The organism is Shimia sp. MMG029, from assembly GCF_027947445.1.
Lineage (GTDB): Bacteria > Pseudomonadota > Alphaproteobacteria > Rhodobacterales > Rhodobacteraceae > Shimia.
Genome location: NZ_JAQJIM010000004.1, coordinates 227,623 through 285,293, shown reverse-complemented (window position 1 = coordinate 285,293; position 57,671 = coordinate 227,623). Strand labels below are relative to the sequence as shown.

Sequence of the window (57,671 nt, the reverse complement as noted above, 5' to 3'; positions counted from 1 at the left end):
TTGTGTCTTGATCATATCGGTCAGTTCGCCCGCCACGTCGGTTGCAGATTCTTCCCGCATGAAGGAAAGGATCTCGCCGGTTGGACCGCTGCCTGCATCCCATAGGAAATAGGATCCACTTTCGTTCGAAGGCACATAGGTCTGAAAATCGAGCTGGATTTCAAGCCCATTCGGGTTTGGCACATCCACCATCGGAATTTTGAAGATGGTACGGGTCACACCACTGCTGTACTTTGCAGTTACGATGCCGTTACCATCCACGTTGATTTCATTCATCGTGCCGACTGGCGCACCATCTTTGGTCACTTTCAGCGGCGCATAGGTATCGCCCAGCTGGCTCATACCGCCGGTTTCACCGATCAAGCCAAGGTCGATCTCGATTGGGCCACCGCCCACAGTCAACATGGCTTTACCTGTTGCCGGATCGTAGGCGCCACCAGAGTTGGTTGTTACGCTGGCAAGCGTGCCAGCAGTCGCACGCGCATCATTGAAGGTGAATGTGTAATCACCGACAATCGCATTACCGGACGCAGAATCGCGAATAACCATGCGCCATTCGTTGGACGATCCGCTTGCAGGCACCGTTGGTGTGAATGTCACATCCAGCTTCTCCGACTGACCAAGGTTGCCAAAGTATTCAATGCCAAGAACTTCCGCACCAGCGGTTGCGCCAGCAAGTGTGGAGGTCGAAGGCAGGTTCACGCCCAGCTCAACAGCCGTTGTAGGAGACCCTGCAAGCTCAGTGGTCAACATGCGGATCGGACGCAGTGCGGTATTGCTGTCCCTTGGTACATTCGGGAATGTGCCATCCGCATTTGCAGGCCATCCCATCAAGGCCAAACCGGCCTCAGAAACGAGGTAACCCTCTTTGTCCGCGCGAAACGCCCCGGTGGTTGCCAGCATCATCTGTGGATTGTCATTGCCAGCTTTGATCGCATTGGCGGAAGCCACTGGCAAAAATCCACGGCCACGCACAGCCAAATCCGTCGGGTTGGACGTCGGGATCAGCGATCCACCAGCGTCAATGATGCGGCGGCTGCTGGCCTGAACGCCACCCGCAGTGTATTTTCCGCCCCGAGAGCCGGTCACCATGGATTGGAAATCGGTCTCCACACGGCGGTAACCGTAGGTGGCTGAGTTCGCAATGTTGTCGGAGATTGCCGCCAGGCGCGTCGCATTTGACGACAACCCGGCTACACCGGCATTAAGCGAAGAGGAAATCGACATGGTACGCCTTTCTGCTGTAACCCTTTGTTCGATTTCCCTGTTACGACGCTCCAACTTAACAGCGCACTAACGCGCCAAAAAAGAATCCGCCTACCTCACTGATCAGATCTGAGCAGAATGATCTCAATGCGGTTATTTCGCAGGTCTCTTGGGATGTTTGACACCAATTCACGGTCTGCATGCCCTGTCACACGCGCAATGCGTTCGGGATCAAGACCATAGGTCTCCATCAGCTGCCTCATGGCATCTGCGCGAATCGATGACAAAGGCCAGGCTTGTGTGTTGCGCACCGTCACCGGCTCTGAACGCACATGCCCTTCAACGGCAACTTTGTTACTCACAAGATTGGAGACCTCGGACAAGACCTCTGCCAGATCGAGAAGCAGCGGCATAGGTTGCGCCGATCCCTCAACAAATAGCCGTTGGTTTGGCGCGTCAAAAAGCTCAATTACCAAGCCTTCATCGGTCAGCCGCGTCACTACATGCTTCATCAGATTGTCAGACAGGAAGCTTTCACCGCCTCCGCCAATCAACAGATCCTGCACCTCAGACAAAGCATCCTCAGTATCAGAGGCGCCCTCTTCTGCGCTTGGATTTCCTGTATCAAATTCAACTGGATCAGGCTGCCCCTCCACCGAGGTTGGCAAACCACCTGTGCCTTGCTGAGCCAGAATGCGTTCCGTCAAAACGCTGTCCCCACCAAACATCGCACTGCCCCCACCGGACATCTTGTTTAGCGGCACAGTCGGATTGAAGAACTCCGCAATACCCAGCCTTTGTTGTTCTGTTGTCGCATTAATCAGCCACATCAACAGAAAGAACGCCATCATTGCGGTCACAAAGTCCGCATAGGCGATTTTCCACGCCCCACCATGATGTCCGTCACCGCCGACCACTTTCTTTCGTTTAATGATCACCGGCGCGTTGGAATTATCTGCCATCGCACGTCACCTTTTTCTCACCCAAGATGACAGTTATCCACGACGTCTTACCCTGAGCTTAACAAACAGGGTTTTAGAAGCATTCTACAGAGTTTCCGAAAGCCTCTATCGTTATCCGTGCAAGGCTGCAGACAGCTGCGCCATAAAGCTGCGACGATCCAGACCTGCTTCAATCGGCGCACCGATTTCCACAATAATGGTGCCTGGGTATTTTAATAATGTCCCATACGGCCAGCAGGCCCCGGAATTCAGACAGATCGGCACGGCGGGCACACCAGCCAGCTGATAAAGAACGCCAACGCCTGCCTGCACCTGCCCATCCTGAGACAAGCGGCGCGTACCGCTTGGGAAAATGAGCAGGTTTCGCCCCTCTTTGACCGCAGCCGCACCAGCCCGAAACCCATCACGCATCGTGTCCCCAGTTGCGCTTGTCGCCACAGGGACATGCCCGAGCTTGCGCATCAATGGCCCAAAAATCGGATAGGAAAAAATCGGTTGCTTGGCGTACATGACGGGTCTTTTGAGAAGCAGCTGAAAAAACAGCGTCTCCCATGTGCTTTCATGCTGTGACGCCATCAAAACGGGCGTATCGGGCAAATTTTCTTGTCCACGCACCTCGTAGCGCACGCCACACATCACACGCAGCAGCCACAGCTGAATCCGCAAATAACGATCTGTCACGGCGTAGACCGTATCCCGTGACAGGCAGATTCCCGGCCACAGAAGCAAAAACGGCAATGCCGCCAGACTTGCCCCAACGTAAAACAACACGCTGCGCAACGCGATCAGGGCCAGCCATGGGTGTTTCCTGGGTCTCAAAACCTTGGTGCTTTCATTGTGAGTCAGCTGCGGCACTGTGGTGCTTCCTTACTTTGCCATATAGCCAGCGAGTCCGACTTGAGCTACTCTAGCCACAGCGTGTGGAGCAAGTGTTTCATCACCATGATTTTTATAGAGTGTTGTTTTGACGCATTGGGGGATTAGGTTGCGACGACGCACAAGATGGGTCCGCGAACTCAGCGTAGCGCCATGTATTTTTCTGGCGGCATTTTGCCTTTCAAGTTTGCCTGCAATTGCATTTGAAATCGACTTCCGCATGTCGGGCGGGGAAGCAGGGCTCTCTGAGAGATTGCAATCTTCGTCCTTGCTGACAGCCGCCAAAAACGATGGCACCACAGAGGGCCAGGACATCGTAGCGGCGGCGCAATCCGACTACAGACGCCTGTTGGGGGTGCTGTATCGCGCTGGCTATTTTGGGCCATCAATCTCCATAAAGGTGAACGGGCAAGAAGCTGCGAACATTTCTCCTTTTGCCCAGATCAACACAGTATCGCGTGCAAGCGTGACCGTGACAACGGGCCCGCGCTTTCGCTTTGGTCAAACAGAAATCGCGCCAGTCACGCCGAAAACAGAACTACCCGAAGAATTTGCACCCAGGGCCCCTGCCGATCTTGGTGCAGTTGAAAACGCAGCCCGCGTGACCATCAGCGGTTGGCGCGATGAGGGACATGCCAAAGCCAAGATATCAAACCAGCAAATCAGTGCAGACCATCGTGCGTCGGAGCTGGATGTGGCGGTCACTGTCGATCCCGGCCCGGAATTGAAATTTGGCAACCTGATCTACAAAGGACAATCCAATGTGCGCGCTGAGCGGGTCGTGGAAATTGCCGATCTGCCTACCGGCAGCACGTTCAGCCCTGAAACCACACGCCAAGTCACTGCGCGCCTGCGTCGGACAGATACCTTCCGCACAGTGGACCTGCGCGAGGCTGAAGAAGCCAATCCTGATGGCACTTTGGACATGGAGCTCGCGCTGGTCGACAGCCCGCCGCGCCGCTTTGGGTTTGGTGCAGAATTGGAAAGCACAGAGGGGCTTTCGCTGTCGGCCTTCTGGATGCACCGCAACCTGCGCGGCGGCGCCGAAAACCTGCGTTTTGATGCGGAGATTGAGAACATCGGTGGCGACAGTGCCGGTTTGAACTATCGCTTGGGTACGCTTTATTCCCGGCCAGCGACGTTCAATTCAGACACGGCCCTCGTAATCGGCGCAGAGATCAAGCAAGAAGACGAAGATCTGTATTTTCTGCGTCAATTCGGGGCCAGTGTGGGCTACAAGCGCATTGTGTCTGAGCGGCTGGAAACCAGTGCGGCGCTGACCGGGTTTTATTCGGATGTCGATGACAACTTTGGGGAACGTCAGTTTCAAGCCCTCGGGGTGCGGGCCTATGCAAAGCTCGATCGGCGCGATGTGATCGTCAATCCAACCAGCGGCTATTTCATACAGGCGACAGCCTTTCCCTATGCGGGTTTTTCCGACACCGAACCCGCGCTGTTTCTTGAGGGGGACGTGCGCGGGTACCTGAGTTTTGGCGCTGACGATCGGCTGATTGCAGCGGGGCGCATCCAAGTGGGCAGCATCCTTGGCCCCAGCATTCGCGGCACCCCGCCGGATCTGCTGTTTTATTCTGGCGGCGGTGGCACGGTGCGCGGTCAACCCTATCAATCCGGCTTTGTGACGGTAAATGGCATCGACAGCGGCGGGCTGTCCTTCCTTGGTGTGTCCACCGAAGCGCGCATTAAGATCAACGACACATTCACCACAGTCGCCTTTTTTGATGGCGGCTTTGTCGGCGAAACCTCCAACATCTTTGGAGATGGCAGCTTCCATTCTGGTGCGGGTCTCGGCGTGCGCTACAACACAGGTTTTGGCCCTATTCGCGCGGATTTGGGCCTGCCTGTTTCTGGCAACACCGGGGACGGTGTTCAGCTCTATATTGGTATAGGACACGCTTTCTGATGCGCTGGTTTGCTCTCATTCTGTTCTGGTTTTTGCCCTTCGCGGCCTTCGCGCAAGACAACGAAGACGCCAGTGACGAAGACAAAGGCATGCTGACAAGGTTTTTGGAGGATTCCCTGTCGGGCGCGGGCCGCGAGGTGGAGGTCATAGGTCTGCGCGGGGCGATCAGCTCCACTGCCACAATCGAAGAATTGCGCATTTCAGATGTGGACGGGCCTTGGCTGTCACTCAAGGAGCTGTCGCTTGATTGGAACAGGCTCGCGGTTCTGCGCGGCAATGTGAATGTGAATGAGCTGAGTGCGGCGGAAATCAACCTGGCGCGCATTCCCAAAACAGACCCAAGCCCGACAACAGCTGAAACCAAGCCTTTTGCGTTGCCAGAGCTGCCGGTCAGCATCAATATCAAGTCCCTGAAGGCGGATCGCATTTCACTGGGCGCACCGATCTTGGGAGAAGCCGTAGATTTCTCACTGAACGCGCGCCTGATTTTGGAAAGCGGCGCAGGTGAAGTGCTGCTCAGCGCCACGCGCATGGGCGGGCCTGCAGGCCAGTTCGCAGTGGACGGGGCCTACGCCAATGAGACGGGCATGCTGCGGCTAGATCTTCAGGCTGCTGAAGACCCAGGTGGTTTGGTGGCCACCCTGGCACAGCTCCCCGATGCGCCAGCGCTTGGGCTGACTGTGCTCGGCGAAGGCCCTTTGAGCGATTTTATTGCCGATCTGCGCCTGACAAGTGATGGTGAAGAACGCCTGGCCGGTCAGGTGGAGCTGTCCACCGAGCCTGCACCGGCGTCCACCACAGAGACAGCACAAGAGGAGAGCAAACCAACGCAAGTCATCCGCGCGGACATCGCGGGCAACATGGCGCCATTGTTTGCGCCCGATTACAAAGATTTCTTTGGTGAACGCATCGCGCTTCAAACATTGTTGCGCCGTTTTGGGGATGGCCGCACGACACTGGACACCCTCAGCCTGACGTCTCGCAGCCTCAATCTAAATGGCGAACTCGCGCTCAGTGCGGCAAATTTGCCTGAGCGGTTTGACCTCGACATTCTTCTGCGCGACGACACAGGCGCGCGGGTTTTGCTGCCGGTGAGCGGCCCCAAAAACTATGTTCAGAGCGCCGCACTGAAGGCGGTATTTGATGCTGAAAAAGGGCAGGTCTGGACGCTAGAGGGCAACGTATCAGGTATTGAAACTGAAGACGTCACGCTTGAACGTGTGCAGCTTGATGGACGTGGAGACATTGTCACCACCCCCAAACGCCGTGTGACGGCAGATATTGCACTCGATATGACGGGGCTTGCGCTTCCAGACCCCGCCCTGACCGATGCTGTGGGGGACAGCGCCAGCCTGACGGCGAACGTCGACTGGACCGATGGCGACGGTGTGCGGCTCACCAATCTGTCAGTCGATGCTGCGCAGGCGTCTTTTAAAGGGGACGCCCATCTGACCGGCCAAGGTCAAGATATGCGCATTGCCACAAACGCGGATCTTTCCGTGCCCGATCTGGCGCGATTTGCAGGGCTTGTCGGCCGCGAACTTGGAGGCGCGATCGCGGCGCAGCTGACCGGTGACATTGCCCCACTCAGCGCTGGCTTTGATCTGGATTTGACAGCCAATGCAACAGATCTTGCGACCGGCGAGGCGCAGGTGGATGCGCTTCTGACGGGAGAGAGCAGCCTTGCGCTCTCTGCAAAGCGTGATGAAACGGGCCTGATTTTGCGCAAGGGGGACATCGAAACCTCTCAGCTCACCGCCTCTGGCAAAGGCACATTGGCCAGCGAGAACAGCGACCTTCAATTTGAGGCGGCGCTGGCAGAGGTCGCAGCGCTTGTGCAGCTAGAGGGACTCAACGGCCCCGCGACTGTGGCAGGCAGCGCCAAGCAAACCGGCGCGGACTGGGCTTTTGATCTTTCTGCAACAGCACCGGCCGAGACCCGCGCAACCATTAAAGCCGCCTTGCCCAAAGCTGGGAAACCTTCGGCAGAGTATGACTTTGAAATCGGCAAGGTCGACAACTTCATTCCGAGCCTGCCCGGCGCAGCGAGCATCAAAGGCACCGCTGCGGAAACAGACACAGGCTGGGCGCTGGATTTCGATTTGGCCGCCCCGTTTGACAGCAAAGGCAGCGGACAAGGCGTGATCGACCCGCAGGGGGACGGCACAGATTTTACCGTGTCAGGCACGCTTCCTTTGGCAGCCGCCAATCCATTTTTGCAACCAAATGCCATTCAAGGGCTTGCTCAATATGACCTGCGGATGCGCGGCGTCCTGGAGCCTGCCAGCGTCACAGGCACGGTTTCCCTGTCTGGCGCACGCTTTGCTCTGCCAGATCTGCGGATCGCATTGGAAGATATCTCTGGCACGATTGGTCTGGCCAACACGGCAGCGCAGATCAACATCACCACTCAGTTTTCAGGTGGCGGTGAGATTGGCGTTGCAGGCTCGCTCGGTTTGGCGCCTCCGTTTAATGCGAACCTGCCTGTGAGCTTGCGCAATCTGCAATACCAACAGGGCCAGCTGTTTGAGACAACAGCCAATGGCACCATCACGCTGTCTGGTCCCGCCACAGGCGGGGGACAGATTGCGGGGGATATCAATCTCACGCAGACCAATATCCGCATTTCTCCCGTCGGTTTGTCAGGTGGGGGGGCGGTGCCTGATATCACCCATCTGGCCGAACCCGGCGCCGTGTTCACCACGCGGGATCGTGCTGGGTTGATTGCCCGTGACGAAGCCGCTGCAGGCCCTGCCGCGCCGCCTTTCGGGCTGGATGTTACGGTCAGTATCGGGGATCGTATTGCCGTACGCGGCCTCGGACTGAACGCAGACTTTAACGGTGCCATGCAGGTCACCGGGACCACAAACAACATCGTGCCTAACGGCGAGCTAGACCTCATTCGGGGACGACTGGACTTCCTGTCAAACCCATTTGAGCTGGATGAAGGAACCATCTCTCTGCTGGGAGACTTCATCCCGACGATGCGAGTTCAGGCCACAGCGGAACAACCGGATGCGACCATCTTCATCATTATTGACGGTCGGATGGATGATCCGGAAATCAAATTGGAAAGCGATCCTGAGTTGCCGGATGACGAAGTGCTGTCTCAGCTGCTGTTTGGACGTGATCTCTCCAGTATTTCTCCGCTGCAGGCCGCTCAACTTGCTGCCGCGCTGGCAACGCTCTCCGGTTCGGGCGCACGCGGTCCGGCTTTGGGCAAAAATGTCGGACTTGATGACTTTGGCCTGACGTTTGATGAAGATGGCGCACCCGGCGTGCGCGCGGGCAAATACATCAGCGAAAACATTTACACTGAGGTTGGTGTCGACAGCGAAGGCAAAAGCAACATCAGTATCAACCTTGATGTGAACGACAATCTGACGGTCAAAGGCACAGTTGGGTCAGACGATGAGAGCGCGCTCGGGGTCTTCTTTCAGCGCGACTACTGATGCGCAAGAGCTGCGCGCAGCGCCAGGTTCATACGCATACACTGCGCAAACACATCTCTCGCAGCTGTGCGCGGGTTTCGTCACTCAACGGGGTTCCCTGCGCGCGTTGCCATTTCAACGTGTTGCGGATTGCGCCCCCGATAAAGCCGCCCATCACACCGGCATCACCGGCAATACAGCCGCCTTCATCCTGAAGTTGCTGCAATACACTGGCAATAAAGGAGGACGATTTTTGGAAACTGGCCATGACGTCTGCCCCCGGCAACAGAGGCACGTTTGACAGATATTCAAACAGAACCGCACGATCCGCATCCTGCCACATGAAATCAATGTGATTGTCGATATAGCGTTCCAACCGAACAAGGGCGGGGTCACTCAGATCATCGCCAGCGGTGAGCGCATGTGCCATCACCGTAGCAAGGTCATCATAAACTGCGCGGATCAGCACATCTTTGTTTGCGAAATGATTGTAGAGCGAGCCTGTCGCCACCCCTGCGCGCTGCGCAATCTTGGACATGGAAGCCTGTGTTCCATGGGCCACCAGCATCGCCGCAGTGGCTTCCAGTATCTTTTCACGCATTCTGTGTCGTGTCCCTGCGCTCGTTTAGTCCCAGTCCCCAATGAACTTGCGCTCACTTGGGAACCGAGCCTACGCGCAGGGCGGTGTTCAAACAAGGGGTCTCTGATCATCAACCATAAGACCCGAACGTTTGATCGCCTTAAAGTGGCAGAAAGCGAAAAACGTCCCCGTCCATCTCGACTTTGCCAAGACCGGGAAAGGCGAAATGTGTCGCCGCAATTGTGGTGCCCTGCGCAGCCGCCTTGGCCAATAAAGCACGCCGGGTTTCAACCGCCTGCGCGGCATCGCCATCCAGCGCATAGGAGATTTCTGGATTGGCAAACTGAAGCGCCTCTGAGATCACCGCGTCACCAATAATCAGAAGTGCGTCATCACCGCTTTGCAGGTGCAGGCCAGAGTGGCCGGGCGTGTGGCCCGGCAGAGAGACAAATTGCACCCCCTCCACAAGGGTCTCCCCCGCTTCAAAGAGTTTCACGCGATCTGCGATGCCTGTCGCGATGCTCTGAATCAATTGCACCATCGGGCGGGTGTCTTCATCGACAGCGTCCGGAAGCCCCGGATTTGTCCAGAACGCCCATTCCGCTTGCGCGACGTGGATTGTCGCCTCTGAAAACGCAGTGCCATCCAGAAAACCACCCAGATGATCTGCGTGCATATGGGTGAGCACAATGTCGGTTGGCGCGAGCCCTTGCAGTGCGGCCCATGCCTGCCCTGTCTCCGGAAAGCGCGCCTTGAGCACCTCAGCAGAGCCCGTGTCTACAAGGATCACACGATCCCCTGCACGCACCAGCCAGAGGTTGGCTCCGATATTCACTTGCTCGGCCAATGCCACATCTGCGGGTACGTTGGCAAAATAGGCAGCCGGCAACGCAAAGCCGCCATCGTTGAAGGTTGTCAGCTCTATATCGCCAATCTGCAGGCCAAAGGGGTTCTCTGTCATGATATGCTCCATGTCTGTTGCACAAATCATATGGCGGATCAGAGCGGCAGTGCTATTGTCGTAAATGACAAACAATTTGCCAATTACGCCACGCTATGCCCAATGCTCCGACAGTCATCCTCGCTTACCCCGGCGCCCTGCAGTCTGCTGTTTTGGGGTTAAATGACTTTTTCACGCATACGGATCTGCACCCAAAAATCGTATCTAACGGGGACGATCTGCCCCGATCTCCTGCCGCCATTCTGCTGCCACCGGCGGCAGAACAAGTGGCACCAGAGGACCATCCAGAGCTTGTCAGCTATCTCCAGCGCAGTGCAGCGGCAGGCAGTCTCATTTGCTCGGCTTGTGTTGGGGTCAGCTGGATTGCAGCGGCGGGCATAGATTTCGGGCGCACAGTGACCACCCACTGGGGCGTCGCGCCACAGTTGCGCAAGACCTGGCCCCACCTTCAAATCGACACAGATAGACTGGTGATCGAGCATCAGAACCTTGTCACCGCAGGCGGGATGATGGCCTGGGTCGATCTTGCGCTGATCGTGATTGAGCGCCTCGCAGGGCACGAGGTCATGCTCAACACCGCGCGCCATTTCATCGTGGACCCCGTCCGGCGTGATCAGCGGCGCTTTCAACGGTTTCAGCCCAACGTGGACCATGGAGATCAGCAAATCCTGCGTGCCCAACATGAGCTTGAGCGCGCCCTGCAAGAAACCCTATCTGTGGCGCAATTGGCTGAAGTCGCGGGGGTGTCCCCGCGCAGTCTACAACGGCGGTTTACTGCGGCTACTGGCTTCACGCTCACGCAGTACATGCAGAAACTCCGCATAGAGCGCGCCAAGTCTTTGCTTGCAGACAGTCGCCTGCCTGTTGCCGAGGTTGCGGCACAATCAGGCTATCGTGATCTGCCTGCATTTCATCGTGTGTTTTCGCGCATCACAGGCATGACGCCCACAAGTTTTCGAAAATCTGTATGGTCACAAGGCACTTGAGCGCCCCATCCATGCGGCCGAAGAAGGCTCCTCCCCCGCAGGTGTCTCAAGCCGCTCAAACCCCATGCGCGCCCAGAACGCGATGCCACCTGCATTCGCCGGGTTCGCACCGATGTGCATGGCGTGCACACCCTGCAGCTTTGCTGCCGCGCACCATGTTTCAAACAAGCGCCGCCCCAGCCCAGCACCACGGACCTCTGGACTGAGATTCATATGCAAATGCGCCGGGAAGGGACCCGCCACATAGGCAGGGGTCGGCGTCGGATGATGTATCCATGCCGCGCGGATCTGGTCAGCCGTCCATTCGGTTCGGCTGGCTTCCTCCGGGCACGCATATTGATTGCGCAGCGCAGGCCACCAAGCGACCTCCTGCAATGCTTCAAACGCACGTGTTTGTGCCACACCGCAAACATACCCAACAACCCGACCGTCGCGTTCAGCAACAAAGGCAAGCGCAGGGACGAGTGCCACATAAGGGGCTGTGTAAATATGCCCCAACATCTTTGGATTATTGTACAAATGCGATGCATCCGCGCCTGATAACCCTGTCTTCAGAACAATGTCATAAAGCGCGCCCTGATCAGACGCGCGTGCTGGTCTAATGGTGATCACGATGCCCAGTCCATCTTGCACAGGCGCCCTGTCTTTCGGGGGAAATGAGGTGAGGAGTGGGTCTCCTCACCTGGCTGCTTATCAGCCTTTGCCTTTCCAAGGCACCAGGTACTTTTCACCCCAGCGCATCAGCATATCGATGCCAAAACCGATGATCCCGATCAGGATAATCCCCATCAGTACGATATCGGTGTCCTGGAATTTCGATGCGGCAACAATCATTTTACCCACACCTTTTTCCGCAGCCACAAGCTCCGCGGCAACCACGGTGCCCCAACAGACCCCCATAGCGACGCGCGCCGCCGTGAATATCTCCGGCAGAGAGTTTGGAATGATCACATGGCGCAGGATTTGGCGTTTGCTTGCCCCCAGAGAATAGGCCGCATGTACCTTGGAGATATTCACGCCCGACACACCAGAACGCGCACCAATCGCCATGATCCAGAGCGCAGCAAGGAACAGAAGGATGATTTTACCCTGCTCACCAATCCCAGCCCAGATGATCACCAGCGGAATTAACGCCAGAGGCGGCACAGGGCGCATAAATTCCACAATTGGATCAAACCAGCCACGGAACCAGTTCGACAGACCCATGGCATAGCCAAGCGGAATACCAACGGCCGCCCCCAAGGCAAACCCCACAATCACGCGGAACAAGGAATAGCTCAGATGTTCTGCCAAAGTGACATTCTGATATCCATCCCGGCTCACAGATATCAAACGTTGCCACACGCTTTCGGGTGCGGGCAGCCAGATTGACTCCATCTGCATGCCTTTTGCCGGCTCAAAGTTCAGCGTGCCTTTGTCTGTCAGTGCGACACGGCCAAAGCCCACTTCTACATCCGCGTCCCGGCTGATCGGCTCGCCATCAACCGCAACAATCTTCGCACCATCCTTGCGGGTTACCTCATCATTGGCATCCCAGCGCAAAAGCTTACTGCGATAGGCCTGCACAACCAGTACATCATCTTTTGCAACACCTTCGCCCGGCGCGATCTCTGGTGCATCCGGGACTTGGCCCGCCTCATGTACAATGACGCTGACTGTGGCATCGTCCGTGCTGCCGTCTTCTGCCTCAAGCGTGTAAGTAAAACTCGCTTCGCCAAGAAACGGCCCCGGCGCGTGCAGGAAACCCGGCAACCATTTGGAGCCCGTGAACGCCCCCCAGATGACAAAGATCAGCACAACGGAAATCACCGACGCTGCTTTGTTGGAGATCACTGCGCTTTCATCGCCAAAAGTCACGGTTTTCAGCGAGGTATAGTCTTGTAGAGAAGAAAGCCGTTGTTTCACTTGCGTGAAAACAAACAGCGCAAACAGGATCAGCCCGACGTAAAGCGCCAAATACGGCAGCGCCCCAAGGACCGAGAGAAACAATGTGGCCAGTTCACCACCAAGATCCGCTAAAATCTGCCCCATCTTATGCGTCCCCCTCTGTGCGGCCCATGATCTCTTCTTCCATGTTCCAGATCATGTTGAGGATCTCTTCGCGCGTTGGCGCATAATCGGGATGTTTCTTTACCTCGCGCAGATCTGCTCCCACACCAAGATCGGCAAAGGGCAAACGGTATTCTTTGTGAATACGTCCCGGACGCGGTGCCATCACAAGGAGGCGTTCGCCGAGCAAGAGCGCCTCCTCCACCGAGTGGGTGATCAGAATGATCGTTTTGCCGGTCTCTTTCCACAATTTGAGCACAAGGCTCTGCATCTTTTCTCGCGTGAGCGCATCAAGCGCGCCCAGCGGTTCGTCCATCAGGATCACATCCGGATCGTTCGCCAAACAGCGCGCCAAGGCCACGCGCTGTTGCATCCCGCCGGACAGTTCATAAACCATCTTTTCTTTGAAGTCCTGAAGACCAACCACTTCGAGGAGGTGGTCAACAATGTCAGCGCTTTCCGACTTAGGCATGCCCTTCATGTCAGGACCAAAGCTCACGTTGTCGCGCACGCTCATCCATTCAAAAAGCGCGCCCTGCTGAAACACCATACCGCGCTCTGCGTCTGGCCCCATGACCTTGTGACCATTCATCACGATCTGCCCCTCGGTTGGGGCCAAGAAACCGGCAACAATGTTCAACAATGTGGTCTTGCCGCAGCCCGAAGGCCCCAGCACGCTCAGCAATTCACCCTGTTTGAGATCAAGGCTCACGTCCTTTAGTGCCTGAACATGCCCCCCGTTTGGCAAATCAAAGCGCATGGACAGGTTTTCGATCGATAATCCAGTCATGTTTCCCAACTGCTTGTTCGCCCATGTCTATGGGCCGCGGTGGTTGGCCCACCTCTTGTCTGGCTCTAAGTCAAAGGCCCGCCTGACAGCGGGCCTTCTTTGGCAGTCTTTACATACCCTTAGCGGCTTCGAGAGGGCCGGTATTCACCGTGCCAGCATAGCTGTCAAGCGCACTCGGAATGGAGCCTGCGCCCACAAAGACACCTGCGACACCCTTCATGAAGTTCTGCGCAGTGCCACCGAACCAAGCATCACCCAATTGCTCATCGACGGTTGGGAATTTGAAAGTCGCCAGCGTCGCGGCGGTGGCTTCTTCGTCCATACCTGCATCTTTCGCGATTACAGGAAGCATCTTGGCGTGATTGGCTTCATCCGCCCACATCGCATTTGCATCTGCTGTCACTTTGAGGAACTTCGCAAGCATCTCGCTTTCTTCGGCAATGAAGGCTGCAGGCGCGGTTGTGGCGTCAAACACCAGAATGCCCAGATCTTCTTTCTCAGCACCCGTCAGCAGTACATTGCCATGTTCTTTCATACGGCGCAGCGCACCACCCCAGCCGCAAGCCATATCCAGCGAGCCCTGCGCCAACGCAGCTGCCCCTTCTGCAGGGGCCATGTCCACAACTTCCATGCCGCCCACGTCGACGCCAAAGTGGTTCATCTGGCTGAGGAAGCCATAATGTGCTGCGGTGCCCAGCGGCACAGCCACTTTCTTGCCTGCCAACTCTGCCGCGCTGTCTTTGTCAATTTCTAGACCGGACGCAACCACACAGTTGTCATTGTCTGAATAAGACACGGCAACGTCGACAATCTGAATGTCCTGACCAGCGGACGCGGCGACAACAAACGGCGGCACACCCTGGCTGACAGAAATCTGCACATCCCCGGACGCCATCGCAGCACTCATGGCCGTACCCGTATCGAAGCTGACCCAGTTGATTTCTGTGCCCAGCGCTTCTTCATAGGTGCCCATCTGTTTTGCGTATTGGAACGGCATCGGCCATTCTAGGAAGTAGGCAACAGTAATCTCTGCGGTCGCAGCCTGGGCCCCCATCAGCATCGCAGTGGCGGCTGTGGCGCCCAAAAGCGTCTTCTTCAAGCTCATCGTTATTTCTCCCGTTGTCGTTTTGGCGCGATTGCTCGGTGTGATCCCCTGGGCGTTTGGCCTCTTTTTTGGTCATCAACAATCCACGTCCTTCCTGATCGGAGCGGAATTTGGCCCACCGATCAATGTTTTTTTGGTCAATTATGAGGCAGTGACTATGGGCTTTCGCCACTCAAAATAATTTGACCATTTGGTATAAAGTCATATAAAATAGGTGCTTGAAGCCATCTTTCCGACTAACACCCAGACATTTTCCGCCAGACTGGCCTTATATAGACAGAGCCTCTGGCCCTATAAAGATGCTTGAAAAAGTCGCGAGGATATCGTGCAAACCTATTCTAAGCGCTCAAATTTGGCGCAATTCTCAGCTCTGAACGCACTACCTCAAGGAGGCTCACGCCATGGACGGCACCCTGAAAGAAAACGATATCAGCCACGTCGTCAAAGCCGACAAGGCACATGTCTGGCATCATCTGGTGCAACATAAGCCGTTTGAAACCAATGATCCGCGCATCATCATTGAGGGAAAAGGCATGCGCGTTTGGGACCAGAATGGCAAAGAGTATATTGATGCTGTTTCGGGCGCGGTCTGGACCGTAAACGTAGGCTATGGTCGCGAGCGCATCGCCAATGCAGTCCACGAAAACCTGATGAAGATGTGCTATTTTGCCAACGCAGCGGGCAACGTCCCCGGCGCGCTCTATGCGGAAAAGCTGATCGAAAAAATGCCCGGATTAAGCCGCGTCTACTATTGCAACTCTGGATCGGAAGCGAATGAGAAAGCTTTCAAAATGATCCGCCAGATTGCGCACAAGAAATATGGCGGCAAAAAACATAAGATTCTCTACCGTGACCGTGACTACCATGGGTCCACGCTTGCTGCGATGTCTGCGGGCGGCCAAGATGAACGCAACGCACAGTACGGCCCCTTCGCACCCGGTTTCGTGCGCGTTCCGCATTGCATGGAATACCGCAAGGATGAGCTGGGCCTTGGTCATCTGTCAGGGCGCGAGTTTGGCATTGCTGCCGCAAACCAGATCGAAGAGGTCATCCTGCGCGAAGGTCCAGACACCGTTGGCGCCCTTTGCCTGGAGCCGGTGACCGCTGGCGGCGGCGTGATCACACCGCCGGAAGGCTACTGGGAGCGCGTGCAAGAGATCTGCAAACAGTATGACATTCTGCTGCATATTGATGAAGTTGTCTGTGGCATTGGACGCACCGGCACCCATTGGTTTGGCTACCAGCACTACGGCATCAAGCCCGACTTCGTGACGATGGCCAAAGGTGTCGCCTCTGGCTACGCAGCGATTTCTTGTCTTGTGACCACGGAAGACGTTTTTGAACACTTCAAATCCGATCCTTCCGACAAGCTTGACCATTTCCGTGACATCTCCACGTTTGGTGGGTGCACCGCCGGACCAGCGGCCGCGCTGGAGAACATGGCAATCATCGAAGAAGAAGGGTTATTGGAAAACTGCACCGCCATGGGCGCGCGTATGATGGGGAACCTGAAAGCGTTGATGGAGAAACATGACATCATCGGGGACGTGCGCGGCAAAGGGCTGTTCCTTGGCTGCGAACTGGTGAAGGACCGCGAAACCAAAGAGCCGGTAGATGAGGCCGATATTGCGGCGGTGGTCGCCGATTGTGGCGCACAAGGCGTGATCATTGGCGCCGCCAACCGTTCTGTTCCGGGGCGCAACAATGTTATTGCGTTCTCACCCGCATTGATCGCGACCGCTGCGGACATTGACGCGATCACCAACGCCGTCGACAACGCCCTAACAAAGGTGTTTGGCTAGCGCTTAAACGTCACCTCAACGGGTGCGACAACATTCGTGCCGTGCTGCGCCGCCCGCTCCACGTGAGGAGGGCGGCGTTTGTTTGCAAAAGGAAATCGTCCCATGGACACAGGAAAGTGGCCCGTGCCAGTCACGCTGAAAGGCACGCATGCCAGCCTTGTGCCACTCGCCCCGCTTCACAGCGCCGAGCTTGCTGAAGCCTCTGCGGATGGCGATCTGCACACGTTGTGGTACACTTCCGTGCCGAGCCCAACGGCGGTGCCCGCAGAAATCGAGCGTCGCCTGTCTCAACCAAACATGACCGCTTTCGCCATTTTGGACCCATCAGGCCGCGCCATTGGCTTGACCACCTTTATGAACACGGACGCCGCCAACCGTCGTGTGGAAATCGGATCAACGTGGTATCGAAAGTCCGCGCAGCGCTCTCCAATCAACACAGAGTGCAAACTCATGATGCTGCGCCATGCATTCGAAGAGCTGTCTTGCATCGCCGTGGAGTTTCGCACCCATTTCCTGAATCACCAGTCCCGACGCGCAATCGAACGGCTTGGCGCCAAGTTGGATGGCGTATTGCGCAATCATACGATCATGGCAAACGGCACACTACGTGACACCGCTGTTTACTCTATCTGTGAACATGAATGGCCTGCAGTTCACGCCAATCTGAGACACAAGCTAGACCAGAACCGCTGAAAACATTGACATTCGCGAGGAGAGGAAAAGTCCAGTTTGCAACCCGGATAAGTCCAGTATAGCGTTTCCACATGGCAATATCGGTTGAAACCTTTTTCCTTTCCCCCGGTTTTCAGGGCACGCTTCAAGCGCAGATCCAACAGTTGATCGCGGAAGGTATTCTGTCTGGTCGCTTCCGACGCGGAGAAAAACTCCCCTCCTCACGAAAGCTTGCCAGTCACCTGGGCGTCAGCCGCATCACGGTAACGCTCGCCTACACTGAACTTTTGGCAAATGACTATCTCTCCTCACGTGGGCGATCTGGCTATTACGTCTCCGAAAATGCGCCCGTGCCGCCAAGCTTTTCCCCCCCGAAACAGCGTGAAGACAGCATTGATTGGACGCGCGCTATTGGCCGGCGTTACACCGGCGGGGATACGCCCCAAAAACCCCAAGACTGGGCCAGTTACCAGTTCCCATTCGTTTACGGCCAAACAGATCCAAGTTTGTTTGATCATGCGAATTGGCGCCTGTGCGCCTTGCAAGCGCTGGGCCAAAAAGACTTCACAGCGCTGACGTCAGACTACTACGACCAAGATGACCCAGAACTGGTGGAATTTATCGCGCGCAACACACTGCCGCGTCGGGGCATCATTGCCCGCCCCGAGGAGATTCTGATTACGCTCGGCGCCCAGAACGCGCTTTGGATTGCGGCGCAGGTTTTGCTCACCCAGCGCCGTATGGCAGCGATCGAGAACCCATGTTACCACGCTCTGCGAGATATTCTCAATCAGTCGCGCTGTCATTTGGCGCCGATCGACGTGGATCAGGACGGTCTGGATCCCAGTCTGATTCCGACTGAGGCAGATGTGATTTTCACCACGCCAAGCCATCAATGCCCCACCACAGCCACCATGCCAATGCCCAGACGCCATGCGCTTCTAGAGCGCGCCCGCGACATCGATGCACTGGTTGTGGAAGATGACTATGAATTTGAAATGTCTTTTCTGGATGCGCCGTCGCCGGCCCTGAAATCGCTGGATACCGAAGGTCGTGTGATCTACGTCGGCAGCTTCTCCAAATCGCTGTTTCCCGGACTGCGGCTAGGGTATCTGGTGGGCAGTGAAGCCTTCATCCGCGAGGCCCGAGCCCTGCGTGCCTCTGTATTGCGGCACCCGCCTGGGCACATTCAACGCACCGCCGCCTATTTTCTTTCGCTTGGGCACTATGATGCTTTGATCCGGCGCATTCGGGAGGCGCTCAAGGAACGCCGGGCCGTGATGCAAGAGGCAATCACGCAATCAGGCTTGGATGTTGCTGGCCAAGGAGCTTTCGGGGGGTCCAGTTTCTGGATGCGCACAAAGAGCGAGATCGACACCGAAGAATTCGCGCAAAAGGTGCAAAACGAAGGCGTTTTGATCGAGCCGGGCGCATCGTTTTTCTCTGGCTCAGACATTCCCAGGAACTTTTACCGCCTTGGGTATTCCTCCATTCCTTGTGAACGCATACCAGAAGGTGTGTCTCGTATTGCGCAAGCCCTGCGCACACTCTGATCTGGATATATCCGGGAAAACAAACTGGCCCTAACGCCACCCTACGCCAAACCGTAGTTTCTCACCAAAACGACCGCCCCATACCTCCCTTTCGGGCGCAATAGGAGTTCGCCTCATGAAAATGACAACCGAGGAAGCCTTTGTAAAAGTGCTTCAAAAACATGGCATCGAACATGTCTTTGGCATCATCGGATCGGCTTTTATGCCAATTTCCGATATTTTCCCGCAGGCTGGGATCTCCTTCTGGGATTGCGCACATGAAGGATCTGGCGGGATGATGGCCGACGGCTACACCCGCGCCACCGGCAAGATGTCGATGATGATCGCGCAAAACGGCCCCGGCATCACCAACTTCGTGACCGCGGTGAAAACCGCCTACTGGAACCACACCCCGCTCCTGCTGGTGACACCGCAGGCCGCCAATAAGACCGTTGGCCAGGGTGGCTTCCAGGAAGTGGAGCAGATGGCCTTGTTCAAGGATATGGTTGCCTATCAGGAAGAGGTGCGCGATCCGTCCCGTATTGCCGAGGTTCTGGCCCGCGTGATCGCCCAAGCCAAACGTCACAGCGCGCCAGCACAGATCAACATTCCGCGCGATATGTGGACACAGGTGGTTGACATCACCCTGCCGGAACCCGTGGAATTTGAATCCTCCCCCGGCGGCAGCTCTTCTGTGGCACAGGCGGCTGCGCTTCTGTCCGAAGCCAAAAACCCGGTGCTGCTGAATGGCGCAGGTGTGGTGCTGTCCAAAGGTGGCATCGCGGCTTCCATGGCGCTGGCAGAGCGGCTCGATGCGCCGGTTTGTGTGGGCTACCAACACAACGACGCGTTTCCCGGCTCACACCCACTGTTTGCTGGCCCCTTGGGCTACAACGGCTCCAAGGCGGCGATGGAACTCATCAAAGATGCGGATGTTGTGCTCGCACTTGGCACGCGCCTCAACCCATTCTCCACGCTGCCGGGCTATGGCATTGAATATTGGCCTGCCAATGCGAAAATCATTCAAGTGGACATCAATCCCAACCGCATTGGCCTGACCAAAACTGTGGATGTTGGCATTGTGGGCGACGCTGCCAAAGTGGCCGCGGGCATTCTGGAGCAGCTGGCGGACACGGCTGGGGACATGGGGCGTGACGCACGCAGGAGCCACATTGCCAAAACCAAATCCGCCTGGGCGCAGCAGCTTTCGTCCATGGATCATGAAGACGATGATCCGGGCACCACATGGAACCAGCGCGCACGCGATGACAAACCAGATTGGATGAGCCCGCGTATGGCGTGGCGTGCCATTCAGTCTGCCCTCCCGCGCGAGGCGATAATCAGCTCTGACATTGGCAACAACTGTGCCATCGGGAACGCCTACCCAGATTTCGATTCCGGGCGCAAATACCTTGCCCCCGGCCTGTTTGGCCCGTGTGGTTATGGGCTGCCCTCGGTGATTGGTGCGAAAATTGGCTGCCCTGATGTGCCGGTTGTGGGCTTCTCTGGCGACGGTGCCTTTGGCATTGCGGTTACCGAGCTGACCGCGATTGGGCGCAAAGAGTGGCCAGCCGTTACTCAAGTTGTGTTCCGCAACTATCAGTGGGGCGCTGAAAAGCGAAACTCGACGCTGTGGTATGATGACAACTTCGTCGGCACAGAGCTGGACACACAGGTGTCTTACGCAGGCATCGCGCAAGCCTGTGGCCTGCAAGGCGTGGTGGCCCGCACCATGGATGAACTCACAGCCGCACTTAACAAGGCAGTGGATGACCAGATGAACCATGGCAAAACCACATTGATCGAAGCCTTGATCAACCAGGAGCTTGGTGAGCCTTTCCGCCGCGACGCGATGAAAAAGCCCGTTGCCGTCGCGGGCATCGACCCGGCGGACATGGTTCCTCAGACAGGGAGCTAACCTATGGCGAGACCCAGCATCACTCGCCCCATTCTGGTGCTCAACGCTGGGTCATCTTCGATCAAATTCGCTGTTTTTGATGGCGACTTGACCGAGTGCATCTCTGGCATCGCCGATGGAATCGGCGGTGCCTCTTCTTTGTCCATCGCCGGACAATCGCGCGATCTTCCCTTCATAGATCATCGCGCCGCATTACAGGCCGTGCTGGAAGCGCTCAAAGCAGAAGGTGTGGCGGTGGCAGACCTGCGCGCTGCGGCACATCGGGTTGTGCATGGTGGGCGCAAACTGACCGCACCCGTGAAAGTAAACGCCGAAGTGCGGGCTGAAATTGCATCCTGTACGCCGCTTGCGCCACTACACAATCCGCACAATCTCGCAGCTATGGATACGCTGGCAGAAATTGCCCCTAGCCTGCCACAATATGCAAGCTTTGACACATCGTTTCATGCCAACAACCCAGAGGCCGCAACCCGCTATGCCATTCCACGCATGATGGAGACCAAAGGCATCCGTCGATACGGTTTTCATGGGCTGAGCTATGCCTCTTTGGTGGAAAATCTTCCGGAGATATCCGGCGAGAAACTGCCTTCTCGCCTGCTGGCATTTCATCTTGGAAATGGGGCGTCGCTCTGCGCGATCAAAAATGGCCAATCCATCGCGACAACCATGGGCTATTCGCCTCTTGACGGTCTGACCATGGGCACGCGCTCGGGCGGGATCGACGCAAATGCCGTTCTACGCCTGGTCGAAGAAAACGGGCTGGAGCGCACCAAGGCCATTCTAAACCATGAAAGCGGCCTGTTGGGGTTGTCTGGAGGCAAATCAGACATGCGCAACCTTATGGTGGACCCGTCTGCCGACAGTGCCTTTGCCATAGAGCATTTTTGCTACTGGTCGGTGCGCCATGCAGGGTCTTTGATCGCTGCAATGGAGGGGCTGGACGCCATCGCCTTCACAGGCGGTATTGGGGAGAACGCAATTGGTGTCCGCGCCCGCATCCTGCGCTCTTTGGAGTGGGTCGGTGCGCGGATGAATCCAGATGCTAATCACGCCCGCAAAGCACGCCTGCATGCAGAGACGTCCAAGGTTTCAATCTGGGTGATCCCGGCACAAGAAGAGCGCATGATCGCGATGGATGCAGCCTCTCTGATGGAGGCCGCATGATCTCGTCTCACCCCAATGCCAGAGACACGGCTGTCGCATCCACAATATCCTGCACCGTGGCACCTCGACTCAAATCGCACACGGGCTTTCGGAAACCCTGGAGAATGGGGCCGAGAGCCTGCGCCCCTGCCAGCTCTTGCGCCAGTTTATACGCGATGTTGCCCGCATCCAGCGACGGAAAGACCAAGACATTGGCGTCGCCTGCCCCAAGGCCCTTCATTTCTGCCACGCGGGGGTTCAGCGCCGCATCGCCCTGCACCGGGCCAACAAAGCCCGTCGCCGCAGCCGCGTCACGCACCTTTTCAACGCTGGCCCCTGCCCCGGATGCCCCAGTCGAAAAGGACAGCAGCGCTACCTTTGCCTCCCCAAGCAGAGCTGCGCCGCTGCGCTCAGACGCACATGCAATTGCAGCGAGCGCCTCTGCGTCCGGATCTACATTCAGCCCACAATCGGCAAAAATCACTTCACGGCCATTGGGGAACCTCATTAGGAAGAAAGAGCTGGCCACGGACACACCGTCCGCCAAGCCAATTCCAATACTCGCAGCCTCAATGACTTTCTTGGTGGAGGCCACAGCACCCGCCACGATCGCGTCCGCTTCCCCCACCGCCACCATGGCAGCCGCGCGATACAGCGGGCGCGCGAGCATCCGTCGCGCCACAGCCTCTTTTAGACCTCGAGCATCCACAAGCGCGGCAACATACGCCTCTGTATTGTCTCCAAGCTCAACTGGCTCGCAAATCCCGTCAGCCCGCAGCCGCTCTGATGCCTGCGCAATGCGATCGTCTTCCATTTCGGGCATCACAACCCGGGCTTTGCGGGTCTTCGCACCGGCGATAGCGGTCTCTAATGCTGACATCGTTCCTCCCCAATTCCTGCGATTAAGGAGCCACCCGTGACAGAAAACGTCAAGATCAACCGCGGCCTCAAAGGTATTTACTTCGAACGCTCGGGCGTGAGCCATATCGACGGGGCCAAAGGAGAACTCTCATATCGTGGCTATTCTATCCATGATCTCGCAACCCAATCCACGTTTGAAGAGGTCTGCTATCTGCTGATCCATGGTGAGCTGCCAACGGCAGCTGAACTTGCCGCGTTTGACGCAACACTCAAAGCCGCGCGTGAACTGCCCTCAGCGGTTTATGACATCATCCGCGCGACCAAAGACGGCCATCCGATGGATGTGCTGCGCACGGCTGTTTCAGCCCTCGCCGCGCTGGAAAGCGACAGCCAAAACACCGGCGCTGAGGCGTTTCTTGCCAATGGTCTGCGCCTTACCTCGCAAGTGCCCATGATCATTGCCGCGCATGAAAATATCCGCAATGGACGTGATCCTGTGCCCGCCGACAAAACGCTCAGCCATGCCGCCAACTGGCTTTGGATGCTGAAAGGGGAAAAACCCTCTGAGGGCGCGGCAAAGCTGGCAGATGTGGACTTTATCCTGCACGCCGAACATGGCGCCAATGCCTCCTCCTTTGCAGCGCGCGTTACCATCGGCACCGATACAAATCTGCACGGCGGCATTGTCACGGCCCTCTCCACCCTCGCAGGCCCAGCGCATGGCGGAGCGGCAGAGGACGTGATGAAAATGGTGCAGGAGATTGGCACGCCTGACAACGCCGCTGAATACATCAAAGAAAAGCGCAAAAATCGGGAGGCTGTCACTGGATTTGGCCACCGTGTTTATCGCGCCGAAGACCCCCGCGCCCGCCACATGCGCGACGGCGTGAAGAAGCTCGGCGAAGAAATGGGCGCACCGGAATGGTATGAAATACTGCAGGGCGTGGTCGACGCGATGAAGCCCTACGCCCGCCACGGTCTCAACGTGAACGTGGATTTTTACTCCGGGGTGATCTACCAGTTGCATGGCATTCCGATGGATCTCTATGTGCCGATTTTTGCGATTGGCCGCATGCCCGGCTGGATCATCCAGTGTATGGACCAGCAAGAAAGCAACATTCTGATCCGCCCCCTCACGCTCTACAACGGGCCTGACATGCGCCCGTATCAGCCAATCTCCACACGCTAATACGAAACTGATCAAGACACCGGCTTGACCTGACAGGGTTTATTCGTCTCTGCTGTCAGAAAGAAGGATTTCCGCGCTTGCCCGCAATGAATAGAACAGGCTCCCAATATAGCAGCCTCAATCAGATCAAAACGCATATGAAAGAGGCGTTTCGCCTCTACTTCCCCGGCGTGGCGGTGGCTGTGACCGTGGCGGCAACGGCGCAATTGCTTTCCGAGCATCATGGCGCCCCGGCGATGTTGCTCGCGCTGCTGTTGGGCATCGCGCTGAACTTTGTGGGGGAAGAGGGGCGTACCGTCGCTGGCGTCGGCTTTGCCGCGCGCACGGTTCTGCGTATTGGGGTGGCCCTGCTGGGCGTGCGTATCTCTGCCATGATGGTGATGGAGCTTGGCTGGCAGCTCATTGCACTCACCGTACTGGGCGTCGTTGTCACAATCCTGTTCGGCCTCCTGATCGCCCCGCTCTTTGGTCACAAATGGCGCTTTGCTGTACTGACAGCAGGCTCGGTGGCCATTTGCGGTGCCTCTGCTGCCATGGCAATCGCCGCCATCCTCCCCAAAGACGCACGTTCGGAAGAACGCCTTTTGTTCACCGTGATGGGCGTCACGGTCATGTCCACCATCGCCATGATCGCCTATCCGCCTATTGTGGAAGCTTTTGGCCTCAATGATCACATGGCCGGTGTCTTCCTTGGGGGCACCATCCATGATGTGGCGCAGGTTGCGGGCGCGGGCTTTTCGATCTCTCAGGATGCCGGTGACACGGCCGTTCTTGTGAAACTGATCCGAGTTTCCATGCTGGCCCCTGTGGTGCTTGTCGCCTCCATGTTGATCCGCAGCTTTGCCGCCGCGCCGGATGACGGCCAGCGCCCGCCACTTTTGCCGGGCTTCGTGATCGGCTTCCTTGCGCTCGCGACACTCAATTCACTGGGCCTGCTTCCAGCTGTCCTCTGTGACCTCATGAGCGAAACCTCACGTTATCTTCTGCTCACCGCTGTCGCGGCTGTGGGCATGAAAACAAACCTCAAACAGGTTTTGGGAGTCGGCGTTGCGGCCATCGCGCTGATCGTGACCCAGACCATCTTCATCGCAGCATTCATTCTCACGGGGATTTACCTGCTCACCGGATAAACGCGCCAAGGGAGGCCAGATGACATTCCAGCAACCCACCCTCAACACCTCTCCGAAAGTCTCTGACGAGATCCGCCAGACGACCTGTTACATGTGTGCCTGCCGATGTGGCATCAATGTGCACATGAAGGATGGTAAGGTCGCCTACATTGAGGGCAATCGCGACCACCCGGTGAACAAAGGCGTGCTCTGCGCCAAAGGCTCCGCAGGGATCATGCAGGTGAACGCGCCATCGCGGCTCAGAAAGCCGCTGAAGCGGGTCGGGCCACGCGGATCTGGCGAATTTGAGGAAATCAGCTGGGAAGAGGCGATGAACATCGCTGTTGGCTGGCTCACCGAGCTGCATGAAACAGCGCCACACAAGTTGGCATTCTTCACCGGGCGGGATCAATCACAAAGCTTCACAAGCTTCTGGGCCCAGCACTTTGGCACGCCCAACTACGCAGCCCACGGCGGATTTTGCTCCGTCAATATGGCGGCGGCAGGCATCTACACCATGGGTGGCGCGTTCTGGGAATTTGGCCAACCGGATTGGGATCACACCAAGCTCTTCATGATCTTTGGGGTGGCCGAAGATCACGACAGCAACCCGATCAAAGCGGGTATTGGAAAAATCAAGGCGCGTGGGGCCAAGGTCATTGGTGTGAACCCTGTACGCTCCGGCTACAACGCCGTTGCTGATGAATGGGTCAGCATCACCCCGGGCACTGATGGGCTTTTCATTCTGGCCCTCATTCATGAGCTGATGAAGGCAGGCAAGATCGATCTGCATTACCTCGCGCAATACACGAACGCAGCGGTTCTGGTAGACAGCGAAACTGGTTTATTGATGCGCGATGCCGATGGCAAAGAGCTGGTGGTGGATCGCGCCACAGGCAAGCTTACCCCCTTTGATCAGAAAGGCGTGCGCCCCGACCTGTCCGCCACCTTTGAGGGCAACAAAACCGTCATGCATCTGATGGCGGAGAAATATCTTGATCCGCAATACGCGCCCGAAGCAGTGGCCGAAAAAACCGGCATTCCGGCGGTCAAGATCAAAACCATCGCCGCCGAGCTGGCCCGCGTGGCCTTTGACGAGGCCTTTGAGCTGAAACAGGAATGGACCGACTTCCGGGGCGAAACCCACAAAACCATGACAGGCCGCCCGGTCAGCTTCCACGCCATGCGTGGGATTTCGGCGCACTCCAATGGCTTCCAGACCTGCCGCGCGCTGCATGTGCTGCAAATCCTATTGGGCACTGTCGAAGTGCCCGGCGGTTTCCGGTTCAAACCGCCTTATCCCAAGCCGGTCTCCGCCCACCCCACGCCACATGGCTATGGCCGCCCCGGCAAACCGCTCGCAGGCCCCCACCTCGGCTTTCCGCGTGGCCCCGAAGACCTGCAGATCAATGAGGACGGCACGGCCTGCCGGATTGACAAGGCCTTTACCTGGGAAAACCCCATGTCCGTGCATGGCCTCATGCATATGGTGATCTCCAACGCCCATGCGCAGGATCCCTATCCGATCGACACGCTGTTCATGTACATGGCGAACATGTCGTGGAACTCCACGATGAACACCTCTGGCGTGATCAAAATGCTGACCGACCGGAATGATGATGGTGGCTATCGCATCCCGCGCATCATCTATTCGGATGCGTATAGTTCGGAAATGGTCGCCTACGCTGATCTGATCCTGCCGGACACCACTTATCTGGAGCGTCACGACTGTATCTCACTTCTGGATCGCCCGATTTGTGAGGCAGATGGTGCCGCTGATGCCATCCGCTGGCCGGTGGTAGAGCCAGACCGCGATGTGCGCGGCTTTCAATCCGTCCTAATCGAGCTGGGCGCGCGCATTGGTCTGCCGCATTTCCTCAATGAGGATGGCACGCCCAAATGGAAAGACTACGCAGACTATATCGTGAACCACGAACGCCGCCCCGGCGTCGGTCCGCTTGCAGGTTTCAGGGGGGAAGATGGCGACCAGTTTGGTCGCGGCGAAGTGAACCCAGATCAGCTTCAGCGCTATATCGACAATGGCGGCTTCGCCATCGAACATGTGCCCGAGAATGCGCTCTATATGAAGCCATGGAACCAGCACTATCAGGACTGGGCGGTGAAAATCGGCCTCTTTGATGCACCGCAACCCTTCCTGTTCCAGCTTTATGTAGAGCCGATGCGCAAGTTCCAACGCGCCGCCGAGGGGCATGGGGACATCCAGCCACCGGATCATCTGCGCGACCGCTTAAAGCAGGTGATGGACCCGCTGCCGATCTGGTATGAACCGCTGGAAGATGGCCGCGTGGATCCTGACGAATTCGATGTCCACGCGCTCACGCAACGCCCTATGGCTATGTATCACAGTTGGGGCACCCAAAACGCCTGGCTGCGGCAGTTGCACGGAGAAAACCCGCTCTACCTGCCAACCAAACTCTGGGACAAACATGGTTTTGAGGAAGGCGACTGGGCACGCGTGACCTCTGCGCATGGCGCAATCACTGTCCCTGTGGCCCATCAGGCAGCATTGAATGAGAACACCGTCTGGACGTGGAATGCCATCGGCAAGCGCCGTGGCACCTGGGCGCTCTCTGAAGATGCGCCGGAAGCCAACCGCGGCTTCCTGCTCAACCATCTGATCCACGAGCTTCTGCCGCCCAAAGGCGATGGCCTGCGGTGGGCCAATTCCGATCCCATCACCGGACAGGCCGCTTGGTTTGACCTACGGGTAAAAATCGAAAAAGCAGCCGTGCCTGTTGTGGCGCAACCGACCTTTGCCCCCATCACATCACCTGTGCCGCAAGGCCCGGAAACACTCACATGGAAGGTCGGCAAATGAGTATGACCTCAATTCAACAAGCGAGTCGCCGCACCTCCACGATACAGCCGCAATACCGACGCAAAACAGAGGTCAAAACATGACTGATCTCCCAACGCAAACCGACCGCAAACTCGGCCTCGTGATCGATCTGGACACCTGTGTTGGCTGCCACGCCTGCGTGATCTCTTGCAAGGGCTGGAACACGGAAAACTATGGCGCGCCTTTGTCTGATCAACGCCCCTATGGCACAGAACCTATGGGCACATTCCTCAACCGGGTACACAGTTTTGAAGTGCAGCCCGAGGAGGGTGCGGCGCAAACCGTACACTTTCCAAAGTCTTGTTTGCATTGCGAAACCGCACCCTGTGTGACCGTCTGTCCTACAGGGGCCAGCTACAAGCGGGTTGAGGATGGCATTGTTCTGGTGAACGAAGATCACTGCATCGGCTGTGGCCTTTGTGCATGGGCCTGCCCCTATGGTGCCCGCGAGTTGGATCAGGAAGAGGGCGTGATGAAGAAATGCACGCTGTGTGTCGATCGCATCTACAATGAAAACCTACCCAAAGAAGACCAAATCCCCTCCTGCGTGCGCACCTGTCCTGCTGGTGCCCGCCACTTCGGCGACCTGTCTGATCCCAATTCAGACGTCAGCCAACTTGTTGAAAGCAGAGGCGGATTCGACCTCATGCCGGAAATGGGCACCAAACCTGTGAACAAATATCTGCCCCCAAGGCCCAAGGATTCCTGGGATGATCAAAGCCTTTTGGCCCCGCTTCTGAAACCTGTGGCCGAAGAACCGGTCGGCTTCCTCGGATGGCTCGACAAAGCACTTGATAAACTGCCCGGAGGGTCTGCCTGATGCACCCCGCACCATCCGTCATCATCTTTTCCACCCTCTCTGGTCTTGGGTTCGGCCTTCTATTCTGGCTTGGCATCGACCTCACGCCCCCCACAAGCGGAGTGGCTTTTGCTTTCTTTTTCATAGGCTTCGCGTTGGCGGTTGGCGGGCTTTTGTCCTCTACCTTCCACCTTGGCCACCCAGAACGCGCCTGGCGTGCGCTTAGCCAATGGCGGACCAGTTGGCTCAGTCGCGAGGGCATCTGTGCCGTCGCCGCGCTCTGCGTCATGGGGCTCTATGCGCTCTGCCTGATCTTCTTTGCCACACATATCGTGATCTTAGGCTGGATCGGAGCGCTACTGTCACTGCTGACTGTCTTTACGACTTCGATGATCTATGCCCAGCTCGATACTGTCCCGCGTTGGAAAACCCCATTAACGCCAGCACTTTACCTCAGTTTCTCGCTGGCAGGGGGCGCGCTGCTGTCAGGCCGTATCACGATTGCAATCGCCTTGCTGGCCATCGCGGCTGTCATCCAAATCTTCTGGTGGATAAGGGGCGACAACGCACTAACCAGTAGCGGCACAGACATGGGCACAGCCACAGGATTGGGCGAACGCGGCACGGTGCGCTCAATGGCACATCCTCACACCGCGCCGAACTATCTGGTCAAGGAGTTCATCTATGTCATCGGGCGCAAACACGCACAGAAACTGCGTGTGATCGCCTTTGTGCTGACCTTTGCGCTGCCCTTGGTGGTTCTGACACTTCTGCCCTTCGGCCACTTCCTGGCTGCGATTGCCCTGATCAGCCATATCGCGGGCGTTGCCACATCGCGTTGGCTGTTCTTTGCAGAGGCCGAACATGTGGTCGGCCTCTACTACGGCATGCGTTAACGCGCCTTCCCGCGCCAGGTGTCAAGCCAGGCGCGGAAGCGGCCGCGCTTTTCAGTGATATTGTCGCCAGCGGCATCCCAGCTGTCCGCCACATCATCGAGCACAGGGTCAATCCGCGCCTCGCGGAAGCGCCGCCAGCGCACATAGATTGCCCAGAAGAGCGCGGCCAAAAGCGTCAGGAAAATGATGTTAAACCATGGGATAACCTGCATATCCGGCCCGGTGGCGGGTTTGATGGACACCGCATTTGGAAAGGCAGAGAAAAACTCATTGCGCCAGCCATAGTGGGTGATCACCACCCACTCCGGTGCATCTTTGGTAGAGACCGCATCATTGGCCTCTGTGTAGAGGTTCGCAGTGTCGAATTTGAAATACGGTGGCCAGCTCCAGCCGGTATCCTCATTGCGATACACGCGGGCTTTGTCGTTGCTGTCAAAGCCTTGCAGGAACTGCACATCGCGGTTGATCAGCCCTTCTGACTGTGTGTCCGGCTTGGACCAAAAAATCCGCGTCCAGTCGCCCAACTCCTGGCGCTCTTCATAGGTGCCAACAAGGCGCACAACGTCATGTTGCGGCAGCGTGTAATGCAGCCAGGCCGCCAAACCGCCCCAAAACAGGATCCGGAAAATCCATTTTACATAAACCATTTAAGCCGCCTCTACATGAAGTTGATGACATAGATAAGGATCGCAACACAGGTCACTGGTACAATATAAACACCCAAAATCAGTTTTCGACGCAAAGAGCCATCATACTCTTGCAGCCCTTGCTCGATAAACGCGTCTTTATCACCTGTCATGCCCTCTTCGTCCCATTCTGCACGCAGTTTAGAGCGCCGCACCGCACGGCTGTAGAGCGACAGGCAAACATAAATGATGGTCAGCACGATGAAGCCGATTACCGTTAGACGCAGCAATGCCATTTTCTACCTCCTCACCGCCCCCCAGGGACCAACGCGCGCGATCATATCCTCGCTGACACGCCGCCGCACACGCGGCATCTCCAGCGGGAGATCACGCCCAAACAGCGCCTCTCGTGCCCCTGCTTTGTCCACCTGATATTCACGTTCCAGAAAGTCCGCGACAAAGCTCTTCTTGGTGTCTGACCAGCCTTGATAAAGGCGATAGAACACCTCTTTGTGGCAGATGAAGAGCTGGCGTATGTCCTTTGGCGCCAGTTCAGACAGCAGCATGTTCACAAGATCCGCCTGATCCGTATCTGTGGCACGCAGGGTGTAGAAATAGGCTGGGTGATCGCTGGTGATTTTGGGCCAGGGTCCATTGTGTTCAGCCCAGGCGACAATTCCTCGCAGCGCATGATATTCTGGCGGCAACGCCTCCGCATGCGCGCGTGCCAGACGGCGAATATCACTGCGGGTTGCCCCTGTCAGATCAACGCCCGCATCCTGCGCCGCGTCCACGACAATGAAGTCCATTTTCTGGCGCAAGATCGCCACACCATCCACACCGCGCGCCTTCACGATCGGCTCCGCCAAATTGTTCATTTCGAGGAACTTGGCAATCTGGTTGCGGTCTGAGAATTCAAAGCAGTATTTGACAGGCAGCTCCCCCAAAGCGGACCTGTCCTGTGCAGCGATCACAACAGGGTGCTCCACGCCCCGGAACAAATAAACGCCGCCAAAATGCGCAGTCCAATAATCCTGCTGGTCAAACGCCATTTGCTTGAGCGTCACCGGATTGCGCGTCACGTCCCCTGTGCGTTTGGCGAGTGTGATCATATCCGCGATCAACACATCATCAAACCAGCCGTCTTCTTCCTGCTTGAACCGATCCGCCAACGCGCCAAGCTTCTCGGCATCGCGCAGCGTGCCCGCCGTGGTGTCTGCTTCAATCGTAACCTGCCGAATGTCCAAAAGGCGGCTTGGGTCGCTCACGGAAAATACGGAGTTCACCAGTTCACCGGCCACCGCATCTCGTGCTGTGAGGGCAAAGAGCTGTGGCTCATTTTCCTCGATAAAGTGACGCAGAATATCGCGGCTGGTCGAAAATTTCGCATTCAGGAGCGGCGCGGCTTTCTGATCCGTGGTCAACAGGATGAACTGCCGATTGCAGCCGCCGTGGTTGAGGTAGAGATGATCATCCAGCTCGTCGCCAATTTCCGGCGAATAGCCCGAGATATCGATGTGAAAATCAGTGAGGTTGGTGGTTTTACCCGTCAGATGTTTCAGCGCACGATTGTAGCGCTCCACCAACACCGGGGAGGCAACCTCGATCAGATTGCCAAACATCAAGCCGCGTTGGATCAGTCTATGCATTTATCATCCCCTCCATCACCGATCCCCCGCCGCGATATCCTGCCCGCGCCGCGCTTCCACGCCCTGCGCTTGGCCAAACCACACCAGCCCCAGAACCGGCCCCCAGACGATTGCCGTCATCAGCGACAGGCGCAGATGCACCCATGCTGCGCCCAGCGGATCAATCTCAAAGTGTCCCACGGCCTCAAACCCACGCATCTGGGTGACAGCGATCGAGATCATGAAACCGATTGCCACCAGAAACGCTGCTGTCAGCGCGATGCCATGCAGCAGCTTGCCATGTGAGCGCGTTTCGCGATCCACCAGAACCCGCGGCAACAGCACCGCCAACAGCCCTAAAGCAGCCAGCGGAACCAATGTGTTCCAGAACCCAATAGTATCAATCACAAACATCAGGCTTTGCCTTTCAGATAGCGCTGTTTCGCTGCCTCGGTACGGCCCATGTCGCGCACCATGGCCTCTATCGCGGCCTCGTCAGACTTGTCGGCATAGCGGAACTCGCTGTCGGCATAGCGGTTGATCTCCTGCACCACCATCTCGGTGGTGATCGGCACGCGCAGCTCAGCAATCATCGCCTTTTTGGTGTCGTAGTCCTTTGTCAGGAACAGATCGGGCTGTTCCATCCATTCGTCGGGCAGTTCAAAATCCATCGCACGCACTTTCACCGCATCGGTGATGTTCTTGATGGCGCGGCCCGTAAAACGCGGGTCAGCCTCTTGAATGGCCTTCAGATAGGTGCCCATCTTGGCAATTGTATCCAGCTCACCGACTTTCCCCTGCACGCGTTCAAACACGTTGAGCAGCCCCTCCTCATGGGGGCGATTGTGGCTTTCAAAGCTGGCGGCCACCGCTGTCTGAATGGCCTGTGCCTCAAACAAGGTATGCTCACCCAGCGCAATGTCATGGTTCTTGCCCATCAGCAGCGCGAGGATGTCGATGTAATCCTCCCGCGTCTGCGGCCCATCCACCAGAAAGCGCGCGCCAGCCCGCTGGCGCAGCGCATCGTCCACATTTTCTGGGTAGTTGGAAAACATCCCAAAGGTACAGTTGCCACGCACCACCGTATTCGCCCCGGCAAAGGCTTCCATAAAGACGGCGGTGACCTCCTGCTGCCCGGCCGAGCTCTGCCGGTCCCCACGTTTACCGGCGATCTGGTCGATGTCATCAATCGTGCCAAATCCGATCACCTGCGGGTCCAGTACATTGGCCACAAAAGCCTTGGCATTCTGGCCGGATTTGCCCTGATAACTGTCGATGTTGTCGATGCCAAAATTCTGATAACGGAAAGCATAGCCTGCCACCTGACAATAATCGTGGATCATCCCCGCCATCATCTGAATAAGCGTGGTTTTCCCTGTCCCCGGCGCGCCATCCCCCATGAAGGTAAAGATAAAGCCGCCCATTTCAGCAAAGGGATTCATGCGCCGATCAAAATCATAAGCCATCAGCATCTTGGCGAGCTTCATCGCCTGATATTTGGCGATATGGTTGCCCACAACCTCGTTGGGTTTTTTGAAACTCATGGTCAGCGTGCTGCCTTTGGCCGCGCGTGCTGGTGTGAAACCGTCGATGGCCAGATCATCCGCTTCCACCTTCCAGCGCGCGCCCACAAAGGCTTCCAGACGCGGCGCATTCTGGGCGCGGAGGGCCAGTTTCTCCATCAACTGTTCGGCAAAGGCGCAGACACAAGCCACCAGACGATCTTCACTGCTGACCAGTGCGGCGATGTCCTGATCCAGCTCCCAAAGCGCGCCATGCAGCGCCAGCTGCGCGTTGTCGGTCAGGATCTCTTCGACCTCGCCCACCTCAACCTGCGTTTCCGCGAGATGTGGCGCGAGAAGGAAGGAGGTCGCATTGGCAAAGACATAGCTCACCGCCAGCGCCTCCGCTGCCAAGAGCTCAGAGAACGCTGCTTTCTTGTCCGCGCTCAGACTGCCCGCCAGATTGTCCCGCTTCAGATCGGCCAGACCCGCCGCCTCGGAAAAAGTCTCTCCAACCGCCAAGGCAATCGCCAAAGCCCGCCGCAAACCGTGCAACACATTGGCCTGCACCGGCGACACCAGCGGGTCTTCCACGCCTGCGCCCTCAATGCGCTCCACCAGATGCACCCCTTCGGGCCTCGCGGTTGAACGCGTGACCAAACCCGGCGTGGTCGAGCGAAACCGCCGCCGTGTGCCGATTCCACTGGACCGTTCAGCCGCCGGTGCCACGTCTTTGCCTTTGGCAATGCGCGGCGTGTGGTCAAAGCCTGCAAGCATCTGCGCTGCGGCGTCATAGTGCTTGCGAATATCCTCTTCGCGCAGCTCCATCTGGTCACTTGTCAGGCTCATCTTACATCACACCCCAAAAATTCTTATCGTCGAAAGCCGCGCAGTCAAATCTGGTTGAACAGCATCCATTCAATACCTGAGTACCCGTCCCTGCTGGCTCACCACATATTTGTTCACGCTGCCAAATCCCGGTGGGTTCAGCTCTTCCAGCGCTTGAAAAGGCCGCTGTGGCAAAACAATTGACCGCTCCATCCGTGTGGCGCCAGTGTCTGCCCCGCGCCCGGCAAAAGGATCGAGCGCAAATATCTGACGCTCCACGGTGCCAAACCAGCCAGAGCGCTCTGACTTTACGTCTTCGCTCAGCAACTCTTCGGTGGTCCAGGCCAAGGCCCAGTCTTCCCCTTCCGGTGCCCGCGCCGCCTCCAGCACATCGCGGATTGGCCCGCTTTGCCGCGTGAAAGCGCTGGAATACATCGGCCCCACATGCAGGCGCTGCAATCGCTTGGGATGCAGATCGTCAAAGCTCTCATCAAAGCCCTTGGCGATGGTCACAAGCTTCAAACCTGCCACCGCCTGTGCCATCAGATGCGCCTGCACCTCTGGCCAGCGCCGTTCATCCTTGGGCAAGGCCCGCTTGCCTGTGTCCTCAAGCTCCATGAGGTAAATCGTCGGCAGATTGACCTGACTGTCATAGACCGCCCAATGCAGCAGGAACTTGCGCCGCCGCTCAGAGAGATTGCCCAGCCACAGCACCTCAGGATGGTTCTGCGCCCAGAACAACTCTCCTTTGAGCAACTCCTCATAATAGAGCCGCTGGCTCAACGCGAATTGCAGTTTGGTTGGGATCTCCTGATCTCCAATAATGGTGCGCAGCATATCGTTCTTCAGCGTTTCCGCCTCCGGCATATTGCGCAGATGGCTTTCTGCCTGCTGTGCATCGTTGGCCATCACCAAAAGCTCATTGAACATCGGAAAGCCGCTTTCCACTGCGTCCATAGCGAGGCTGCCAAAGAACTGCCCGGTCTGCCGCCCCACCAGCAGATACTTCATGCTCAGCGCTTTGAACGTGTAGCCAATGGAGGCCAGATAACGCGTGAGGATTTTCACCTCATCAGCGCGCATCTCGCCCTCCGCCTCACGTGTCGCGGCCACCTGCGTCAGATGCTCCGTGATCCGCGCAAACTTCTGAAAATACCGCCGCGAGGCATGCGTTTCCATCAGCGCAGTATGGTCTGAATTCATTGTCACTTGCTCAACCATCTTGACTGACGAAAATAGCCGTCCACCGGGTTATAGAACACTGTTTCAGCCAAATCGGCGTCTGACCGGGCAAATCTTCTGAACGACACATAGCGCCCCCATTGCATGAACCCAAACAGCGCGGCCAAAGTGATCGTGCTTGGTAGAGATGTTTCTATATCAAACGCAAACGAGCCGACGAGAACCCAAGCGACACCAATCAATAGGGACGTTTGAATGCCCGTTTCGATCAATTGAACAACCCTCGGGAAATCTGCATTCATGCGCGTCGGCCCAGGATAGTCTTTTGGGGTAGCTTGCTGTTTCCAAGGAGGATTTCCTCTTCCGAACCAAACAAACAAACCGATCAAAACGGGAAAAAGGACAAACGTGTAGCCGATGGCCAATGCCCAGACCAGACCAAGGCCCACAGCAACGAAGACTACCACAGCTATGCTCAGTTTGATGGCTTCGAAAAGAGTGTTTCGTAGTGATCGTTCTTTCAGAGCCAGATCACTCCAAATCATGACAAAAATGAACAAGGCCAAGGAAACAAATTCTAACAGAACCTGATAATTGGAAAACAAATCACGCCCCATAGAGGTTCTTGTCGTGCTTCTCGACGATCTTCTGGAACCTCCGGGCAAAGCGCTCATCCGCCTTGGCTTTCGCCGCCAGAACATCACGGGCAAAGACCATATGCTCTTCATGGGCTTCCATCATATCCGCCATGCGCTGGTTGGTGGCGGTGCCAATCGCAGCCATGGAAGCCTGCGCCTCTTTGTCGGTTTCCACGCCAATCTCGTTGATGCGGTGCGCGATGTCCTGCTGTTGCGCTGTCTTCAGCGATTTGGTGAGCGCATCATAAAGCACCACACGCTGCTTTGTGTCGGTCTGCAACTTATTGATCAGCACCATCTGCGTCGCCGCCTGATTTTGCAGACTGTCGACCCAGGTTTTGCCTTTCTCGATATAGCGCTCCAGTGTCTGGCTTTTGGCCAGCTTCACCTGCTCTTGCTGTACCAGCTCGTTGTAGGCTTTGTTTAGATCCGCCAGTTCGGTTTCAAGCTTTGTGCGCGCGGCGGCGTCCTGTTCCACTGCAATTTTGTTCTCCAGCGCAATGATCTGAGGATCCATGCCAAGGATCTCGGCCCGCAAATTTTCCAACTCACCTACAGTGAATTCACGCTCGTCCAGCGTCTCAGTAAGATTGTCCTCAACCTTCACCTTCTGCTCTTCCAGCACGGCCAGCTGGCTTTCCAAAAGCTTGGTGATCACATCCGATTTCGCAATCAGATCCTGCAGCTTGTCGTCAATATTGGCCGTCTTGATCCGCTCGGCACGCATCGACTCTGATTTGCCACGGCTGAAGATGCCCACAAAGCTCTCCCAGCCGGTTTTGTCCCGCATCTGATCAAAGTCTTTGGAAAACGCCGCCGTCACATCATCAAGGCCCATGATCAGCTCGGCGATATTGGCGTTCATCACCTCTGTGTGGGCATGCACGTCATCCAGCGTCGCGTTCTCAATATCAATTGCAACGTCATCGCCAGTCTTCATCTTTTCACGTGCGGCATCAATCCGGCTGGTCAGCTCTGCGATTTTGCTCTGCGCTGCGGCAACCTGCGCCTGGGATTCGCGCACTTGGGTTTCAAAATTCGCCATAAAACACCCCCTTCTTTTCTAATATCTTGAAGCGCATATGGGGAATGTTACGCCCATTTACATCGCCTCTGCATCCAATTCGGGCAAACTGTTGCAAATGTGCACGTCAAAAGAAAGAGGGGAGAGTAGGCTACACCACCCTAGAGCGAATTACTTTTGAGATCGAAAATTCACACAATAAGTGTATCGCGTTTCGCACCTCTGCCCTTTTGGACAACCGTGCTTAAGAAACGCGCAGGTTTGCCGCGCCCCGCAGGGCGCAACAGCTTGTTTACCCAACCACGTTGAACTCGGGCCCGTAGGGGTAGCCTGTGATGTTCTCGTTGCCATCTTCAGTGATCACCAGAATATCGTGCTCGCGATACCCACCGGCGCCGGGTTGCCCGTCGGCAATCGTCAGCATCGGCTCCATGGAGATCACCATGCCTGGCTCCAGAACCGTGTCGATATCCTCGCGCAACTCCAAACCGGCTTCGCGCCCGTAGTAGTGGCTCAACACGCCAAAGCTATGGCCGTAGCCAAAGGTGCGATATTGAAGCAGGTCACGCTCTGCAAAGAAGGTGTTGATCTGCTCGGTCACCTCGGCGCAGCTCGCGCCCGGTTTCAGCAGAGAAATCCCCAATTCATGCGCGCCCACATTGGCTTCCCAGATCGCAAGGCTCGCCGGGTCGACCTCTTCCACAAACATCGTGCGCTCAAGTGCTGTGTAATAGCCAGAGATCATCGGGAAGGTGTTGAGCGACAGGATATCGCCACGTTGCAGTTCACGCGCGGTTACGGGATTGTGTGCGCCATCTGTATTGATGCCCGACTGAAACCACACCCAGGTGTCGCGATACTCTGCACCGGGAAAGCGCTTGGCGATCTCAAGCTCCATTGCGTTCCGCCCAGCCATGGCCACGTCGATCTCCCGCACACCAGCCTTAACGGCATCACGGATGGCATATCCCCCCACATCAGCAACTGCAGCGCCTGCGCGGATCAACTCAATCTCTGCTGCACTCTTATGCATACGCTGCCGCATGGTTTGCTCATAAAGATCAACCATGCTCTTTGGCGCAAGGAAACTGTTCAGCTTGCTTTGCTGCAGCAGCGTCAGGTGATCGCCCTCAAAACCAATCACTGCGCCCTCGCCCGTGATCGAGCGGATCGCCCGCCAGTAATTGTCCCGCTGCCAGTCGGTGTAGGTGATGTTATCACCGTAGCAGCGCCGCCACGGTTGGCCCGCGTCGATGCCCGCTGAAATCGTCACACAGTCTGTAGGTGTTACGACCACGGCATATGGCCGCCCAAAGGCGCAATAGGTGAAACCGGAGTAGTAAGACACATTGTGCATAGAGGTGAATACCGCGGCATGAACGCCAGCCTCCACCATAAATGCGCGCAAACCAGCCACGCGGGCCTCATACTCGGCCTCCGTAAACTGCAACGGCGCTTTCTCGCCATTGTGAAACCGATAAAATTCAGGACGTGATGTCATGTTGACCTCCGATCAAAGAGGTCCCGGCGTTCAGGACTGTAAAGAGTGTGGCGCATTCTTCATGCAGAATGTGGCGACGCCATCGCCAATGCCTGTGCAAGTCATGCCAAAGGAAGCTCGTCTTGCGCAACAAAAATCCGACGCTCTGCGCATCCTGATACTCTTGCGCCCAAATTCGAGGCGCCTACTGTGAACGCAAAGAGGAGTACCCAGATGCAAACCGGAGCCAGAAATTTGATCACCGATGTGGCCGGGCTTCGCGTCGGCAATGCTCAGGACACAACGATCAAGACGGGCACAACCGTGTTGGTTGGCGAGGCGCCTTTCACCTGCGGCGTCAGCGTGATGGGCGGCGCACCGGGCACACGTGAAACCGATCTGCTCGCACCAGACAAAACCGTGCAACAGGTTGATGCACTAACGCTTTCAGGCGGCTCGGCCTTTGGTTTGGATGCTTCCTCCGGTGTTGCCGATGCCCTGCGATCCGCCGGACGTGGCTTTGCGGTTGGCGACCAAAACATCCCCATTGTTCCCGGTGCCATTCTCTTTGATCTCCTCAATGGAGGAAACAAAGGCTGGGCCGAAAACCCCTACAAGCGTCTAGGTGCTGAGGCGTTCAACACTGCGTCCGATGACTTCACATTAGGCTCCTTGGGCGCGGGAACCGGCGCAACTTTAGCCACACACAAGGGCGGTCTTGGCTCCGCATCTATGATCCTGCCATCCGGCCATACGGTCGGCGCCTTGGTGGCTGTAAACGCGCTCGGCGATGCCTCTCCAGATGGGCAACACTTCTGGGCAGCCCCTTGGGAAGTCGGTGACGAATTTGGGAACTTGGGCCTGCTGCCCTCTACGCCAACGGGCTTGCCCAACACCAAACTGTCCAGCCACAACACCACCATCGCCATTGTCGCAACCGATGCAGATCTCACGCAGGCGCAATGCACGCGCATGGCTACCGCAGCGCATGACGGGATGGCCCGCGCTTTGGTGCCGTCGCACACGCCAATGGACGGAGATCTGATTTTTGGCGTCAGTACAAATGCCAAGCCGCTCGAAACAGAGGTCGCAGATACCCTCTGGCTCGGCCATGCTGCCGCGACCTGTCTGGCCCGCGCCATTGCGCGGGGGGTCTGGCATGCGCGCCCAGCTGACGGTGATACAGTGCCCTGCTTTAAACCCTAGCCTAGGACCATCCGGGCAAAATCACTTTCAGGGTCTGCCAAGGCGTCGATGACATCAAAGTGATGCTTGCCACCAGCCACAAACAGATCGCAGCCCCAAGCCTCTGCCAGCCAGCGCGCCTGATCCAGAAACACAGGCCGCTCCTCTGCACCAACCCAAACCGTGACATCGACATGCGCATGCGGCGTGCCAAATACCGGGCTTTCAGAACCACATTCTGCTGCGTCCAGCTTCAAATCCGCATTCATCGCGGTTTTCATCAAAGGGCGCAGGTCAGACACAGGTGAAATCGGCACCACGCGTGTGATCCGATGTGCAACATTGACTGGCAACACACCTTCGCAAATCATCCGGGCAACGAGATGTCCACCAGCGGAATGTCCCGACAATATGATTGGTCCCTCAAACACTTCCGCTGCACGGCACACAGCCTGACCAATCTGTTTTGTGATCTCTGAAATGCGCACGCTTGGTGCCAGATCATAGGAAGGCATGACCACAGCCCAGCCCTGCGCCACAGCCGCACGGGCAAAATGGCTCCAGGAAGACTTGTCAAACCGCAGCCAATATCCCCCGTGCACAAACACAAAGAGCCCCTTTGCAATGCCTTTGGGGCGCATCACATCGAACCGATGCCGCAAACCCTCCCCGTAAGGCAGATCAATCTCGGCACCGGTCTCTTCACGATACGCCGCAGCCTCTTCCGCCCAGCGCGGTGGGTACGCCTCAGCCCCAGCGATATGTGCGGCATTGGCGTATGCGTCATCCCAATCCATGTCCCTCTCCCCATGACTTCAAATGCGCGGCCACTCTGCGGGATCATTGCACCAACCACAAATGGCTTTTTGCGATGTCACGACCCGTCACGGCTTTCGCAGATCTGTCATACGGCTGTTGCCACAGCGTCATACACGGGTGCGACCTGCACATCATGAACCAACACGGAGACACCAAATGTTGCTGCGCAGCTTTTGTTTGACGTCAGCGCTGGCATTGACCGCAGGTCACGCCACCGCTGAAATGAATTTCAACCGCATTGCCTCCTTCCCTGTGGTCAAAAACATGGCCAACGGTGAGGACACCACGCGTGAAACTTCCCCGGAAATCATCGCAGCCACCGCTGATGGTATGACATTGGTGTACACCGACAGCCCGCTGGGTGTTCTAGGGCGCATCGACATCACCGATCCGACCCAGCCAAAGCCGCTCGGCAATGTCGCGCTTGAGGGAGAGCCAACCTCCGTTGGCGTGTTTGGCGACCTCGCGATTGTCGGCGTGAACACATCTGAGAACTACGCACAGCCATCCGGCCTGCTTCAGGCGATCAACATCGCGGATGGCACTGTCGCTGCTTCTTGTGATCTGGGCGGACAGCCTGACAGCGTCGCCATTGCGCCAGATCAGAGCTTTGTGTCCGTCGCCATTGAAAATGAGCGTGACGAAGATCTTGGCGATGGCCGCACAGGTCAAATGCCCGCGGGCATGTTGGCCATGGTTGAGCTGCGCAACGGTGAGCTGGCGTGTGACACGCTGCGCATGGTGGACATGACGGGCCTTGCTGAAGTGTCTCCAGAAGATCCAGAGCCGGAATACGTCTCCATCAACGCGCTGGACGAAACCGTTGTGACCTTGCAGGAAAACAACCACATGGTGGTTGTCTCCAAAGAGGGCGAAGTCATTTCGCATTTCTCCGCAGGTGCTGTGGATCTTGAAGGCATCGACGCGACAGACGAACGCGGCGCACTAATCTTCACCGAAAGTCAGACAGGCCGCCTGCGCGAGCCCGATGCTGTCACTTGGATTGATGACAATCACTTCGCCACAGCCAATGAGGGCGACATGGATGGCGGCTCACGCGGCTGGACCATCTTCCACAAAGACGGCACCGTGGTCTACGAGAACGGCACCGATTTTGAAAAGGCGATCATTCAGATCGGTCACTACCCGGACAAACGCTCTGACAGCAAAGGTGTGGAGCCGGAGAGTGTGACCTTCGCAACCTTCAACGGCACGCCCTATGTGTTTGTCGGCGCGGAACGGGCCTCTGTTGTGGGTGTCTATGACGTTACGAACCCAGCAGAACCTGTGCTGAAACAGCTGCTGCCCTCGGGTGTTGGCCCCGAAGGTTATGTGGCAATCCCAGAGCGCAATCTGCTGGTGTCTGCCAATGAGAAAGACCTGATCGAAGATGGCGGCGCACGGGCGCATGTGATGCTTTTTGAACATCAGGACGCCCCTGCCGCATATCCACATCTGACCTCTGAAGGCGCGGATGAGCTGATTGGCTGGGGCGCGATTTCCGGCATGGTCGCAGACAAGAATGGCATCGTCTGGGCCGTGAATGACAGCTTCTACGGCTTCCAGCCCTCCATCTTCAAAATCGACACCACCCAGACACCCGCCCGCATCGTCGATGTGATCCGTGTGCACCGTCAGGACGGCAGCCCCGCGCAGAAAATCGATATGGAAGGCATCACACTTGATGGCAACGGTGGCTTCTATGTGGCGTCTGAAGGCCGCACCGACCGTGTGATCCCGCATGCCATCTACCACGTCTCCGCCGAAGGTCTGATCAAAGACCGCAAAGGCGAAATTGGCCTGCCAGCAGAACTGATGGCGGTGGAAAAGCGCTTTGGGTTTGAAGGCATCACCAAGCTGGGCGACACGCTCTGGATGGCGGTGCAACGTGAGTGGAAAGACGACCCAAAAAACCACGTGAAACTGGTATCTTACAATTTGGAAACCAAAGAGTGGGGCGCGGTGCACTATCCCAAAGCCGAGCCTGCCACCGGTTGGGTTGGCCTGTCTGAAATCGTGGCGCATGGCGATTGGGTCTACATCGTGGAGCGCGACAATCAGCACGACCACCGTGCGGTGACCAAAAAGATCTACCGCGTCGCGGCGTCTGACATGGTGCCTGCCCCGCTGGGTGGGGAACTGCCTGTTGTCACAAAAACTCTGGTGCGTGACCTGCTCCCGGATCTGACCTCAACCGGCGGTTATGTGCTCGACAAAGTGGAAGGTCTGGCCATTTCAGAAGACGGCACAGCGTTTGTGTCGACAGACAACGACGGTGTGGACGATCACTCTGGTGAGACGATGTTCTTCAATATCGGCAACATCGAACCCGCTGCCAACTGATCTGATCCTCCCCGTCGGACAGACAGAGCCCCGTTGCCCATCGGCAGCGGGGTTTACTTTTTCAGACCAGACAGCGCGAGATAGCCCGCCACCGCAACTGCAGACAGACTGCCGCACCAAATCAAGCTTGTCTGAAATCCAAGCCAATCCGCCAAAACACCCACGCCCCCGGCGCCCACTGCAGCCCCTCCTGCCGCAAGCACAGCCCAGAGGCTCATCACACGCCCGCGCATATCATCTTCCAGATCCAGCTGAATGGCGGTCTGCGTGGAAATCGCGGTCAGCGTAGTGACAAAGGACATCCCCGCTGCAACAGCCAAAGCCAACTCCCAATTTGGGGCCACACCTAAAACCGCAACCAGCATTAGCCCCAATGCGATCGCCAAACGTGTCAGAAATGGTAAGCGGCCCGGCGTTTGTGGGGGCAGCAGAGCTTTGGAGAAGCCCCCCAGAATTGCGCCGAGCCCTGTGATACTCATCAATACGCCCAGACCATCCGCGCCACGCCCAAACACACCATCAGCCAGCGGTGGCAAAACCTCCAGCGTTCCGCGCGCCACCAACGCCAACATGCCCGCCAGCAGCATGGCTTCGCGCACGGCAGCGACCTGCCAGACGTAGCGAATTCCGGCACCAAGTGCGGTGAAAAAAGGCTCCCGCGCGCCACCGCTCTCCCGCCTAGGTCGAAGGCTCAAACGGGACAGAATAAAAAGGTAAGGCACAAACAGCAGCCATTGGACCAAAAGCGTGTGCGCAACGCCAATCTCGGCAATCAACAGCCCCCCAATCGCCGGCCCAACCATTCTGGCGATATTGAAGTTTATCGCCACTATGGTGACCACAGATCCCACGTGCTCACGTCGCACCAGTCGTGGTGTCATGGCCATCCGCACCGGCTGGTTGACTGCCAACATCACACCAATCAGAAACGCAAGCAGTGCCAGCCAGAACGGCGTCATCATACCAACCGCCACCAACGCCCACAGCGCGATGCACAACGCCATGTTGATGCCTTGCACAATCAGCATCGCGCGCTTCACACTGATGCGGTCGACCCACACACCAAACAGCGGCGACAGCACAATCGACGGCGCAAACATCAATAGCGCCACAAATCCGACAAAACTGGGCGAGTCTGTCATCTCCCACGCAAGCCAGCCCATAACGATCCGCTGCATCCAGATCGCCATCAATCCAAAGGCCGCGCCACAGACATAGGCCCGGAAATTACCAGATTTCAAAGCGCCGAGGTTCACAAAGCCACCAATGATCAGAAAACCGGGCGACTTTGACGCCTTCATACGCGAACTGCAACCAGACAAACGCAAAACGCGCGCCTCAATCTGAGGCGCGCGCCTGACAACAAGGGAAGAATTTGTGTGTCAGTGATTTGGAGGTCAGTTCACGGCTTTTGCGTCAACCACATCCTGCTCCACGGCTTTGCGAGCACCGGTGGAAATCTCGATACGGCGCGGTTTCAGCGCCTCAGGGATTTCACGCTGCAACGCGATGTGCAGCATGCCATCTTCGTGGCTCGCACCCGTCACGCGGACGTGGTCGGCCAGGTGGAAGCGGCGTTCGAATGCGCGCGTCGCAATCCCGCGGTGCAGGTAGGTCTTGTCTTTGCTCTCTTCGCCTTTCTTGGCGGTCACAATCAAAGCGTTCTGCTTGACCTCAATACTCAGGTCATCCGCGGAAAAACCGGCCACAGCCAGCGAAATGCGATAGGCATCATCGGCGGTTTTTTCGATGTTGTATGGGGGGTAGCTCGGCTGGGCGACATCGTTGGACAAAACACGGTCCATCATGTTTGCCAGTTGGTCAAAGCCAACGGTCGACCGGTACAGCGGAGCCAGATCAAAAGTGCGCATGGGTTATCCTCCATTGAGCGACAACAATATGTAGGTGCCTTCCATTCGGACAGGCGGTGTAGAAGCGAGACCCGATCATCGGCGCCTCGATACACATCATTTGGGAAGCCTATTACAGGTTTCAACCCCCTCCCGCGCGGACAAATTTTGCTCCGGTGCCGCTGCGATTGCCAATCTGAATACGCTTTGCCCCTGCGCTGACCTTCGCGACCGGCGCATCCCCCACCCGCATGCGTCGCTTCAGCTCTGCAACCACCGATGGAAGCTCCATGCCGAATGAAACTGCGCTGCCGTTTTCAAGATCATCGCCCGCCGACACCAAAGACAATATGCGCACCCGATTGCCATAGCGCACAAAAACCGGCGCCCCCGAGGAGCCGTAGGTCACATTGCAATCAAACGTCAAAAGCCCCCAGCCGCGCCTTAGCACCGAACAGTCCCGCTGCCAGGAAATATGCTCGCTCCGGCCCCGCCCATAGCTGAGAACAGAGACCTTTTCTCCCTCCTGCGGGTCAACATGTATGGCAAAGGGATTGGCCTCAGAGGTCGAAATCGGGGAGGCCAAACGCAGCAAAGCTACATCATGCCGGATCATCTTGTTGCTGATCTTGCCCCCTGGAACATCCTGATATCCAGCATCAACAACCACACGGCTGACAGTGCGTTCAGCCAAGGCCTCTCCGGCAACATAGCCTGCGCGAAAGAGGATGTTCTCTGGGGCAACCTGCCGCCCTGCATTGTCAAAAACGCAATGCGCAGCCGTCAGCACCTGATCCGGCGCAATCAATGCCCCCGAGCAATACCCAGCTCCTTTGACATCAAGCCGACCGATCGCCTCCCAGCCAAGCAGCTCTCCACGTGTGCGCAGCGGCTGAAGGCGCTCTTCAGAAAATGCAGGTACCGCCGAGAACAACAGCGCAATTAGGCAAGCAATGCGGGAAAAATACATAAATCTCTCTATCAAACCAGGCGCAGAGGGAGTTTGTGACCGGGACGCACCGCCACCAAGCACTCTGCAATCTATGTTTGTATGTCGAACCAAAACGGCATGAATATGGCGGGTTACCGCCGCGCTTGTTGTTGCGTGGCGGCATGCGTAAAGTACCGTCATGCAACAGGTTGATCTGCCAGAAGATATCAAGACAGTGCGCGACTGCGGGCCCATCAAAGTGTGGTCGGTCGTCGTGACGATTCTGGGGGATCTCCTACAAGACGAAGACGCCTGGATGTCAGGCCCTGTTCTGGATGCTCTGGTTGGATGTCTTGGGATCAACAACCAAGCACTGCGCGTTGCCTTGCATCGTTTGCGGCGCGACGGGTGGATTGTGACCCAAAAACGCGGGCGCATGTCAGTGCACCGCCTGTCGCCGACGGGCTGGGCAGCCACAGAACGCGCCCGGCCACAGGTGTACGGCACGACCAAACAAAACAAAACGCGCGTTGATCTGCTGATTGGGTCGCCAGCGTTGAGTGTCGCGGATTTTGAAACGCGCCTGCCCGAGGGATCCATCCTGTTGTCCACACGCAGCGCATTGGTTTCGGATGTCGATGCCTGCCCAGACGGATGTGTTCTCAGCCCATTCAGCCCAACAGAACTACCGAACTGGGTTGTAGAGATCATCGCCCCGAACGTGATGCGCGCGGAATATGATGAACTGGCCGCAGCAGTGGAAACTGCGTTGAACCACCCTACACCGGATGACTGTATCACGCGCACCTCGCTGCGGCTCGTCGTATTGCATCACTGGCGGCGGCTTTGCCTGCGTCATGGGGTGGTCCCAAACCACCTATTGGGACAGGATTGGGAAGGCGCTCAAGCGCGATTGGTCGTGATGCGCGCACTCAAACAATGGACACGCCCCACGATAGACGTTTTGGAGCAACGCCTGACGAGGCGATAACACACGCAAAGAGCAGCAGCGCTTTAAAGCGCTGGCACGATTTGATAATAGTCGCACAAACGCAATGAGCCTCCACGCATTTGGGATCAGAATGATCGGGACGACAGTGGCGTATGCCTTCATCAAGATGATCTTTGCGCGATGAGCAGCGTTCGCCCAGACCTGCGCGTGGATGTGACGGGCACGGAAACTGTTGTGCATCTTAGCGGCGCGCTGTTGACGGAATTTCTGGCAGAGATGGAGCGCCCATTTGCACAGGTTTCGGCGGAGCACGGCACTTTGCGGCTTCGTCTGGGCGGGTTAACCGCGATGGACACAGGCGGCGCTTGGATGGTCGCAGACTTGCGAAATCGCCTCCAAAGTCATGGTGTCGAGGTCGTGCTGGAAGGGGGCGCTGAAGATCAGATGGCCTTATTGCGCACTGTTTCCGCAGCCATGCCAAATGACGACTTAGGCGACGCCCCCTCACGCTCTCCCTGGGACTGGTTAGAGCAATGGGGCAAAAATCTGGTCGGCGGCTGGCAAAGCGCACTCTCGCTCATCAGCTTCTTGGGGGAAACACTTGTGGCGCTCACACGTGAATTGGCGCGCCCTCACAAACTGCGCTGGGCCTCGCTTGTCACGCATATGCAAGACACAGGCTTCAACGCTGTGCCCATCATCGGGCTGATGGGATTTCTCATTGGTGTGGTCCTCGCCTTTCAGGGCGCCACTCAGCTGCAGCGCTTTGGCGCAGAAGTCTTTGTGGTTGAGCTCATCTCCATCTCCGTCCTGCGCGAACTCGGCATTTTGCTGACCGCAATTATTGTGGCAGGGCGATCCGGCTCGGCCTTCACGGCATCGGTGGGTTCAATGAAAGTGCAGCAGGAAATCGACGCCATGCAAACGCTTGGCCTTGATCCGATACGGGTGCTGGTGGTGCCGCGCGTGCTGGCTTTGCTGATCATGCTGCCCCTGCTTGGCTTTGTGGCAAATCTTTTCGGCCTGCTGGGTGGCGGGCTGATGAGTTGGATCAATCTGGGCGTCAGCCCCGGCATGTTCGTCACCCGGCTTTATGAAAACACCGATGTAACCCATCTGCTCGTCGGCATGGTCAAAGCGCCATTCTTTGCGTTGGTGATCGGTGTGGTGGCCTGCTGGCAGGCGTTTCAGGTTAAAAGCAGTTCCACCAGCGTGGGCCAACGCACCACCTCCAGCGTGGTTCAGGGCATCTTTCTCGTGATCGCACTGGATGCCCTATTCTCCATTTTCTTTGCGGGGCTGGGCATATGAACGCAGTGGACACACAGCCTATGCCTGAGGCAGCAGCGGAGCGGGAGGCGGTGATCAAAGTGCGCGGCCTGCGCAATCAGTTTGGCCGGCAGGTGGTGCATGACAATCTGGATCTCGACGTCTGGCGTGGCGAGGTTCTGGGCATTGTTGGCGGCTCCGGCACCGGAAAATCAGTGCTGTTGCGCACCATCGTGGGCCTCAACCGCCCCGCGGCTGGCAACATCGAAGTGCTCGGTACCGATGTTTTAAACGCGCCGGAAAGCGAACGACGCAAAGTGGAAACCCGCTGGGGGGTTGCGTTTCAGGATGGTGCGCTGTTTTCAAGCCTGACCGTGCTACAGAACGTGATGGCGCCGATGCGGGAGCATTTAAAGCTCTCGAACAATCTCATGAAAGATCTCGGCGCGCTCAAGGTGGGCCTTGTTGGCCTGCCACATTTTGCCTGTGAAAAACTCCCAAGTGAGCTTTCCGGCGGTATGCGCAAGCGGGCCGCATTGGCTCGCGCGTTGGCGCTTGATCCGCAGATTGTCTTTCTGGATGAACCGACGGCGGGCCTCGATCCCATCGGCGCCGCAGCCTATGACGATTTGATTGGAGAGTTGCAGCGCGCGCTTGGCATCACCGTGTTTATGGTGACCCATGATCTTGACAGTCTTTACGCCATTTGTGACCGGATCGCCGTTCTGGCAGAAAAACGCGTCTTGGTGGAAGGACCAATCGAAACCATGACAGATATCGATCACCCCTGGGTGCAAGAGTATTTCACAGGCCCACGTGCCAGAGCGGCGCAGGTCAAAGGCAGTAGGAGGTCTCAATAGATGGAGACACGGGCAAACTATCTCCTGATAGGGGTGTTCGCGCTGGTCGGGCTGATCGGCTCCTTCCTCTTTGTGTTCTGGCTCGCGAAAGTCGATCTGGAACGGCAATACGCTTATTATGACGTGCTCTTTGACAATGTCTCAGGCCTCGGCATGGCCGGAGGCGTGCGCTACAACGGTCTGCCTGTTGGCCAGGTTGTGATGCTTGAACTGGATGAAGAGGACCCCTCGCTGGTGCGCGTGCGCATCGAGGTGAGCGCCGACACCCCGGTCAAAACGGACACGGTCGCCAAACTTCAGGGGCAAGGTGTGACAGGGGTGAGCTTTGTCTCCCTCTCCGGGGGCACCGCTGACACGGATCCCCTCCCCCCCTTTGGCGAGATTCCAACCGAGCCCAGCGCCCTGCAATCTGTCGTCGAAGGTGCGCCTGAGCTGATGGAAAAGGCGATCACGCTGCTCGAACGGTTGCAGACGGTGGTCAGCGACGAAAACACCGAAGCGGTCACCGCGCTTCTCAACAACCTGTCCAATGCCTCTGGTCGCCTCGATCGCACAATTGCAGAGTTTGAGACCCTGTCCACCGATGTGGGCAGCGCCGCGCGCGAAATCGCGGCCTTCACCGGGCGTCTGGAATTGCTGTCCAACACCGCCGAGGAAACCCTGCTGGCAGCCACAGACACGCTTGGCAGCATTCAAACGGCAGCAGACCGGACAGAAGGCACCCTGCGCAACGCCGAAAGCGCTTTCGGCACCGCCGATGCCCTGATGAAAGATCAGCTCAGCGAGTTCATCACACGTGGTGCCGAGGCAGCCGCAGCACTTGAAGGCGTGGTAAACGTACTTGAACCCTCTGCATTGGCCACCATGCAATCTGCTCGCACCCTGATCGAAGAGCGTCTGCCCGCACTCGTCGAGCAGGTACAGGATACCGCCTCAGCTCTGGAATCGCAGGTCACGCAGGTCGGACAGGAAGCCTCCACCCTGATCAGCCGCTACGAAGAAGTCGGCAGCAGCCTTAAGGCGCGCGTCGATCAATCTGAAAGCGCGATCGCCGCGTTTGAAACCGCCACCAATACTGCCACGGACACGCTCAACTCAGTCCGCACCACCTCAGATACAGCCAATCAGGTGCTTGCCACTGACATTAAGCCGCTCGCCAATGAGGCCACGCAGACGCTGACCTCTGTGCGCGCCCTGACCGACACGAAACTGCCGCCTCTTCTGGATCAGGCCAACACCACTCTGGCCGAAATCGAAACGGGCGTCTCCTCCCTTTCCAACGAGGGCGCTGTGCTGATTGCCGAGGCAACAGCACGTCTCACAGAAGCCAAAACAACACTCGCCAATCTGGACGAAGCACTGGACCTATCAGATGAAATGCTGCGCTCTGTGGAGGCAACGGCAGAAAGTGTGACGACACTCGTCACCGTCGACGGTGCCGCCTTTGTGGCTGACGCACGTGCAGCGGCAACCAGCGCCCGCGCAGCTCTGGACACCATTCGCACAACCGTCGACACCGAGTTGCCTGACCTTGTGACAGACATCCGCGCGGCAGCCGCCTCTGCCAATACGATGATCGGCAACATCGACACTTTGGCAATCAGCGCCGCAGAGGATCTCGATGTGCTCTCCGAACAGGGAAGCGCCGCTCTGCTGGCAGCAACCGACACCTTTGCGCGCTCCAACAAAACGCTTGAGGCGATCTATCAAGCGATGGAAACCGCTGATGTCACCCTAGACACAGCACATGACACCTTCAGTGGCGTAAATCGTATTCTGGATGAAGACATCTCAGGCATCCTGAGCGAACTAAACGGCGCAGTTTCGGCTGTCTCTGCAACGGTGACGACCGTGACCGATGATCTCAACAGCGCTTCAACCGAGGTGCTTTCGGCGGCACAGTCAGCCTCAGATCTCTTGGGGCGTTTGGATGGCATCGTCGCGCAGAATGAGCGTCAGGTGACGGAATTCTTCCGCATCGGTTTGCCGCAAACGACCCGCTTCGTCGAGGAGGCGCGGTTTCTCGTCAACAACATGGACCGGTTGGTGGAGCTGATCAGGCGCGACCCGGCACGGTTCCTTCTGGGCACTCAAGGATCGGAGTTTCGTCGATGATGCGACTGGTATGGACAAGCATGATGCTGGGCGCGATGGCGCTCTCTGGCTGCACCGGGCTTGAAACGCTCAATCGCGCCACAACGCCCACGGATCTCTACACGCTTACGCCTAAAAGCACGTTTGCATCGGGTCTGCCCCGCATTCGTCAACAAATCGTTGTGGAGGAACCTACGGCATCCTCTGCGGTAAACACCGACCAAATCGCTGTACAGCCCACACCCTACCAGATCGAGTATCTCCCCCGCGCGCGCTGGGTCGATCGCGCACCGGTGATCGTGCAGAATCTGTTGGTGGAAAGCTATGAGAACAGCGGCAAAGTCCGCTCTGTCGGTCGCTCTAGCGTGGGGCTGCGCCCCGATTACGTCATTGTCACCGACCTCAGAGAGTTTCAGGCGCGATTGCCCGCTGTTCAGGTGGAAGGCTCAGAGGCCCTGCAAATTCACGTGCGACTGAACCTGAAAATCGTGGATTCTTTCAACAACCTGATCATTGATTCAAAGTCTTTTGAAGCGCTGGTTCAAACCGCAAGCGATGACATCAATGATGTGGTGCTTGCCTTTGACACCGCCCTTGGCCGCACCATGCGCAGCTCAGTGGAATGGAGCGTGAAATCCATTTACAGCCACGCGCAGAAGAACCCACGCCCCTCTTTGCAATAAACAAACGGTCAAAGAAAAAGGCGCCCAACGAGGCGCCTTTTGTTTTGGTTATGTTTGCCCGCAATTACAGGCTTGCGTCCAACGCTGCCAGCAACGCATCGCCCATCTCAGTGGTCGATACCGGTGTCTCACCTTCGGACTGCATCAGGTCGGCGGTACGCACGCCGTCAGCCAGCACTTTTTCAACCGCCGCTTCCAGACGATCTGCTTCCGCACCTTCGTTGAAGGAATAGCGCAGGGCCATCGCAAAGGAGAGCACACATGCGCAGGGGTTCGCTTTGCCTTGGCCAGCAATGTCAGGTGCGGAGCCGTGTACCGGCTCATACAGCGCTTTCGGGCGGCCATTGGCCATTGGCGCACCAAGAGACGCAGACGGCAGCATGCCCAGCGAACCGGTCAGCATCGCCGCACAATCAGACAGAATGTCGCCAAACAGGTTGTCGGTGTAGATCACGTCAAACTGCTTAGGCGCACGCACCAGCTGCATCGCGCCGTTGTCTGCATACATGTGAGACAGTTCCACCTCGGGGTAGTCTTTGGCCACTTCATTGACCACTTCACGCCACAGGATGCCACTTTCCATCACATTGGCTTTTTCCATGGAGCACAGACGTTTGTCGCGCTTCATCGCCAGTTCAAAAGCCGCACGTGCGCCGCGCTCGATTTCGCTTTCTGTATAGCGCTGGGTGTTGATGCCCACACGCTCGTTGCCCTCTTCAAAGATACCGCGTGGCTCGCCGAAGTACACACCGCCAGTCAGCTCACGCACGATCATGATATCAAGGCCAGACACGATGTCGGTTTTCAAAGAAGAGAAATCCGCGAGCGCGTCAAAACACTGCGCCGGGCGCAAGTTGGCAAACAGATCCATCTCCTTGCGCAGACGCAGCAGACCGCGCTCTGGCTTCACCGAGAAGTCCAGGTCATCGTACTTAGGGCCGCCCACAGCGCCCAGCAGAACCGCGTCCACCTCTTGGGCTTTCGCCATGGTGTCATCATGCAGCGGCACACCGTGTTTGTCGTATGCTGCGCCGCCCACGAGGTCTTCGCTCACGTCAAATTTCAGGCCACGCTTGTCGCCAAACCAGCCGATAATGCGCTGCACTTCGGTCATGACTTCGGGGCCGATGCCGTCGCCGGCGAGGATGAGAAGCGAAGGGTTGCTCATAAGTGTCGTCCTTGATCCTTTGGGTTCGCTACGGGTTAGCGAGACAGGCGCAAAAGATCAAGAAACAAGGGACTTTGACTCCCTCGTTTGGCCGAAAATCAGGTCAAAATTCAATGTCCGCCCAAACCATATGGTGCCGACTGGCACGAACCTTATTGAACACAAGAAGCCGCGCATCTGGATCTGGCGCTTTTGGCCAGAACACCCCCGCCTCCAGCACTCTGATATCTGCGGATGGCAAAAGGTAGTCGACACGCAAATCCCCCGGACGTGGCTCGCGCCAATCCACGGTTGGTCCGGACTCCGCCAAAGGATCTTGTAAGCGCGTATCGGCGAGCAAACTGGCGATTACATGTCGCCGCCCTTCCCCGCGATCCGGATCAAGATTGGCCCCGCCCATGAGCACAAAGGGGGCGTCAGGCACTGGCCCCAGCGCCCCGTTCAACAGATGCACCCAAAGACGGATTTCATCAGCGTTGCGCAACCCATTCTGATCTTCAGGCCCGTCAAACACCGGCGGTCCCGCCGCACAAAGCAGTAGACTTAGGCGCTTCTCTGGGTGCTCAACGGGCAGAATCCAGTGATTTGTGTGCGAAAGTCACTGAATGGCCTGTGCTTCAATCGAAGGGAAAGGAGCCCCGTCAATGTCTGGCATCTGCGCATTTGGTAAATCCCGCCAAAGCAGAGTGCTGTAGTCCTCTACTGCACCAAAGGGCCAGCGCGACAACACCAAAAGCCCCGACGCCCCACGGAAGTGGCCAAAGCCTTGCGCGTCCTCTGCATCATGCAGATACCCGTCGCCGTTCATGTCCAGCGCTGTCGGCACCCCGGTGTTTGGCGGCAGTGCAAACAGATGGGTATAGGCCACCCCTGCCTCCGCGAACTGATCCTGCAGTGCTTTTGCGCCCAAGAGGTCCGCGTCATAGTCCACACCCTGAAGGAACAAAATATCCGGCGCAACATGTGCCACAACCTGTGTCACAGCACGCGTTTGATCCTCGCGCCGCAAGATATCCCGCAGCATCAAACCCGGCCCCTTGCGGGTTAGTTCCACATCGTAGGTGGCAATTCTAAGGGGTTCAGCCCATACGCGGCTGATCGACAACGCGCAGATAAGGAGCCCACCAAAGAGACCTTTGGTCAGGCTGCCGAAGAAGTCACTTGTGCATGTCCAGCATGAGTGGCGGCATAGGCACGCTGCCGGTTCTCGTTGATCAACGTCGCAACGCGCGTCATCGCAATGCCGCGCATGATCATGCTGGCCGGAATGAAAGCCCATGCGCTCATCGTCCAGATCATCGTCTTAGGGTCACTCAAATGGATCGGATCAATGAGATCTGACATCATTTGAACAATCGCCGGGATTAAGAAAGGCATAAGAAAGCCTAACAAAATGTTAAGACGCCCGTCGCGCAGCAGACGCGGCATCACATCCCCGCCAGCCGTTGGATCAAAAAGCGGCAGGTTTACCCAAACATTGAAGGCCCCGTTGCGCGCAGGCCAACCAAGGACGCGCACGTAGAAATAAAAGACAACAAGGGTCACGAGAGAGATGAGATAAGACAGGCCAGCCGCGGTACGGACCTGGGCAACCAGCTCCGGCGTCGCGTTGTTTGGCAGCATGATCACCATCAAGCGCACAGGCGAATAGGGGAAGTCGATCGCGTCCCCGACCAACTGGCCAAGGGCATGCAAGAAGGCTGTGAACGCATTGGGGGCAACTTCTCCGCGGGCAATGACGGAAAGCGCAAAAACTGTCAGAAAAATCGCAAGATATCGCAACCGATTGAACGGCGGCGCATATCGAAATTCAAGGATCGACGGTGCATTTGAGACATACTCAACAAACACAAGACATCCAGCCAACAGTGCAAAAAGCATCATGATCTGGATCGCGTCTGAACCGACAGATGGTAGTAAAATGGCTGGCAGTGCAAACAGCAATGCCACCAACCCCGCGCGGGTGCCCGCCCCAACGATTTTAGTTATCACTTCTGTAGTACCCTTAACCGGACGCCGCGATACGCTGCCGCAAGCTTATTCCGTCTTTATCCGCGCTTAGTGGCGGTTTGCCCCATTTCTGCCTCAATTTCACTCTGAAAACTGTTTTGGCTCAAGGGATTGTTTGCCAAAGGGTTAACAAACAACCACTACAGACGTCGAGTGATGCGGGAATGCACCAACTCCACCCCCAAAAACGCGTTATTTTGTTAACTTTACTGCACCTAAACGCGCAAAGTGACCCTAAGCACCTGAGAATCAATGCAGATTTACCTAAGGTAAACTAGGGCGCCACATTCTTGCCGCAATGTGCAAATCCCAGCCATGCACTCAAAATCGAGATCGGGCCCAAAACCGTCATCGACGCGGTTTTTCATACTCCCAAAAGGCGCAGTCCTCATAGCGTTCTCGCGCAGGTGTCCAAAAGCGTTCGCTGCCAACACATGTCATGCCAAGCTTCTCAAGCAGCTTGAGGGAGGCGTCGTTGTCCAATCGGGCACCCGCGCGCATCACCGTCACATTCAAAATATGAAACGCAAAGTCAAATGCCCCGCGCGTGATTTCATAGGCATAGCCTTTGCGTTGATGCGCCTCACCAATCCAATAGCCGAACTCTCCAACCACCTCAGGTGCCTCAGACAGATCAATTTTAAACCAACCGACGATCTCACCTGTTTGCTTGCTGATAATCACAGCACCAAAAGCTTTGCCGACCGTGGCCGCCTCGATGAAATCGACCACAATTGCTCGTGCTTGCGCCACAGAGAGCGGCGCAGGCCATGTTGCAAGACAGGCGCTGATGGAAGGGGTCATAAGCCCGGCAAGGGCCTCTGCATCGGCGACTTGGCAACTGCGGACAAGGAGGCGCTCGGTCTCAAATGACGTGTCTGAAAGATCCATAAAACACTCCAACAAAAAAAGGCGCCGCCCGGGGGGCAGCGCCTCTGATTTTACTTATGACTGAGGTTTACTCAAACCCAAGGACGCTCGGCGCCTGCTGTGGCCTCATAGGCATCAATGGAGGCTTCTTTCTCCATTGTCAGGCCGATGTCATCCAGACCGTTCAGCAGGCAGTGTTTTTTAAACGCATCCACCTCAAACTTGATGACGTCACCGTCTGACGTGGTGATCTCCTGTGCTTCCAGATCCACGGTCATACGCGCGTTCGCGCCTTTTTCCGCATCCGCCATCAACACATCAACCTGCTCTTGTGGCAGAACGATCGGCAGCATGCCGTTCTTGAAGCTGTTGTTGAAAAAGATGTCGGCAAAAGAGGTCGAGACAATCACCTTGATGCCAAAGTCATCCAGCGCCCATGGTGCGTGCTCACGCGAGGAGCCACAGCCAAAGTTGTCGCCCGCAATCAGGATCTGAGCGTCGCGATACTGCGATTTGTTCAGCACGAAGTCAGGGATCTCGGTGCCATCACGGTTGTAGCGCATCTCATCAAACAGGTTTTTGCCAAAGCCCGTGCGCTCAATCGACTTCAGGAAGACCTTAGGGATGATCATATCGGTGTCGATGTTCACCAGCGGCATAGGCGCGGCGATACCGGAAAAGGTTTCGAATTTTTTCATAACGCTGGCTCCTTACATCAGCTCGCGAATGTCAGTCAGCTTGCCGGTGATCGCGGCAGCAGCGGCCATGGCAGGGGATACAAGGTGCGTGCGCCCTTTGTAGCCCTGACGGCCTTCGAAGTTCCGGTTGGAGGTCGAGGCACAGCGCTCATTTTCAGAAAGCTGATCCGGGTTCATCGCCAGACACATGGAACACCCCGCCAGACGCCACTCAAAGCCTGCCTCACGGAAGATATCCGCCAGACCTTCTTCTTCCGCCTGTGCCCGTACAAGGCCAGAGCCAGGCACAATCATGGCCCGCATGCCGTCTTTGATTTTTTTGCCCTTCAGCACCTCAGCCGCGGCGCGCATATCTTCGATGCGACCATTGGTGCAGGATCCGATAAACACAGTGTCGATCTCAATGTCGGTCAACTTCTGGCCCGGAGTCAGCCCCATGTACTCGATGGAGCGACGCGCCGCTTCCACCTTTCCGCCTTCGAAATCGTCTGGGGAGGGTACAACACCGGTAATCGGCAGCACGTCCTCAGGGCTGGTGCCCCAAGTCACAACCGGCTGGATGTCTTCACCCTTCAGCGTGACCACCTTGTCAAAATGCGCGCCTTCATCGGTGAACAGCGTGCGCCAGTAGGCTTCGGCTTGCTCCCAAGCGCCGCCTTTCGGTGCGTGTGGGCGGCCTTTGCAATAATCAAAGGTTGTCTGGTCAGGCGCGATCAGACCAGCGCGCGCGCCACCTTCGATCGCCATGTTGCAGACGGTCATACGGCCTTCCATGGACAGCGACTGAATTGCTTCCCCACAGTATTCGATCACATAGCCTGTGCCGCCACCGGTGCCGGTCGCACCAATGATCGCCAGCGTCACGTCCTTGGCGGTCACGCCGGGGTTCAGCTTACCGGTGATCTCCACCTTCATGTTTTTGGATTTCTTCTGGATCAGCGTCTGGGTTGCGAGCACGTGCTCCACCTCAGAGGTGCCGATACCATGCGCCAAAGAGCCAAACGCGCCGTGTGTCGCGGTGTGACTGTCACCGCACACCACAGTCATGCCGGGCAAGGTCCAGCCGTTTTCCGGGCCAACAATGTGCACGATGCCCTGACGCACGTCAGACACAGGATAGTAGTGCACACCAAATTCCTTGGCGTTTTTGTCCAAAGCGGCCACCTGAATGCGGCTCTCTTCGGTCATCTGTTCCGGATTTTCACGACCTGCAGTGGTCGGCACGTTGTGATCCGGCACAGCGATGGTTTTCTCAGGTGCGCGCACCTTACGACCGGTCATGCGCAGCCCTTCAAAGGCTTGCGGGCTGGTCACTTCGTGGACGAGGTGGCGGTCAATGTAGAGCAGGCAGGTGCCATCATCCGCTTCGTGCGCGACATGGGC

General features: G+C 57.0%; 50 protein-coding genes (2 of these 50 only partly in view). 20 read left to right on the top strand and 30 right to left on the bottom strand.

What is annotated here, in order from left to right:
• The 3 genes from PJL69_RS12560 to PJL69_RS12550 all read right to left on the bottom strand — a co-directional run.
• On the bottom strand, nucleotides 1-1,227 hold the 5' portion of the coding sequence (locus PJL69_RS12560) for a flagellar hook protein FlgE (protein ID WP_271309949.1). 78 nt of this gene lie to the left of the window's left edge; only the first 1,227 of its 1,305 coding nucleotides appear in the window; its start codon is at nucleotides 1,225-1,227; its stop codon lies off the left edge, out of view.
• A gap of 95 nt (nucleotides 1,228-1,322) precedes the next feature.
• A complete protein-coding gene (locus tag PJL69_RS12555) occupies nucleotides 1,323-2,168 on the bottom strand; it encodes a flagellar motor protein MotB (RefSeq protein ID WP_271309948.1) in 846 nt (281 codons plus the stop codon).
• Between the two features lie 111 nt (nucleotides 2,169-2,279).
• Complete coding sequence (locus PJL69_RS12550) at nucleotides 2,280-3,023, bottom strand: lysophospholipid acyltransferase family protein (RefSeq protein ID WP_271309947.1); 744 nt, start codon at nucleotides 3,021-3,023, stop codon at nucleotides 2,280-2,282.
• A 208-nt stretch (nucleotides 3,024-3,231) separates the two neighbouring features.
• Between PJL69_RS12550 and PJL69_RS12545 the strand changes: the two genes are divergently transcribed.
• Nucleotides 3,232-4,965, top strand: coding sequence for an autotransporter assembly complex protein TamA (locus PJL69_RS12545; RefSeq protein ID WP_271309946.1), 1,734 nt, complete (start codon nucleotides 3,232-3,234; stop codon nucleotides 4,963-4,965).
• Nucleotides 4,965-8,417: a translocation/assembly module TamB domain-containing protein gene (locus PJL69_RS12540; protein ID WP_271309945.1), complete on the top strand. Its 3,453-nt coding sequence runs from the start codon at nucleotides 4,965-4,967 to the stop codon at nucleotides 8,415-8,417. Before PJL69_RS12545 ends, PJL69_RS12540 begins: the two co-directional genes overlap by 1 nt.
• A 28-nt stretch (nucleotides 8,418-8,445) precedes the next feature.
• Here PJL69_RS12540 and PJL69_RS12535 read toward each other — a convergent pair whose 3' ends face one another.
• Nucleotides 8,446-8,997, bottom strand: coding sequence for a TetR/AcrR family transcriptional regulator (locus PJL69_RS12535; protein ID WP_271309944.1), 552 nt, complete (start codon nucleotides 8,995-8,997; stop codon nucleotides 8,446-8,448).
• Between the two features lie 139 nt (nucleotides 8,998-9,136).
• A complete protein-coding gene (locus tag PJL69_RS12530) occupies nucleotides 9,137-9,937 on the bottom strand; it encodes an MBL fold metallo-hydrolase (RefSeq protein WP_271309943.1) in 801 nt (266 codons plus the stop codon).
• A 95-nt stretch (nucleotides 9,938-10,032) separates the two neighbouring features.
• Here PJL69_RS12530 and PJL69_RS12525 point away from each other — a divergent pair, with 95 nt between their 5' ends.
• The gene (locus PJL69_RS12525) at nucleotides 10,033-10,923 is read left to right on the top strand and encodes a GlxA family transcriptional regulator (RefSeq protein WP_271309942.1); all 891 of its coding nucleotides are present in this window, start codon (nucleotides 10,033-10,035) and stop codon (nucleotides 10,921-10,923) included.
• On the opposite strand, the gene PJL69_RS12520 is transcribed toward PJL69_RS12525, so the two are convergent.
• From PJL69_RS12520 to PJL69_RS12505, 4 genes are all read right to left on the bottom strand, one after another.
• Nucleotides 10,909-11,556: a GNAT family N-acetyltransferase gene (locus tag PJL69_RS12520; RefSeq protein ID WP_271309941.1), complete on the bottom strand. Its 648-nt coding sequence runs from the start codon at nucleotides 11,554-11,556 to the stop codon at nucleotides 10,909-10,911. The genes PJL69_RS12525 and PJL69_RS12520 overlap by 15 nt on opposite strands.
• 60 nt (nucleotides 11,557-11,616) lie before the next feature.
• Nucleotides 11,617-12,954: an ABC transporter permease gene (locus tag PJL69_RS12515; RefSeq protein ID WP_271309940.1), complete on the bottom strand. Its 1,338-nt coding sequence runs from the start codon at nucleotides 12,952-12,954 to the stop codon at nucleotides 11,617-11,619.
• A 1-nt stretch (nucleotide 12,955) separates the two neighbouring features.
• Nucleotides 12,956-13,762 carry an ABC transporter ATP-binding protein gene (locus PJL69_RS12510; protein ID WP_209097984.1) on the bottom strand — a complete coding sequence of 269 codons (807 nt, stop codon included), beginning with the start codon at nucleotides 13,760-13,762 and terminating at the stop codon, nucleotides 12,956-12,958.
• Between the two features lie 109 nt (nucleotides 13,763-13,871).
• On the bottom strand, nucleotides 13,872-14,867 hold the full coding sequence (locus PJL69_RS12505; protein WP_271309939.1) for a taurine ABC transporter substrate-binding protein: 996 nt from the start codon (nucleotides 14,865-14,867) through the stop codon (nucleotides 13,872-13,874).
• 401 nt (nucleotides 14,868-15,268) lie between these two features.
• Between PJL69_RS12505 and PJL69_RS12500 the strand changes: the two genes are divergently transcribed.
• The 5 genes from PJL69_RS12500 to PJL69_RS12480 all read left to right on the top strand — a co-directional run bounded on the left by PJL69_RS12500 (nucleotide 15,269) and on the right by PJL69_RS12480 (nucleotide 21,955).
• Nucleotides 15,269-16,669 carry an aminotransferase family protein gene (locus PJL69_RS12500; RefSeq protein WP_271309938.1) on the top strand — a complete coding sequence of 467 codons (1,401 nt, stop codon included), beginning with the start codon at nucleotides 15,269-15,271 and terminating at the stop codon, nucleotides 16,667-16,669.
• A gap of 102 nt (nucleotides 16,670-16,771) precedes the next feature.
• Nucleotides 16,772-17,362, top strand: coding sequence for a GNAT family N-acetyltransferase (locus PJL69_RS12495; protein ID WP_271309937.1), 591 nt, complete (start codon nucleotides 16,772-16,774; stop codon nucleotides 17,360-17,362).
• Between the two features lie 71 nt (nucleotides 17,363-17,433).
• Complete coding sequence (gene pdxR, locus PJL69_RS12490; RefSeq protein WP_271309936.1) at nucleotides 17,434-18,894, top strand: MocR-like pyridoxine biosynthesis transcription factor PdxR; 1,461 nt, start codon at nucleotides 17,434-17,436, stop codon at nucleotides 18,892-18,894.
• Nucleotides 18,895-19,009: 115 nt separating this feature from the next.
• A complete protein-coding gene (gene xsc, locus PJL69_RS12485) occupies nucleotides 19,010-20,791 on the top strand; it encodes a sulfoacetaldehyde acetyltransferase (protein ID WP_271309935.1) in 1,782 nt (593 codons plus the stop codon).
• 3 nt (nucleotides 20,792-20,794) lie between these two features.
• Entirely contained in the window at nucleotides 20,795-21,955 is a 1,161-nt protein-coding gene (locus PJL69_RS12480) for an acetate/propionate family kinase (protein WP_271309934.1), read from the top strand.
• A 7-nt stretch (nucleotides 21,956-21,962) separates the two neighbouring features.
• Here PJL69_RS12480 and PJL69_RS12475 read toward each other — a convergent pair whose 3' ends face one another.
• A complete protein-coding gene (locus tag PJL69_RS12475; protein ID WP_271309933.1) occupies nucleotides 21,963-22,814 on the bottom strand; it encodes a phosphate acyltransferase in 852 nt (283 codons plus the stop codon).
• 36 nt (nucleotides 22,815-22,850) lie between these two features.
• Between PJL69_RS12475 and PJL69_RS12470 the strand changes: the two genes are divergently transcribed.
• The 5 genes from PJL69_RS12470 to PJL69_RS12450 all read left to right on the top strand — a co-directional run bounded on the left by PJL69_RS12470 (nucleotide 22,851) and on the right by PJL69_RS12450 (nucleotide 29,648).
• Complete coding sequence (locus PJL69_RS12470; protein ID WP_271309932.1) at nucleotides 22,851-23,984, top strand: citrate/2-methylcitrate synthase; 1,134 nt, start codon at nucleotides 22,851-22,853, stop codon at nucleotides 23,982-23,984.
• Between the two features lie 137 nt (nucleotides 23,985-24,121).
• A complete protein-coding gene (locus tag PJL69_RS12465; RefSeq protein WP_271310002.1) occupies nucleotides 24,122-25,114 on the top strand; it encodes a YeiH family protein in 993 nt (330 codons plus the stop codon).
• Between the two features lie 19 nt (nucleotides 25,115-25,133).
• Nucleotides 25,134-27,932 (top strand): molybdopterin oxidoreductase family protein, encoded by a 2,799-nt coding sequence (locus tag PJL69_RS12460; RefSeq protein WP_271309931.1) that lies wholly within the window; start codon nucleotides 25,134-25,136, stop codon nucleotides 27,930-27,932.
• Nucleotides 27,933-28,011: 79 nt separating this feature from the next.
• Nucleotides 28,012-28,773, top strand: coding sequence for a 4Fe-4S dicluster domain-containing protein (locus PJL69_RS12455; protein ID WP_271309930.1), 762 nt, complete (start codon nucleotides 28,012-28,014; stop codon nucleotides 28,771-28,773).
• The gene (locus PJL69_RS12450) at nucleotides 28,773-29,648 is read left to right on the top strand and encodes a dimethyl sulfoxide reductase anchor subunit family protein (RefSeq protein WP_271309929.1); all 876 of its coding nucleotides are present in this window, start codon (nucleotides 28,773-28,775) and stop codon (nucleotides 29,646-29,648) included. The genes PJL69_RS12455 and PJL69_RS12450 overlap by 1 nt, the downstream gene beginning before the upstream one ends.
• Here the strand turns inward: PJL69_RS12450 and PJL69_RS12445 are convergent.
• From PJL69_RS12445 to PJL69_RS12405, 9 genes are all read right to left on the bottom strand, one after another.
• Nucleotides 29,645-30,295 (bottom strand): DUF1523 family protein, encoded by a 651-nt coding sequence (locus PJL69_RS12445; RefSeq protein ID WP_271309928.1) that lies wholly within the window; start codon nucleotides 30,293-30,295, stop codon nucleotides 29,645-29,647. The genes PJL69_RS12450 and PJL69_RS12445 overlap by 4 nt on opposite strands.
• A gap of 11 nt (nucleotides 30,296-30,306) precedes the next feature.
• Nucleotides 30,307-30,570, bottom strand: a complete 264-nt coding sequence (locus PJL69_RS12440; RefSeq protein ID WP_209076703.1) for a hypothetical protein — start codon at nucleotides 30,568-30,570, stop codon at nucleotides 30,307-30,309.
• Nucleotides 30,571-30,573: 3 nt separating this feature from the next.
• Nucleotides 30,574-31,923, bottom strand: coding sequence for a DUF6638 family protein (locus PJL69_RS12435; protein ID WP_271309927.1), 1,350 nt, complete (start codon nucleotides 31,921-31,923; stop codon nucleotides 30,574-30,576).
• Nucleotides 31,924-31,938: 15 nt separating this feature from the next.
• Nucleotides 31,939-32,316 (bottom strand): hypothetical protein, encoded by a 378-nt coding sequence (locus PJL69_RS12430; protein WP_271309926.1) that lies wholly within the window; start codon nucleotides 32,314-32,316, stop codon nucleotides 31,939-31,941.
• Nucleotides 32,316-34,253: an AAA family ATPase gene (locus PJL69_RS12425; protein ID WP_271309925.1), complete on the bottom strand. Its 1,938-nt coding sequence runs from the start codon at nucleotides 34,251-34,253 to the stop codon at nucleotides 32,316-32,318. Before PJL69_RS12425 ends, PJL69_RS12430 begins: the two co-directional genes overlap by 1 nt.
• 69 nt (nucleotides 34,254-34,322) lie before the next feature.
• Nucleotides 34,323-35,435, bottom strand: coding sequence for a hypothetical protein (locus PJL69_RS12420; RefSeq protein ID WP_271309924.1), 1,113 nt, complete (start codon nucleotides 35,433-35,435; stop codon nucleotides 34,323-34,325).
• Between the two features lie 2 nt (nucleotides 35,436-35,437).
• Complete coding sequence (locus PJL69_RS12415) at nucleotides 35,438-36,031, bottom strand: hypothetical protein (protein WP_271309923.1); 594 nt, start codon at nucleotides 36,029-36,031, stop codon at nucleotides 35,438-35,440.
• Nucleotides 36,021-37,097, bottom strand: coding sequence for a hypothetical protein (locus tag PJL69_RS12410; protein WP_271309922.1), 1,077 nt, complete (start codon nucleotides 37,095-37,097; stop codon nucleotides 36,021-36,023). The genes PJL69_RS12415 and PJL69_RS12410 overlap by 11 nt, the downstream gene beginning before the upstream one ends.
• A gap of 271 nt (nucleotides 37,098-37,368) precedes the next feature.
• Nucleotides 37,369-38,577: an aminopeptidase P family protein gene (locus tag PJL69_RS12405; protein WP_271309921.1), complete on the bottom strand. Its 1,209-nt coding sequence runs from the start codon at nucleotides 38,575-38,577 to the stop codon at nucleotides 37,369-37,371.
• Nucleotides 38,578-38,790: 213 nt separating this feature from the next.
• Between PJL69_RS12405 and PJL69_RS12400 the strand changes: the two genes are divergently transcribed.
• A complete protein-coding gene (locus tag PJL69_RS12400) occupies nucleotides 38,791-39,762 on the top strand; it encodes a P1 family peptidase (RefSeq protein ID WP_271309920.1) in 972 nt (323 codons plus the stop codon).
• Here PJL69_RS12400 and PJL69_RS12395 read toward each other — a convergent pair.
• Nucleotides 39,759-40,538 carry an alpha/beta hydrolase gene (locus tag PJL69_RS12395; protein WP_271309919.1) on the bottom strand — a complete coding sequence of 260 codons (780 nt, stop codon included), beginning with the start codon at nucleotides 40,536-40,538 and terminating at the stop codon, nucleotides 39,759-39,761. The two genes, PJL69_RS12400 and PJL69_RS12395, sit on opposite strands and share 4 nt — an antisense overlap.
• Before the next feature lie 178 nt (nucleotides 40,539-40,716).
• Here PJL69_RS12395 and PJL69_RS12390 point away from each other — a divergent pair, with 178 nt between their 5' ends.
• Nucleotides 40,717-42,903 (top strand): esterase-like activity of phytase family protein, encoded by a 2,187-nt coding sequence (locus PJL69_RS12390; protein ID WP_271309918.1) that lies wholly within the window; start codon nucleotides 40,717-40,719, stop codon nucleotides 42,901-42,903.
• Between the two features lie 53 nt (nucleotides 42,904-42,956).
• Here the strand turns inward: PJL69_RS12390 and PJL69_RS12385 are convergent, their stop codons facing one another.
• From PJL69_RS12385 to PJL69_RS12375, 3 genes are all read right to left on the bottom strand, one after another.
• Complete coding sequence (locus tag PJL69_RS12385; protein WP_271309917.1) at nucleotides 42,957-44,204, bottom strand: MFS transporter; 1,248 nt, start codon at nucleotides 44,202-44,204, stop codon at nucleotides 42,957-42,959.
• Between the two features lie 96 nt (nucleotides 44,205-44,300).
• A complete protein-coding gene (locus PJL69_RS12380) occupies nucleotides 44,301-44,774 on the bottom strand; it encodes an Hsp20 family protein (RefSeq protein ID WP_209097958.1) in 474 nt (157 codons plus the stop codon).
• A 121-nt stretch (nucleotides 44,775-44,895) separates the two neighbouring features.
• Nucleotides 44,896-45,723 carry a trypsin-like serine peptidase gene (locus tag PJL69_RS12375; RefSeq protein ID WP_271309916.1) on the bottom strand — a complete coding sequence of 276 codons (828 nt, stop codon included), beginning with the start codon at nucleotides 45,721-45,723 and terminating at the stop codon, nucleotides 44,896-44,898.
• Nucleotides 45,724-45,883: 160 nt separating this feature from the next.
• Between PJL69_RS12375 and PJL69_RS12370 the strand changes: the two genes are divergently transcribed.
• From PJL69_RS12370 to PJL69_RS12350, 5 genes are all read left to right on the top strand, one after another.
• A complete protein-coding gene (locus PJL69_RS12370; protein ID WP_271309915.1) occupies nucleotides 45,884-46,675 on the top strand; it encodes a PaaX family transcriptional regulator C-terminal domain-containing protein in 792 nt (263 codons plus the stop codon).
• Nucleotides 46,676-46,816: 141 nt separating this feature from the next.
• Nucleotides 46,817-47,947: an ABC transporter permease gene (locus PJL69_RS12365; RefSeq protein WP_271309914.1), complete on the top strand. Its 1,131-nt coding sequence runs from the start codon at nucleotides 46,817-46,819 to the stop codon at nucleotides 47,945-47,947.
• Nucleotides 47,944-48,765 (top strand): ABC transporter ATP-binding protein, encoded by an 822-nt coding sequence (locus PJL69_RS12360; RefSeq protein ID WP_271309913.1) that lies wholly within the window; start codon nucleotides 47,944-47,946, stop codon nucleotides 48,763-48,765. Before PJL69_RS12365 ends, PJL69_RS12360 begins: the two co-directional genes overlap by 4 nt.
• On the top strand, nucleotides 48,766-50,880 hold the full coding sequence (locus PJL69_RS12355; RefSeq protein WP_271309912.1) for an MlaD family protein: 2,115 nt from the start codon (nucleotides 48,766-48,768) through the stop codon (nucleotides 50,878-50,880).
• The gene (locus PJL69_RS12350) at nucleotides 50,877-51,542 is read left to right on the top strand and encodes an ABC-type transport auxiliary lipoprotein family protein (protein WP_271309911.1); all 666 of its coding nucleotides are present in this window, start codon (nucleotides 50,877-50,879) and stop codon (nucleotides 51,540-51,542) included. The genes PJL69_RS12355 and PJL69_RS12350 overlap by 4 nt, the downstream gene beginning before the upstream one ends.
• 64 nt (nucleotides 51,543-51,606) lie before the next feature.
• On the opposite strand, the gene leuB is transcribed toward PJL69_RS12350, so the two are convergent.
• The 7 genes from leuB to leuC form a co-directional block, all read right to left on the bottom strand.
• A complete protein-coding gene (gene leuB, locus PJL69_RS12345) occupies nucleotides 51,607-52,710 on the bottom strand; it encodes a 3-isopropylmalate dehydrogenase (protein WP_209097951.1) in 1,104 nt (367 codons plus the stop codon).
• 103 nt (nucleotides 52,711-52,813) lie between these two features.
• Nucleotides 52,814-53,224, bottom strand: coding sequence for an endonuclease/exonuclease/phosphatase family protein (locus PJL69_RS20375; RefSeq protein WP_441347492.1), 411 nt, complete (start codon nucleotides 53,222-53,224; stop codon nucleotides 52,814-52,816).
• A gap of 84 nt (nucleotides 53,225-53,308) precedes the next feature.
• Nucleotides 53,309-53,734 carry an endonuclease/exonuclease/phosphatase family protein gene (locus PJL69_RS20370; protein ID WP_441347491.1) on the bottom strand — a complete coding sequence of 142 codons (426 nt, stop codon included), beginning with the start codon at nucleotides 53,732-53,734 and terminating at the stop codon, nucleotides 53,309-53,311.
• A gap of 116 nt (nucleotides 53,735-53,850) precedes the next feature.
• Nucleotides 53,851-54,702 carry a hypothetical protein gene (locus tag PJL69_RS12335; RefSeq protein WP_209097950.1) on the bottom strand — a complete coding sequence of 284 codons (852 nt, stop codon included), beginning with the start codon at nucleotides 54,700-54,702 and terminating at the stop codon, nucleotides 53,851-53,853.
• A gap of 366 nt (nucleotides 54,703-55,068) precedes the next feature.
• Nucleotides 55,069-55,611 (bottom strand): GNAT family N-acetyltransferase, encoded by a 543-nt coding sequence (locus PJL69_RS12330; protein WP_271309910.1) that lies wholly within the window; start codon nucleotides 55,609-55,611, stop codon nucleotides 55,069-55,071.
• Between the two features lie 71 nt (nucleotides 55,612-55,682).
• Nucleotides 55,683-56,288 (bottom strand): 3-isopropylmalate dehydratase small subunit, encoded by a 606-nt coding sequence (gene leuD, locus PJL69_RS12325; protein ID WP_271309909.1) that lies wholly within the window; start codon nucleotides 56,286-56,288, stop codon nucleotides 55,683-55,685.
• 12 nt (nucleotides 56,289-56,300) lie between these two features.
• A protein-coding gene (gene leuC / locus PJL69_RS12320; protein WP_271309908.1) for a 3-isopropylmalate dehydratase large subunit crosses the window boundary here: on the bottom strand, nucleotides 56,301-57,671 show its 3' portion. 36 nt of this gene lie beyond the right edge of the window; only the last 1,371 of its 1,407 coding nucleotides appear in the window; its start codon lies off the right edge, out of view; its stop codon occupies nucleotides 56,301-56,303.

Bases quoted from the DNA above. Each gene is read 5' to 3' on its own strand.
- PJL69_RS12480 (WP_271309934.1), top strand. From the start codon at position 20,795: ATGGCGAGACCCAGCATCACTCGCCCCATTCTGGTGCTCAACGCTGGG.
- PJL69_RS12355 (WP_271309912.1), top strand. From the start codon at position 48,766: ATGGAGACACGGGCAAACTATCTCCTGATAGGGGTGTTCGCGCTGGTC.
- PJL69_RS12440 (WP_209076703.1), bottom strand. From the start codon at position 30,570: ATGGCATTGCTGCGTCTAACGGTAATCGGCTTCATCGTGCTGACCATC.
- PJL69_RS12375 (WP_271309916.1), bottom strand. From the start codon at position 45,723: ATGTATTTTTCCCGCATTGCTTGCCTAATTGCGCTGTTGTTCTCGGCG.
- PJL69_RS12415 (WP_271309923.1), bottom strand. From the start codon at position 36,031: ATGGGGCGTGATTTGTTTTCCAATTATCAGGTTCTGTTAGAATTTGTT.
- PJL69_RS12360 (WP_271309913.1), top strand. From the start codon at position 47,944: ATGAACGCAGTGGACACACAGCCTATGCCTGAGGCAGCAGCGGAGCGG.
- PJL69_RS12525 (WP_271309942.1), top strand. From the start codon at position 10,033: ATGCCCAATGCTCCGACAGTCATCCTCGCTTACCCCGGCGCCCTGCAG.
- PJL69_RS12390 (WP_271309918.1), top strand. From the start codon at position 40,717: ATGTTGCTGCGCAGCTTTTGTTTGACGTCAGCGCTGGCATTGACCGCA.
- PJL69_RS12455 (WP_271309930.1), top strand. From the start codon at position 28,012: ATGACTGATCTCCCAACGCAAACCGACCGCAAACTCGGCCTCGTGATC.
- PJL69_RS12395 (WP_271309919.1), bottom strand. From the start codon at position 40,538: ATGGATTGGGATGACGCATACGCCAATGCCGCACATATCGCTGGGGCT.
- PJL69_RS20370 (WP_441347491.1), bottom strand. From the start codon at position 53,734: ATGCTGCGGGATATCTTGCGGCGCGAGGATCAAACGCGTGCTGTGACA.
- PJL69_RS12535 (WP_271309944.1), bottom strand. From the start codon at position 8,997: ATGCGTGAAAAGATACTGGAAGCCACTGCGGCGATGCTGGTGGCCCAT.
- PJL69_RS12435 (WP_271309927.1), bottom strand. From the start codon at position 31,923: ATGCATAGACTGATCCAACGCGGCTTGATGTTTGGCAATCTGATCGAG.
- PJL69_RS12385 (WP_271309917.1), bottom strand. From the start codon at position 44,204: ATGAAGGCGTCAAAGTCGCCCGGTTTTCTGATCATTGGTGGCTTTGTG.
- PJL69_RS12365 (WP_271309914.1), top strand. From the start codon at position 46,817: ATGAGCAGCGTTCGCCCAGACCTGCGCGTGGATGTGACGGGCACGGAA.
- PJL69_RS12425 (WP_271309925.1), bottom strand. From the start codon at position 34,253: ATGAGCCTGACAAGTGACCAGATGGAGCTGCGCGAAGAGGATATTCGC.
- PJL69_RS12465 (WP_271310002.1), top strand. From the start codon at position 24,122: ATGAAAGAGGCGTTTCGCCTCTACTTCCCCGGCGTGGCGGTGGCTGTG.
- PJL69_RS12450 (WP_271309929.1), top strand. From the start codon at position 28,773: ATGCACCCCGCACCATCCGTCATCATCTTTTCCACCCTCTCTGGTCTT.
- pdxR (WP_271309936.1), top strand. From the start codon at position 17,434: ATGGCAATATCGGTTGAAACCTTTTTCCTTTCCCCCGGTTTTCAGGGC.
- PJL69_RS12540 (WP_271309945.1), top strand. From the start codon at position 4,965: ATGCGCTGGTTTGCTCTCATTCTGTTCTGGTTTTTGCCCTTCGCGGCC.
- PJL69_RS12505 (WP_271309939.1), bottom strand. From the start codon at position 14,867: ATGAGCTTGAAGAAGACGCTTTTGGGCGCCACAGCCGCCACTGCGATG.
- PJL69_RS12410 (WP_271309922.1), bottom strand. From the start codon at position 37,097: ATGGCGAATTTTGAAACCCAAGTGCGCGAATCCCAGGCGCAGGTTGCC.
- PJL69_RS12495 (WP_271309937.1), top strand. From the start codon at position 16,772: ATGGACACAGGAAAGTGGCCCGTGCCAGTCACGCTGAAAGGCACGCAT.
- PJL69_RS12420 (WP_271309924.1), bottom strand. From the start codon at position 35,435: ATGAATTCAGACCATACTGCGCTGATGGAAACGCATGCCTCGCGGCGG.
- PJL69_RS12380 (WP_209097958.1), bottom strand. From the start codon at position 44,774: ATGCGCACTTTTGATCTGGCTCCGCTGTACCGGTCGACCGTTGGCTTT.
- PJL69_RS12350 (WP_271309911.1), top strand. From the start codon at position 50,877: ATGATGCGACTGGTATGGACAAGCATGATGCTGGGCGCGATGGCGCTC.
- PJL69_RS12405 (WP_271309921.1), bottom strand. From the start codon at position 38,577: ATGACATCACGTCCTGAATTTTATCGGTTTCACAATGGCGAGAAAGCG.
- PJL69_RS12430 (WP_271309926.1), bottom strand. From the start codon at position 32,316: ATGTTTGTGATTGATACTATTGGGTTCTGGAACACATTGGTTCCGCTG.
- PJL69_RS12475 (WP_271309933.1), bottom strand. From the start codon at position 22,814: ATGTCAGCATTAGAGACCGCTATCGCCGGTGCGAAGACCCGCAAAGCC.
- PJL69_RS12370 (WP_271309915.1), top strand. From the start codon at position 45,884: ATGCAACAGGTTGATCTGCCAGAAGATATCAAGACAGTGCGCGACTGC.
- leuD (WP_271309909.1), bottom strand. From the start codon at position 56,288: ATGAAAAAATTCGAAACCTTTTCCGGTATCGCCGCGCCTATGCCGCTG.
- PJL69_RS12445 (WP_271309928.1), bottom strand. From the start codon at position 30,295: ATGGTTTATGTAAAATGGATTTTCCGGATCCTGTTTTGGGGCGGTTTG.
- PJL69_RS12510 (WP_209097984.1), bottom strand. From the start codon at position 13,762: ATGACTGGATTATCGATCGAAAACCTGTCCATGCGCTTTGATTTGCCA.
- PJL69_RS12330 (WP_271309910.1), bottom strand. From the start codon at position 55,611: ATGGATCTTTCAGACACGTCATTTGAGACCGAGCGCCTCCTTGTCCGC.
- PJL69_RS12515 (WP_271309940.1), bottom strand. From the start codon at position 12,954: ATGGGGCAGATTTTAGCGGATCTTGGTGGTGAACTGGCCACATTGTTT.
- PJL69_RS12530 (WP_271309943.1), bottom strand. From the start codon at position 9,937: ATGACAGAGAACCCCTTTGGCCTGCAGATTGGCGATATAGAGCTGACA.
- leuB (WP_209097951.1), bottom strand. From the start codon at position 52,710: ATGAGCAACCCTTCGCTTCTCATCCTCGCCGGCGACGGCATCGGCCCC.
- PJL69_RS12460 (WP_271309931.1), top strand. From the start codon at position 25,134: ATGACATTCCAGCAACCCACCCTCAACACCTCTCCGAAAGTCTCTGAC.
- xsc (WP_271309935.1), top strand. From the start codon at position 19,010: ATGAAAATGACAACCGAGGAAGCCTTTGTAAAAGTGCTTCAAAAACAT.
- PJL69_RS12400 (WP_271309920.1), top strand. From the start codon at position 38,791: ATGCAAACCGGAGCCAGAAATTTGATCACCGATGTGGCCGGGCTTCGC.
- PJL69_RS12500 (WP_271309938.1), top strand. From the start codon at position 15,269: ATGGACGGCACCCTGAAAGAAAACGATATCAGCCACGTCGTCAAAGCC.
- PJL69_RS12555 (WP_271309948.1), bottom strand. From the start codon at position 2,168: ATGGCAGATAATTCCAACGCGCCGGTGATCATTAAACGAAAGAAAGTG.